The 57,671-nt window shown below is 62.2% G+C and carries 40 protein-coding genes (2 of these 40 running past the window's edge); 18 read left to right on the forward strand and 22 right to left on the reverse strand.

The features are described from left to right. Positions 1-1,000, reverse strand: the 5' end (the start) of a protein-coding gene (locus tag V3W40_RS05295; protein WP_065927992.1) for an NAD-glutamate dehydrogenase. The gene continues 3,860 nt to the left of window position 1, outside the view; the window shows 1,000 of its 4,860 coding nt (coding positions 1-1,000); it begins with the start codon at positions 998-1,000; its stop codon lies beyond the left edge, outside the window. Between the two features lie 491 nt (positions 1,001-1,491). Here V3W40_RS05295 and V3W40_RS05300 point away from each other — a divergent pair, with 491 nt between their 5' ends. From V3W40_RS05300 to V3W40_RS05350, 11 genes are all read left to right on the forward strand, one after another. Then, a complete protein-coding gene (locus V3W40_RS05300) occupies positions 1,492-1,845 on the forward strand; it encodes a hypothetical protein (protein WP_065927991.1) in 354 nt (117 codons plus the stop codon). A 125-nt stretch (positions 1,846-1,970) separates the two neighbouring features. Beyond that, positions 1,971-4,541, forward strand: a complete 2,571-nt coding sequence (locus tag V3W40_RS05305; RefSeq protein ID WP_330214576.1) for a S8 family serine peptidase — start codon at positions 1,971-1,973, stop codon at positions 4,539-4,541. A gap of 187 nt (positions 4,542-4,728) precedes the next feature. Beyond that, positions 4,729-5,688 carry an AAA family ATPase gene (locus V3W40_RS05310; RefSeq protein ID WP_003174327.1) on the forward strand — a complete coding sequence of 320 codons (960 nt, stop codon included), beginning with the start codon at positions 4,729-4,731 and terminating at the stop codon, positions 5,686-5,688. A 5-nt stretch (positions 5,689-5,693) separates the two neighbouring features. After that, entirely contained in the window at positions 5,694-6,626 is a 933-nt protein-coding gene (locus V3W40_RS05315; protein WP_027608569.1) for a DUF58 domain-containing protein, read from the forward strand. Beyond that, positions 6,623-7,117 (forward strand): DUF4381 domain-containing protein, encoded by a 495-nt coding sequence (locus V3W40_RS05320; RefSeq protein WP_065927988.1) that lies wholly within the window; start codon positions 6,623-6,625, stop codon positions 7,115-7,117. The genes V3W40_RS05315 and V3W40_RS05320 overlap by 4 nt, the downstream gene beginning before the upstream one ends. Continuing rightward, the gene (locus V3W40_RS05325) at positions 7,110-8,198 is read left to right on the forward strand and encodes a vWA domain-containing protein (RefSeq protein WP_330214577.1); all 1,089 of its coding nucleotides are present in this window, start codon (positions 7,110-7,112) and stop codon (positions 8,196-8,198) included. The genes V3W40_RS05320 and V3W40_RS05325 overlap by 8 nt, the downstream gene beginning before the upstream one ends. After that, complete coding sequence (locus V3W40_RS05330; protein ID WP_065927986.1) at positions 8,195-9,934, forward strand: tetratricopeptide repeat protein; 1,740 nt, start codon at positions 8,195-8,197, stop codon at positions 9,932-9,934. The genes V3W40_RS05325 and V3W40_RS05330 overlap by 4 nt, the downstream gene beginning before the upstream one ends. After that, the gene (locus V3W40_RS05335; protein ID WP_330214578.1) at positions 9,931-11,571 is read left to right on the forward strand and encodes a BatD family protein; all 1,641 of its coding nucleotides are present in this window, start codon (positions 9,931-9,933) and stop codon (positions 11,569-11,571) included. The genes V3W40_RS05330 and V3W40_RS05335 overlap by 4 nt, the downstream gene beginning before the upstream one ends. A 208-nt stretch (positions 11,572-11,779) precedes the next feature. Continuing rightward, positions 11,780-13,021, forward strand: coding sequence for an exonuclease SbcCD subunit D C-terminal domain-containing protein (locus V3W40_RS05340; protein WP_330214579.1), 1,242 nt, complete (start codon positions 11,780-11,782; stop codon positions 13,019-13,021). Next, positions 13,018-16,656, forward strand: coding sequence for an AAA family ATPase (locus V3W40_RS05345; RefSeq protein ID WP_330214580.1), 3,639 nt, complete (start codon positions 13,018-13,020; stop codon positions 16,654-16,656). The genes V3W40_RS05340 and V3W40_RS05345 overlap by 4 nt, the downstream gene beginning before the upstream one ends. Then, entirely contained in the window at positions 16,653-17,246 is a 594-nt protein-coding gene (locus tag V3W40_RS05350; RefSeq protein ID WP_065927982.1) for a glutathione S-transferase, read from the forward strand. Before V3W40_RS05345 ends, V3W40_RS05350 begins: the two co-directional genes overlap by 4 nt. Here the strand turns inward: V3W40_RS05350 and V3W40_RS05355 are convergent. From V3W40_RS05355 to V3W40_RS05370, 4 genes are all read right to left on the reverse strand, one after another. Further along, complete coding sequence (locus V3W40_RS05355) at positions 17,243-17,368, reverse strand: hypothetical protein (RefSeq protein ID WP_268876168.1); 126 nt, start codon at positions 17,366-17,368, stop codon at positions 17,243-17,245. The genes V3W40_RS05350 and V3W40_RS05355 overlap by 4 nt on opposite strands. A 171-nt stretch (positions 17,369-17,539) precedes the next feature. Then, positions 17,540-17,719, reverse strand: coding sequence for a hypothetical protein (locus tag V3W40_RS05360; protein ID WP_090403456.1), 180 nt, complete (start codon positions 17,717-17,719; stop codon positions 17,540-17,542). 156 nt (positions 17,720-17,875) lie between these two features. Continuing rightward, positions 17,876-19,051, reverse strand: coding sequence for a lactonase family protein (locus V3W40_RS05365; RefSeq protein WP_065927981.1), 1,176 nt, complete (start codon positions 19,049-19,051; stop codon positions 17,876-17,878). Next, a complete protein-coding gene (locus V3W40_RS05370; protein WP_074848180.1) occupies positions 19,038-19,328 on the reverse strand; it encodes a DUF5629 family protein in 291 nt (96 codons plus the stop codon). The genes V3W40_RS05365 and V3W40_RS05370 overlap by 14 nt, the downstream gene beginning before the upstream one ends. A 153-nt stretch (positions 19,329-19,481) precedes the next feature. Between V3W40_RS05370 and V3W40_RS05375 the strand changes: the two genes are divergently transcribed. Then, entirely contained in the window at positions 19,482-24,359 is a 4,878-nt protein-coding gene (locus tag V3W40_RS05375) for a dermonecrotic toxin domain-containing protein (protein ID WP_330214581.1), read from the forward strand. A gap of 44 nt (positions 24,360-24,403) precedes the next feature. Next, positions 24,404-29,074 carry a dermonecrotic toxin domain-containing protein gene (locus V3W40_RS05380; protein ID WP_330214582.1) on the forward strand — a complete coding sequence of 1,557 codons (4,671 nt, stop codon included), beginning with the start codon at positions 24,404-24,406 and terminating at the stop codon, positions 29,072-29,074. A gap of 54 nt (positions 29,075-29,128) precedes the next feature. Here the strand turns inward: V3W40_RS05380 and V3W40_RS05385 are convergent, their stop codons facing one another. Continuing rightward, a complete protein-coding gene (locus V3W40_RS05385) occupies positions 29,129-31,504 on the reverse strand; it encodes an efflux RND transporter permease subunit (protein ID WP_027608582.1) in 2,376 nt (791 codons plus the stop codon). A 15-nt stretch (positions 31,505-31,519) separates the two neighbouring features. Next, a complete protein-coding gene (locus tag V3W40_RS05390; protein ID WP_174562745.1) occupies positions 31,520-32,548 on the reverse strand; it encodes a WD40/YVTN/BNR-like repeat-containing protein in 1,029 nt (342 codons plus the stop codon). 298 nt (positions 32,549-32,846) lie between these two features. Here V3W40_RS05390 and V3W40_RS05395 point away from each other — a divergent pair, with 298 nt between their 5' ends. Next, positions 32,847-33,962 (forward strand): Gfo/Idh/MocA family protein, encoded by a 1,116-nt coding sequence (locus V3W40_RS05395; protein WP_065927123.1) that lies wholly within the window; start codon positions 32,847-32,849, stop codon positions 33,960-33,962. A gap of 69 nt (positions 33,963-34,031) precedes the next feature. Here the strand turns inward: V3W40_RS05395 and V3W40_RS05400 are convergent, their stop codons facing one another. The 11 genes from V3W40_RS05400 to V3W40_RS05450 form a co-directional block, all read right to left on the reverse strand. Beyond that, positions 34,032-34,850, reverse strand: coding sequence for a hypothetical protein (locus tag V3W40_RS05400; protein ID WP_330214583.1), 819 nt, complete (start codon positions 34,848-34,850; stop codon positions 34,032-34,034). 141 nt (positions 34,851-34,991) lie between these two features. Continuing rightward, on the reverse strand, positions 34,992-36,695 hold the full coding sequence (locus V3W40_RS05405; RefSeq protein WP_074846985.1) for an AMP-binding protein: 1,704 nt from the start codon (positions 36,693-36,695) through the stop codon (positions 34,992-34,994). A gap of 31 nt (positions 36,696-36,726) precedes the next feature. Beyond that, positions 36,727-38,025, reverse strand: coding sequence for an acetyl-CoA C-acetyltransferase (locus tag V3W40_RS05410; RefSeq protein ID WP_330214584.1), 1,299 nt, complete (start codon positions 38,023-38,025; stop codon positions 36,727-36,729). After that, on the reverse strand, positions 38,022-38,912 hold the full coding sequence (locus V3W40_RS05415) for a MaoC/PaaZ C-terminal domain-containing protein (RefSeq protein ID WP_330214585.1): 891 nt from the start codon (positions 38,910-38,912) through the stop codon (positions 38,022-38,024). The genes V3W40_RS05410 and V3W40_RS05415 overlap by 4 nt, the downstream gene beginning before the upstream one ends. A gap of 4 nt (positions 38,913-38,916) precedes the next feature. Next, on the reverse strand, positions 38,917-40,260 hold the full coding sequence (locus tag V3W40_RS05420; protein WP_330214586.1) for a 3-oxoacyl-ACP reductase: 1,344 nt from the start codon (positions 40,258-40,260) through the stop codon (positions 38,917-38,919). A 223-nt stretch (positions 40,261-40,483) separates the two neighbouring features. After that, positions 40,484-43,009: an acyl-CoA dehydrogenase gene (locus V3W40_RS05425; protein ID WP_330214587.1), complete on the reverse strand. Its 2,526-nt coding sequence runs from the start codon at positions 43,007-43,009 to the stop codon at positions 40,484-40,486. Positions 43,010-43,263: 254 nt separating this feature from the next. Beyond that, on the reverse strand, positions 43,264-44,718 hold the full coding sequence (locus tag V3W40_RS05430) for an outer membrane protein transport protein (RefSeq protein WP_065927130.1): 1,455 nt from the start codon (positions 44,716-44,718) through the stop codon (positions 43,264-43,266). A 131-nt stretch (positions 44,719-44,849) separates the two neighbouring features. Then, positions 44,850-45,344: an alkane oxidation protein activator PraB gene (gene praB / locus V3W40_RS05435; protein ID WP_027608591.1), complete on the reverse strand. Its 495-nt coding sequence runs from the start codon at positions 45,342-45,344 to the stop codon at positions 44,850-44,852. Positions 45,345-45,467: 123 nt separating this feature from the next. Continuing rightward, positions 45,468-45,962 (reverse strand): alkane oxidation protein activator PraA, encoded by a 495-nt coding sequence (gene praA, locus V3W40_RS05440; protein ID WP_027608592.1) that lies wholly within the window; start codon positions 45,960-45,962, stop codon positions 45,468-45,470. 117 nt (positions 45,963-46,079) lie between these two features. Next, a complete protein-coding gene (locus V3W40_RS05445) occupies positions 46,080-47,360 on the reverse strand; it encodes an alkane 1-monooxygenase (RefSeq protein ID WP_330214588.1) in 1,281 nt (426 codons plus the stop codon). Between the two features lie 294 nt (positions 47,361-47,654). Beyond that, positions 47,655-48,653 carry an alpha/beta fold hydrolase gene (locus V3W40_RS05450; RefSeq protein WP_330214589.1) on the reverse strand — a complete coding sequence of 333 codons (999 nt, stop codon included), beginning with the start codon at positions 48,651-48,653 and terminating at the stop codon, positions 47,655-47,657. A gap of 275 nt (positions 48,654-48,928) precedes the next feature. Between V3W40_RS05450 and V3W40_RS05455 the strand changes: the two genes are divergently transcribed. The 3 genes from V3W40_RS05455 to V3W40_RS05465 are packed head-to-tail and all read left to right on the forward strand — an operon-like array spanning position 48,929 to position 52,203. Beyond that, entirely contained in the window at positions 48,929-50,467 is a 1,539-nt protein-coding gene (locus V3W40_RS05455) for a flavin-containing monooxygenase (protein ID WP_330214590.1), read from the forward strand. Beyond that, a complete protein-coding gene (locus tag V3W40_RS05460; protein WP_330214591.1) occupies positions 50,464-51,354 on the forward strand; it encodes an SDR family NAD(P)-dependent oxidoreductase in 891 nt (296 codons plus the stop codon). The genes V3W40_RS05455 and V3W40_RS05460 overlap by 4 nt, the downstream gene beginning before the upstream one ends. Before the next feature lie 15 nt (positions 51,355-51,369). Next, positions 51,370-52,203: a metal-dependent hydrolase gene (locus V3W40_RS05465; RefSeq protein ID WP_065927136.1), complete on the forward strand. Its 834-nt coding sequence runs from the start codon at positions 51,370-51,372 to the stop codon at positions 52,201-52,203. Here the strand turns inward: V3W40_RS05465 and V3W40_RS05470 are convergent. After that, on the reverse strand, positions 52,200-54,275 hold the full coding sequence (locus V3W40_RS05470; RefSeq protein WP_330214592.1) for an EAL domain-containing protein: 2,076 nt from the start codon (positions 54,273-54,275) through the stop codon (positions 52,200-52,202). The genes V3W40_RS05465 and V3W40_RS05470 overlap by 4 nt on opposite strands. A 287-nt stretch (positions 54,276-54,562) precedes the next feature. Between V3W40_RS05470 and V3W40_RS05475 the strand changes: the two genes are divergently transcribed. Beyond that, a complete protein-coding gene (locus tag V3W40_RS05475) occupies positions 54,563-54,892 on the forward strand; it encodes a DUF6388 family protein (RefSeq protein WP_065927138.1) in 330 nt (109 codons plus the stop codon). Positions 54,893-54,900: 8 nt separating this feature from the next. On the opposite strand, the gene V3W40_RS05480 is transcribed toward V3W40_RS05475, so the two are convergent. The 3 genes in view from V3W40_RS05480 to tssM are tightly spaced (at most 5 nt apart) and all read right to left on the reverse strand, a layout consistent with a single transcriptional unit that may run on beyond the window. Then, on the reverse strand, positions 54,901-55,743 hold the full coding sequence (locus tag V3W40_RS05480; RefSeq protein WP_065927139.1) for a serine/threonine-protein kinase: 843 nt from the start codon (positions 55,741-55,743) through the stop codon (positions 54,901-54,903). Then, positions 55,740-56,456 carry a PP2C family protein-serine/threonine phosphatase gene (locus V3W40_RS05485; RefSeq protein WP_074848182.1) on the reverse strand — a complete coding sequence of 239 codons (717 nt, stop codon included), beginning with the start codon at positions 56,454-56,456 and terminating at the stop codon, positions 55,740-55,742. Before V3W40_RS05485 ends, V3W40_RS05480 begins: the two co-directional genes overlap by 4 nt. 5 nt (positions 56,457-56,461) lie before the next feature. Further along, a protein-coding gene (gene tssM, locus V3W40_RS05490) for a type VI secretion system membrane subunit TssM (RefSeq protein WP_330214593.1) crosses the window boundary here: on the reverse strand, positions 56,462-57,671 show its final stretch. 2,165 nt of this gene lie beyond the right edge of the window; 1,210 of the gene's 3,375 nt are visible here — the last part of the coding sequence; its start codon lies beyond the right edge, outside the window; the stop codon is at positions 56,462-56,464.

A 57,671-nucleotide genomic window follows, 5' to 3' on the forward strand; every position in this document is an offset into this window, starting at 1 on the left:
AGGTGTAGAGGCCCATGAAGCGGCATTCCTTGATCACCTTGCCGTCGGCATCGATCTGGCGGATCGACACGTAGTCCGGGTAAGCCGGGCGGTGCACACGGCTTGGGTGCGCGGCCTTGGCGAACGACAGCACGGTCGGCTCGCGCAGGTACGACACGGCGTAGTCTTCGATGCGCAGGTCGTCGGCGGTCAGGCCGGCGCGCAGCAGCTTGGTCAGACCGAGGAACGAGCTGGCGTCATATTCGATATGACCGCCGTCCGCCTCGTCACGTACCACGAACTCTTCATAGCCGAGGAAGGTGAAGTGGTTGCCCACCAGCCATTCCAGGAAGTTCTTGATCTCGGCTTTCTCTTCGCCGTCGATGCCGAACGGGCTGGCGTCGATACCGTCGAGCAGCTCCTGGACCTTGGCCTTCATCGGTTCGAAATCGGCCACGGCCACGCGCACTTCGCCCAGTACCTGCTCAAGCTCTTTGCTCAGCACGTTCAGTTCGGCGGCGTTGGCGCAGCGGTCGATTTCCAGGTACATCAGCGACTCTTGCTCGATGCCTTCGCCCTGGGTGCCCTTGGGCAGGATTTCCAGCAACTCGCCCTTGCTGCCACGGCGCACGCTGAGCACGGTGGTCTGCAGGGTATGGATGCTGTAGCCACGGCGGTTCAGCTCGGTGCGTACCGAGTCCACCAGGAATGGCAGGTCATGGTGCAGCACTTCGACCGCAGTGTGGGTCGATTGCCAGCCATGACGTTCGTAATCGGGGTTGTAGACCCGCACTTGCGGTTGGGTGTGATCAAAGCGCTCAAGCAGGCGCCAGGCAGACAGGGTGCAACCGGCCAGGTCGGAAAGGCGACGCTGGGTCAGTTCATCCAGGGAAATGATGCCGAAGAATTGCTCAGCGAACAGCGCCACTTGTGGCAGTGCCTGTTCACTGATGTGCTGCGCCAGTGCCGCTTGCAGTTGATGCTGGAAGTCGGCCTTGCTGGCTGCGGTGAAGAACGCCATCTGTGGTACTCCGCTTGGGCTTGTTATTGATGGAAGCGTCGCGTGTTATCCCCTGGTGGGGAGACCGTCAGCTCTGTTCGCAGGTAACGAGTTAAGCACCATAAACGAATCAGGGTGACAGGTGGGTGAAGCTGGACAAGACAATGAGGTCACATACAACTTCCATAAGATGCGCACCTTGCCGGGTGACGGTACGACGGGCAGGTCAGGCGCCTGGCACGTGCACATCCGTTGCGCAGCTTAACGAGTGTGGGAAGCCGGGTGCTTGCGATGCTGCGACATATTCGGTCATCGGTACGCAGGCGTGGGGTTGCGACTTGGGCAACCCGGAATTCCCGGTAGAAAAACCGGCTATTTTCCCGGCCCCGAGTACCGAAAATGACCGGTATTGCCCGTCAGGTCATGCGCTGGGTCTGACACAGGAAGCAGCACAAAATTCGCCGCAATGGCACAATTGCCTACGCAACGCCCTACCCCAGACAGGATTCCCCATGCTGCAACTGAAAACCGACGCCCTGATGGCCACCCCGTGCGACGACGAAGAAGACAACATGGCCATGCTCTGCTGCCACGGCAGGAACGGCGAGATGTTCATGCTCACCCGCTACCCCGACGAAGACGAAGTGGAACTGACCTGGGACTATGAGCCGTCGACCCTGGATGGGCTGAAAGTCACCCTCAGCGACACGACATTGCGGGTAGAGCTGGCAGCGGGCGATGCCGATGCACTGGGCGGCAAGGACCAATTGGAGATAACCCACGCCACCGCCGCAGCGGAGATGGCAGAAGTGGAACAAACCCTGCAAAACATCCTCAAGGGCACCGGCACCTACATCCGCGCCTGAATCGCACTGGCGCAGCCTTCACCGATGCCCTTGACCGTTGGTCGGTACTGTTATTTCTAACAGTACCCGGCCCCGTGTTTCCGGCCTTAGCTGAGCAAAGCAACGGTGACTGCACGGGTGCCTCGATGAAATCCCTCAGCAAGTTTCTGGCCATTGGCCTTTTGGCTACGGTTTCATCAGCGCTGGCGGCATCCGCAGCCAACACTGACTATTCACACTTGATTCTGCTGATCAAAGACGACGGATCCAGGTCGCGAAATCTTCAGGACCTCGTCGACCCCTCCAGCACCTTCCAGCACCGCGTGCCCAACATCAAGCCGCTGGTAACGCCGAGCAAGGCCCGCACGCTGGCGGATGCAGAAGCCCTGCGCCGCCATCGGCTGGACCGCTACTACATCGTCGACACGCGCCACTTGAGCCACAGGCAGGCTGACGCACTGCGCCAGCAACTCCAGCAAGACCCGGCCATAGAAGACGTCGACTTTGAACCCGTGGTGGAGGGCATGCACGACGACAAGGCCGAACCCATCGCAGGCAGTGCGAGCGGCAGCATACCGGACCATACCGGACGCCAGCACTACCTGCTCGGCCGACAAGCCGTGCCGCCCTACAACATCGGCGGTGTAAACGCGGTGAAGGCCTGGACCGTACCCGGTGGCAAGGGCTACAACATGCGGGTGATCTCTTCGGAGATCGATCATTGGGCCTACAACCACGTGGACCTGCCCAAACCTTTTCTGGAAGTCGATGCAGGGGCTCTTACTGGCTACCACGACACGGCCAGCGTCGGCACCATCGGCTCCAGGGACAACGGCTTCGGCACCACCGGCATCGTGCCCCATGCACAACTGGGCTATTCGCAATATGGCCCCAGCCGATTGCTGCAAACCGCCGAACAACTGAGCCCCGGCGATGTGTTGCAACTGGGCGTGCATATGAATTACACGCCCTTTCCAGCAGTCGGCTGCACCCAGAACTGCTACATGCCCCTGGAATACAACAGCATGGTACGCGACATCATCACCTACCTGACGATGGAAAAAGGTGTGCATGTCGTACTGGCTGCGGCAAACGGCAATATCAACCTGGACCACCCCTACTTCAACGGCTACTTTGATCGCAACAGATTCGATTCCGGCAGCATCTACGCGGGCGCCGTGTACCCCACGAGCGGTTTGAGAGCCTATTACTCCCAATACGGCAGACGCGTCGACCTGTTCAGTTGGGGCGGCTCCGTCACCACGACGACCTGGACCACCGCCAACCCCACCAGCGCCTATACCCACACCTACAGCGGCACCTCCTCCGCCAACCCGATCATTGCCGGGGTGATGGCATCGCTGCAAGGTGTGGCGCGGGCCAATGGCCTGGGCAATCTCGCCCCCAAGGAACTGCGCAGAATCCTCGTGGAGACCGGCTATCCACAAGCCAACGGCAACCGTACCGAGATTGGCGTGCAACCGGACCTGGAGGCCGCCATCCGCAAACTGCTTGCCGACGGCGCCGGCCAACCGCCCACGGGCCGGCTGGCCATCCCCGAGCAAGCCAAATCGGGAGAGACGTTCAACGGCCATGTCTATGCGCAATCGCCCACGCAAAAACCGCTGACCTATCGCTGGAATGCCGACGGGTTTACCCCTCCGGACGGGGATGGACCGACCTTGGCATTGACCGCCCCGCCCGTAACCGCCGATACCCTGACCTCGATTTCCGTGGCGGTGTCCGACGGCACCCACACCCTCAACCTGAGGGAAAACATGACCATCAAGGCCCCTGACGCGCCTCCGGTCGGCGACTGCGCCGCCCCCTGGATTGCGAGCAAGGTATATGCCTCCGCTGGCGAAAAAGTCTCCTACAGCGGTTACAACTACCAAGTGGCGCACTGGACGCAAAACGCTCGCCCCGATCTGAACTTTGTTGAAACCGGCGCCGCCAAACCCTGGCGGCGCCTGGGCACCTGCGGCAACGGGCTGCCGGTCGCCAGGATCACTGGCCCTTCCAGTGTTGAGGCCGGCAAGGCGGTGCTGCTATCGGGGGCCTCCTCCACGGGCCAAGGCTTGCGCTTCGCCTGGGCGGCCACTGGCTTCAACCCGGACTTTTCGGCGCAAGCATCCAGCAGCTTTATTGCTCCGAATACGGCGGGAACACGCGTCATCACCCTGACCGTCACCGATGAACGCGATCGCCGTGCGACGGCCAGCCACAGCCTCACGGTGACCACCGGCACCCCCGCCAACCGCCCACCCGTCGGCAGCCTGCAGGGCAGCGAAACGGTCGATTCGGGCAAGGCCGTGAGCTTCATCGCCAACACCAGCGACCCTGACGGCGACGCGATGAGCTACACGTGGACGCGCCCGACCGGCTTCACCGGCACCATCGGCAATACCCGCAGCGTCACCCTCACCGCCCCTGCGGTCACCGGCGATACCCGCGTCATCGTCAGTGTCGTGGTCAGTGACGGGCGCGGCGGTACGCTGCGACTGGAAAAACCGATCACCGTCAAGGCCCCGCCACCTTCGGGCAGTTGCCGCGACATTCCGGCGTGGTCGCCCACCAAGGTGTATTCAACCTACGCAGAGGCGGTGTCGTACAACGGCATGGCCTACAAACAGAACTTCTACAGCCTCGACAAACGCCCGGATCTCAACTCTGCCGTGCATAGCCAGCCTTGGCATCCCGGGGTGCCCTGCCGTTGAAGCAGAGGCGGTGAGCGGACACGCCTGCTCGCCGTCCTTTGTGCCTCTCACACAATTTTCCTACAAGTTTTGCTAAAAATACCCCGCGTGCCGTTAGTCGCCACCCCCTGCCATGCATTAAAGTAGGCGCCCCAGGCTGTCGTTTGTTACATGACGCACAGGCTCATCTCTCCAGGAACCGTCATCGATGGAACATCGTGAAGCGCTGCTCGCGCTGCGAACCTTTCTTTCTACGCAGATTCTCGGCCAGGAAAAACTCATCGATCGCCTGCTGATCGCCCTGCTCGCCGACGGCCATATGCTGGTGGAAGGCGCGCCGGGCCTGGCCAAGACCAAGGCGATCAAAGAGCTGGCCGAAGGCATCGAAGCGCAGTTCCATCGTATCCAGTTCACCCCCGACCTGTTGCCCGCCGACATCACCGGCACCGAGATCTATCGCCCGGAAACCGGCAGTTTCGTGTTCCAGCAAGGGCCGATCTTCCACAACCTGGTGCTGGCGGACGAGATCAACCGCGCCCCGGCCAAGGTGCAATCGGCGCTGTTGGAGGCCATGGCCGAGCGCCAGGTCAGCGTCGGGCGCAGTACCTACGACCTGTCCCCGCTGTTTCTGGTGATGGCCACGCAAAACCCCATCGAGCAGGAAGGCACCTACCCGCTGCCCGAGGCCCAGCTCGACCGTTTCCTGATGCACGTCAAGATCGGCTTCCCCGACGCGGCCGTCGAACGGCGCATCCTGCAACAGGCCCGTGGCGAAGCCCTCAACGGCGAAACCAAGCCCGAGCGCCGCGTCAGCCAGCAGGCGATCTTTGCCGCGCGCAAGGAAATCCTCGGCCTGTACATGGCCGATGCGGTGGAGGAATACCTGGTGCAACTGGTCATGGCCACGCGCACCCCGGCCAAGTTCGACCCGGAAATGGCCGAATGGATCGCCTACGGCGCCAGCCCCCGTGGCTCCATCGCCCTGGATCGCTGCGCGCGCGCCCATGCCTGGCTGGCCGGTCGCGACTTTGTCAGCCCGGAAGACATCCAGGCGGTGCTGTTCGACGTGCTGCGCCATCGCATCATCCTGTCGTTCGAAGCCGAAGCGGCCGGGATTGACCAGGACCGTGTGGTGCAACGCATTCTCGACGTCGTTGCCGTCGCTTGAAGTCGATGAACGCAAGCGATGGGGTGCGCGTCACGCTCAGCGAGCTGATCGAGATGCGCCACCGTGTGCGCGAAGTGCAGCTGTTTTCCACGCCAAGCCAGCGCAGCCCGCTGATCGGCCTGCACCACTCCAAGCTGCGCGGGCGCGGTGTGGACTTCGACCAGGTGCGCGTGTACCAGGCCGGCGACGACGTGCGCACCATCGACTGGCGCGTCACCGCGCGCACCCAGGAGCCGCACACCAAGCTGTTCCACGAAGAACGCGAACGGCCGATTTTCATCATGGTGGAGCAAAGTTGCCGGCTGTTTTTCGGCTCGGGGCAGATGTTCAAGTCGGTGCTCGCCGCTCAAGCCGCCAGCCTGATCGGCTGGGCCGCGTTGGGGCATAACGACCGCGTCGGCGGGCTGGTGTTTGGCGACAACGAGCACTACGAAATCAAGCCGCGCCGCAGCAAGCAAAGCCTGCTGCAATTGCTCAACCGCCTGGTGCGCGTCAACCAGAGCCTGGACACCGAAAGCCGCCCGGAGGCCGACGCCCTGGGCATGGCCCTGCGCCGTGGCCGCGAAGTGCTGCGTCCCGGCAGCCTGGTAATCGTGATCTGCGACGAACGTGCCCTCACCGAGGGCGCCGAGCAGCAATTGAGCCTGCTGTCACGCCATTGCGACTTGCTGCTGTTGCCGATCTCCGACCCGCTGGACCACGCCCTCCCCGCCGCCGGGCTGCTGCGTTTTGCGCAACGCGGGGCGCAATTGGAACTGGATACGCTGAACTTCGATTTGCGCCAGGCCTACAAGGCCCAGGCCGAAGCGCGCATCGCCCGTTGGGAACTGCTCGCGCAGAAACTGCGGATCCTGCTGATGCCCCTGAGCACCCAGAGCGAAATGGTCGAACAACTGCGCGAATACCTCAACCCGCAACGCCCGGTTAAAAAGCAATGAGCAGCCTCGACCAACTGCAACCGCTGATCGCCCCGCCGCCCATCGGCTTCTGGCCGCCCGCGCCGGGCTGGTGGCTGTTGCTGCTGGTCATCCCGCTGCTGGGTTGGGGGTTGTGGTCGCTGCGCCGCTTCTTGCCGACTCGACGCCCCCTGGCCCGTGCCGAACAGCCGCTGGACCCGCTGCGCATCGCCGCCCTGGCGGAATTGGCGCTGATGCCCAAACCCTACGATGGCGCGCCCGCCGGTGCCTGGCTGCAACAGCTCAATGGCCTGCTCAAGCGCCTGTGCCGCAACGACTATCCCTATAGCCAGAGCCATACCCTCAACGGCCGCAAATGGCTGGCATTCCTCGACAACCGTTGCCCGGCCGCCGGCCTCACGCGCTGGATGGTGCTGGTGGAGGGTGCCTACAAACCCGAATGCAAACTCGACGACAAGGCCATCGCCGGCCTGACCCAAGCGGTCGACACCTGGATTCGCAAACATGTTTGAGTTCGCCTGGCCGTGGATCTTCGTCCTGTTGCCCTTGCCCTGGGTGATGCGGTTCATCCTGCCGGCGGCCGACAGCGGCGAGCCCGCCCTTAAAGTCAGCTACCTCGGCGATCTCGAAAGCCTGGCCCGCCGCCGTGCGCGGGCGAACCTGCCGGGCTGGCGTCAACAGGCGCCCTTCGTGGTGCTGTGGCTGCTGCTGCTGAGCGCAGCTGCGCGCCCGGAATGGCTGGGCGAGCCACTGCCGATTGCCGCCAGCGGCCGCGATTTGCTGGTGGCGGTGGACGTGTCCGGCTCCATGGACTTTCCCGACATGCACTGGCAGGACGAAGACATCAGCCGCCTGAACCTGGTCAAGCACCTGCTCGGCGACTTCCTTGAAGGCCGCGAAGGCGACCGCGTGGGCCTGATCCTGTTCGGCAGCCAGGCCTACCTCCAGGCACCGCTGACCTTTGACCGCCGCACCGTGCGCACCTGGCTGGATGAGGCGCGCATCGGCATCGCCGGCAAGAACACCGCCATTGGCGATGCCATAGGCCTGGCGCTGAAACGCCTGCGTCAGCGGCCTGCGCAAAGCCGCGTGCTGATCCTGGTCACCGATGGCGCCAACAACGCCGGGCAGATCGCGCCCCTGATCGCTGCGCGCCTGGCGGCCGAAGAAGGGGTGAAGATCTACCCCATCGGCATCGGCGCCGACCCTGAGCAAACCGGTTCCCTGGGCATCCTTGGCGTCAACCCGAGCCTGGACCTCGACGAGCCGGCACTCAGGGCGATTGCCGAGGCCACCGGCGGCCAATACTTCCGTGCCCGCGATGGCCAGGAGCTGGAAGCGATCAAGCAGACACTGGACAAGCTCGAGCCCGTCGAACAGCAACCGACCCAGGCACGCCCGGCGCAGGCGCTGTACAGCGGACCGCTGGCCCTGGCGCTGATCCTGAGCATGTTGCTGGTGATCCACGAACGCTGGCCAAACAACGCCCTGCAACGCGGGTTCAACAAACTGTCGAGCAAGGGAATCTTCCTGCAACAGCATCCGGAATGGCGCCAGCGCCTTAAACGCCTGCGTCTACGGAGGCGTCGATGATCGCCCTGTGGCCACATTGGTTCCGTCCCTGGTGGCTGTTGCTGCTGCCGCTGCTCGGCTGGTTGCTGTGGCAACTGTGGCATAGGCAAAAGCGCGCCGGGCGCTGGCAGATGATCCTGCCGCCGGCCTTTCACGCCGTACTGCTCAGCGGTGGCAGCGGGCGCGAAAGCAAATCGCCGTGGGTGTTGCTGGGCCTCGCCTGGCTGTTGGCGGTGCTGGCGTTGCTGGGTCCCAGCTGGCAACGGGTTGAACAAACCAGCCAGAAACCCTCCGACCCGTTGGTGGTGCTGCTCGAACTGACCCCGGAAATGCTCGCCACCGACAGCCCGCCCAACCGCCTCGAACAGGCACGGCGCAAGCTCTATGACTTGTTGCAGGCGCGCAGCGATGCGCAAACCGCCATCGTCGTGTATGCCGGCAGCGCCCACACCCTGGTGCCGCTGTCGGACGACCTGGCCACCAGCCGCAACCTGCTCGACGCCCTGCGCCCCTCGATCATGCCGGAGTCCGGCCACCGCGCCGACCTGGCGGTGGAGAAAGCCCTGGACCTGCTCAAGCATGGCGGCCTGGGCCAGGGTCGCCTGCTGCTGGTCGGCTCATCGCTGTCCAAACAGGAACGCCAGGGCATTCGCCTGCTGCTGCAGGGCAACCAGGCGCCGAGCCTGTCGATCCTGGGCATCGGCAGCCGTGAAGGTACGCCGGTGACCCAGGAAAGCGGCGAATTCCTCAAGGACGAACAAGGCGCGATCCTGGTACCGCGCCTCGACAGCCCGACACTCAAGGCCTTCGCCAACGAAATGGGCGGCCGCTACCGGGCCGCACGCCTGGACGATAAAGACCTGCGCCAGCTCGGCGTGCTGGACCCGCCCCAAGCCCTGCGCAACGACGGCCAGTTACTGCACCTCGACACCTGGGCCGACCAGGGATACTGGCTGCTGCTGCCGCTGTTGCTGCTGGCCGCCTGCGCCGGGCGGCGCGGCTGGTTGTTCTTTTTACCGCTTCTGCTGTTGGGCGCGCCACAACCCAGCTATGCCTTTGAATTCCAGGATTTGTGGCTGCGGCCGGACCAGCAAGGCCAATACCTGCTCAAGCAGAAACGCCCCGCCGAGGCCGCAGAGCACTTCCAGGATCCGCAGTGGCAAGGCGTCGCCCTGTACGCGGCCGGCAACTATGCCGAGGCCATCAAGCGGTTTGCCGAAGGCAATGACGCCTATTCCCACTACAATCGCGGCAACGCCCTGGCCAGGTCCGGTGAACTCGAAGCGGCCATCGACGCCTACGAACAAGCCCTGGAAGCCCAGCCCGACCTGCAACCGGCACTGAAAAACAAGGCCCTGGTAGAAGCCCTGATCCAGGAACAGACAGAACCCGAGCCGCAAACGCAGGCAAAAAACGAGGATGACGAAACCACCCAACCCGGCCAAACTGCGCAACCGGGCGCCACTGGGCAAAATGCCACAGGTGGCGAGCAGTCGTCCCAGGGCCAGGGCGAAGCCGGCACCGGCGATACCCAGGCCGGCACCCCGCCGCCAGCCGCTGGCAACGACGTGCCGGGCAGCGAGTTGGGCGATGAGCACACCACCACCCCGCCGCTGCTTGCTGCCGACGCCAACCTCGACGGTGAACACCGCCAGGCCCTGGAACAATGGCTGCAGGAGATCCCGGACAATCCCGGCGAACTGCTGCGACGCAAATTCTGGTACGAACAGCAACAGCATCAGGACAAGACTCGATGAGCCGCCGCACCACCCTTCTGCTTCTGCTCGCGTTGTCGGCAGGCCACGCCCAGGCGGCCAGCCTGGTCGCCAGCGTCGACCGCAACCGTCTCAATTCCGGGGAAACGGTGGAACTGACGGTGGAATCCAGCGATGTCACCCAGTTCGGCAAGCCCGACCTGTCGCCCCTGGATGCGCAATTCGAAGTCAGTGGCACGCGCCAGCTCAACCAACTCACGACGTTGGGTGGCGATAACCATGCGACCACCCGCTGGATCATTACCCTGCTGCCCAAGCAGAACGGCACGGTGGTGATTCCGCCGCTGCAAGTGGGTGAGTACACGACCCAGCCGATCAGCCTGCAAGTGCTGGAAACCACCAGCCAGGACACCAACGCCGAGCTGGCCCCGGTGTTTGTCGAAGCCAACCTCGACCAGACCAGCGTGTACGTCCAGGCCCAGGCACTGTTGACCGTGCGCGTGTACCACTCGGTGTCGCTGTATGACGACAGCAGCTTGACGCCGTTGCAGATCCCCGATGCCCGTGTCGAACAGTTGGGCGAGTCGCGCACCTATGAAAAGGTCATCAACAGCATCCGCCATGGCGTGATCGAAACCCGCTACGCGATCTACCCGCAGCACAGCGGCACCCTGGAGATTCCCGCGCAGACATTCAGCGCCACGCTGGTGGAGTCGCGTCCGCCCCAGGAAAACACACTGCAGGGCACCAAGCCCGGCAAGCTGATCCACGTGAGTTCGGCGGCACTGCCACTGGCGGTCAAGCCCAAGCCTGCGCTGTACCCCGTCGATGCCCCCTGGCTGCCGGCTCGCAGCCTCACGCTCACCGAGAGCTGGAACCCGGAACCTGAGCATGTACAAGTCGGCGACTCCCTGACCCGCAGCCTGACCGTCAAGGCCGAGGGCCTGTCCAGCGCCCAACTGCCCGCTCTGCCCAGCACCGACATCAACGGCCTGCGTCGCTACCCGGACCAGCCGGTGCTCGGCAACCAGAGCAGTGACCGTGGCCTGATCGGCAGTCGCGAAGACCGTGAGGCCCTGGTGCCCAACCGTGTCGGCGCCCTGGAACTGCCTGCCGTCGAGGTGGTGTGGTGGAACACCCACGAGGACCATCTGGAACGCACCAGCCTGCCCGCCCGCACCCTGCAAGTCGCCAATAACCCCAGCCTGGCGGTGGACACGCCGGCCATCCCGACCATCATCACCGCACCGGACGACAGCCGCCTGTGGCTGTGGCAACTCAGCACCCTGCTCCTGGCCTGCACCACCTTGCTGGGCTTCGGCCTGTGGTGGCGGGCCCGTCGGCAACCGGCGGTACTGCGCGCCGCGCAAACCGGCCCGAGCCCGCGCACCCTGCTCGACGACCTCAAGCGTGCCACCCAGGCCAACGACCCCCAGGCCACTCGCCAGGCACTGGATGCATGGGCGCGGCAACAGCCGGAAACCCTGGCGGACATGGCGGCGCGGTTCGTGCCGTTGTCGGATGCATTGGATGGGCTCAACGGCGCGCTCTACAGCGAGAGCGGTCAATACTGGCTGGGCGAAGAGCTGTGGCGCGCGGTCAAAGCCATCCCGATGACCGAGCGCGAGCAGGACCCGGCGACGGACACCACCAGCTTGCCGCCGCTGTATCCCAAATAACCCCCGCTACACTCCTGACACTCCACAAAATCAAATCAACGCTGAACTACGGCTGTTGTGGGAGATTTTTCAGGGTCTGAAAAGTTGTGTAGATACCTATGGCCATCGGAGGCAAGCCTCCTCCCACATTGGATCGGCGTCGTCTGGAGCAGCGGGTTCGCAATACAGGTAAACTCCCCTCCTTTTCATCTTCTCCACGGAGTTCGCCTTGCGTCTGTTCCACACCTCCGACTGGCACCTGGGCCAAAACCTCCACGGCCAGGAACGCGACTTCGAACACGCCTGCTTCCTCGAGTGGCTGCTGCGCCAGATCGCGGCCCAGCAACCCGATGTGCTGTTGATCGCCGGCGATATCTTCGACACCGTCAACCCGCCGCTCAAGGCCCAGGAGCGTCTGTACGATTTCATCATCAGCGCCCACGAACAAAACCCCAAGCTGACCATTGTGATGATCGCCGGCAACCACGATTCCGGCTCGCGCATCGAACTGCCCGCGCCGTTGATGCGGCGCCTGCGCACCCATGCCCTCGGCCGCGTGCTGTGGCTGGATGACGGGCAGTTGGATGCCGAACGCCTGCTGATTCCCCTGCCGGATGCCAAGGGCAAGGTCGCCGCGTGGTGCCTGGCGCTGCCGTTCCTGCGCCCGGCGGAAGTCACCGGTGCCCACCTGGGTGACGACTACCTGCACGGTATCGGCCAGGTCCATGAGTGGCTGATCGCGGCGGCCAACGCCAAACGCAAGAAAGGCCAGGCGTTGATTGCCATCAGCCATGCGCACATGGCCGGCGGTTCGGTATCGGAAGATTCCGAGCGCAGCCTGATCATCGGCAATGCCGAGGCGCTGCCGGCCAAACTGTTCGACAAAAGTGTCGGCTATGTTGCCCTCGGGCATTTGCACAAGCCGCAAAAGGTCAATGGCGAGGAGCGCATCCGCTACAGCGGCTCACCGATTCCACTGTCGTTTTCCGAAATCGGCTACAAGCACCAGATTCTCGATGTGACGTTCCAAGGCCAATGCCTGGTGAGTGTCGAACCGCTGCTGATTCCCCGCTCGGTCGACCTGCAACGCCTGGAAGCCGCGCCCCTGGCCGACATCCTCAAGGCCTTGGCAGAGCTGCCCGACATCGACCTGCTCGCCGAAACCCAGCGCCACCCCTGGCTGGAAGTGCGCGTACGCCTCGACGAACCGCAACCGGACCTGCGCCAGCAAATCGAAACCGCCCTGCAAGGCAAGGCCGTGCGCCTGGTGCGCATCGCCGCCGAATACGCCGGCCAAGGCCGCCGCGACGACAGCAACGAAGACGCACTGATCGAACTCGACCAGCTCACGCCCCAGGAATTGTTCAGCCGTGCCTGGCAGGACAGCTACGGCAGTGAAGTGGATGAACAGACCTTGAAGGATTTCGCCGTGCTGCTCCAGGAAGTGCAACAGGCAGGTGAACAGCCATGAAGATTCTTGCCATCCGTCTGAAAAACCTCGCCTCCCTGGCCGGGCCGTTTGAGATCGACTTTACTGCCGAGCCCCTGGCCAGTGCCGGGCTGTTCGCGATTACCGGGCCGACCGGCGCCGGTAAAAGCACCCTGCTCGATGCCCTGTGCCTGGCGCTGTTTGGCGCCGTGCCACGCCTGGGCGATACCGGCCAGGCCAAGATGCCGGATGCCGACAGTGATATTTCCATCGGCGATCCACGCACCCTGATCCGGCGTGGCACCGGTGGCGGCTACGCCGAAGTGGACTTTGTCGGTGTCAGCGGCCGTCGCTACCGGGCGCGCTGGGAAGCCAATCGCGCCCGCGACAAGGCCAGCGGCAAATTGCAGAACAGTCGGCAGAGCCTGATCGACCTGGACAGCGACCAACTGCTGGCCAGCCAGAAGACCGAATACAAAACCCAGCTGGAACTGGCCCTGGGCCTGAACTTCGAGCAGTTCACCCGCGCGGTGTTGCTGGCGCAAAGCGAGTTCAGCGCCTTCCTCAAGGCCAACGACAATGAGCGCAGCGAACTGCTGGAAAAGCTCACCGACACCGCGCTGTACACCCAGCTCGGCCGCCGCGCATTCGACAAGGCCAAGGAGGCCAAGGATACGCACAAACACCTGCAGGACCAGGCCACCGGCGTAGTGCCCCTGGCCCCTGAAACGCGCGCCGAACTGGACCAGCAATTCGACGCGGCCCAGCAGCAGCTCAAGACCCAGCAGGCGCAGCTCAAGCAGTTGGAGTTGCAGCACACCTGGCTCAAGGAACTGCGCGAATGGCAGGACCGCCAGCGCAGTGCCACCGAGCAGCTCCAGCGCGCACAGGCCGATTGGGACAGCCAGGATGCACAGCGCCAAGACCTGAGCCGCCTGGACCAATTGGCGCCGCAGCGGCATCAGTTTGCGCGCCAGGCCGAACTCGACACCTTGCTCACACCGCTGGCTACGCAGATTCAGGCGCACATCGAGCAACAGGCCGAATTGCATACCCGCCAGGCGCAGGCCCAACAGCAGCAGGCATCCGCCCAGGCGGCACTGGCCGAAGCGCTCAAGGCCCAGGGCGATGCGGTGCCGTTGCTGCGCCAGGCCTTTGAAGCACAAAACACCCTTGCCCACCTGACCAGAGACCTGGCCAAGCGCAACGAGGAAAAACAGCAACACGAAGCCGCCTGTGCCGAAGGCCAGACGCTGCTCAAGGGTTTGCAGGACAGACACGCCCACGTTGCCGAGCGCTTGCAACGCCTGGCCGCCGAACTTGAACGCAGCAGCGCCCTCGCCCCGCTCAGCGATGCCTGGAACGCCTACCGCGATCGCTTGCAACAGTTGATGCTGATCGGAAATCGCCTGAAAAAAGGCCAGGCCGAACTGCCACAACTTGAACAGCGTGCTACCAGCGCCGCAGAAAAATTTGCCCAGCAACGCGAAGCCCTCGACCTGCTGTATCAAGAAGCCGGCGCCGAACCCCATGCCGTGGCCGAACAGGTGCAACTGCTGGCCAGTCTGTTGCAGGACAATCGCAAGCAGCAGCGCGCCTTCGAAGACCTGTCACGCCTGTGGGACAGCCAGCAGCAACTGGAGCAGCAAGCCGTTGCCCTCACGCAAAAGCTCGCCGACGCCGCCCAGCAACGCGACCAACTGAACCAGACCGGCCTGCAAACCAAGGCCGAGCTGGCGGTGGCTGAACAGACCCTGACGGTGACCAAGCAACTCTTGGAGCGCCAGCGCCTGGCGCGCAGTGCCAGCGTCGAGGAATTGCGCGAACAATTGCAGGACGGCCAGCCCTGCCCGGTGTGCGGGAGCCATGAACACCCGTACCACCAGCCCGAAGCCCTGCTGCACAGCCTCGGGCGCCACGACCACAACGAAGAGGCCACGGCGCAGAAAGCGGTCGATACCCTCAAGGAAAAACTCACCGAACTGCGCGGTGAAGTCGGCGGCCTGATCGCCCAGCAAAAAGAATTCCTGCAACAACAGGAACACCTGGTCACCCAACAGCAGGCGCTCCAGCCCAGCCTGGACGCGCACCCGCTGGCGGCCTCGCTGTTCAACCAGGAACAAAGCAAACGCAGCCATTGGTTGGCCCAGCAACTCAGCCAACTGACCCAAAGCATCACCCAGGACGAACAGCGCCAGGCCGCCCTGCTCAACCTGCAGCAAAACGCCGGGCGCTTGCAGCAACAACTGCAGGCCGCCCAGGACGCGAGCCAGCAGGCGCGCCAATTGCTGGTGGACCAGCAGCGCGAGCTGTCCAACGACCGCGAGCGCCTCGACGAAGAACTCAACGCCTTCGCCAGCCTGCTCCCCGCCGACACCCTGGAAGGCCTGCGCAGCGACCCGGCCGTGACCTTTATGCAGTTGGACCAGCAGGTCAGCCAACGCCTTGAACAACTGGGCCATCAGAAGGATGAGCTGGCCGAGCAGCAGGAGCGCCAGCAGGCCATCGAGAAAGAGCACACGCACCAGCAGCATCGCCAACAGCAACTCGAGGCACTGAACCAGCAATTTAGCGAGCTGGCCGCGCAGCAGCAGGCCGCCCAGGAAAAACTCACTGCCCTGCTGGGCGAACACCCCAGCGCCGAACACTGGCAACAGCAACTGGAACACGCCGTGGTGCAGGCACGCCAGAGCGAGACGGACGCCAACCAGCGGTTGCAGGACATCCGCAACCAACTGATCCAACTGGCCGCCGACCTCAAGGCCCAGCAGGAGCGCGAGCAAGCTTTCGAAGCCGAACAGCAAAGCCTCGATGCCCGCACCACCGAATGGCGCGCCCTGCACCCCGAGCTGGATGACGAGGGCCTGGCGCGTCTATTGGCGTTCGATGACACACACATCGCCACGCTGCGCGAGCATCTGCACAGCAGCGAAAAAGCCGTCGAGCAAGCCAAGGTATTGCTGCAGGAACGCGAACAACGCCTCGCCGAACACCAGGCCCTGCACAACGGCAACCTGGACGCCGACCAACTCGACGGCGCCCTGGTTGCGCTCAATCAACACTTGGCCGACGGCGAAAAACACTGCGCCGAACTGCGCGCGCGCCAGTCCGAAGACCAGCGTCGCCAGGACGCCAACAGTGCCCTGGCCGAACAGATCGCCAAGGCCTATGACGAGTGGCAACGCTGGGCACGCCTGAACGCACTGATCGGCTCGGCCACCGGCGATACCTTCCGCAAGATTGCCCAGGCCTACAACCTCGACCTGCTGGTGCACCACGCCAACGTGCAACTGCGCCAACTGGTGCGCCGCTACCGTCTCAAGCGCGGCGGCAGCATGTTGGGCCTGCTGGTGATGGACACGGAAATGGGCGATGAACTGCGCTCGGTGCATTCGTTGTCCGGCGGCGAGACGTTCCTGGTGTCCCTGGCCTTGGCCCTGGGCCTGGCGTCGATGGCGTCCAGCACCTTGAAGATCGAATCGCTGTTTATCGACGAAGGCTTTGGCAGCCTCGACCCCGAGTCCCTGCAATTGGCCATGGACGCCCTCGACGGCTTGCAGGCCCAGGGGCGCAAGGTGGCGGTGATCTCCCACGTGCAGGAAATGCACGAGCGCATTCCGGTGCAGATCCAGGTCAAGCGCCAGGGCAATGGCTTGAGCACCCTGGAGGTCAAGTGAGCGAGGCGCTGCTGTATTCGTTCCGGCGCTGCCCCTATGCGATGCGCGCACGCCTGGCGCTGCGCTACTCGGGGGTGGCGGTGCGGATTGTCGAGGTGAGCCTCAAGGCCAAGCCGGCGGAGATGCTGGCACTGTCGCCCAAGGGCACGGTGCCGGTGCTGGTGGTGGATGGCGTGGTGATCGACGAGAGCCTGGCGATCATGCAATGGGCCTTGGCCCGGCATGATCCGGATAACTGGTTATTGCAGGGCGATCCAGCGGTACTTGAGCTGATCGCCGAGAACGATTCAACCTTTAAACATCACTTGAATCGATACAAGTACCCCGAGCGCTATCCCGAGCAGCCGGTGGAACACTATCGAGCCGAAGGCGAGGTGTTCTTGCAGAAGCTCGAGGGGTTGCTGGCCCAGCGCGCCTATCTGCTGGCCGACCACCCTGGCCTGGCGGACATGGCGCTTGCGCCGTTTATACGGCAGTTTGCCCACGTGGACCGCGAATGGTTTGCCGGTACGCCGTACAAAGCGTTGCAACGCTGGTTGGAAGAATTCCTGCAATCGCCACTGTTTATCGGCGTGATGGCGAAGGCTTAGCCTTCGATCAGACTCAACAACCGCTCGCGAGCGATCTCCGGTTCGCCGTCCGTCAACTGCGCGGATGACAGGATCGGGGTGGAATAAAGGGCGAGGATAAGTGCGGCGAGTCGAAGTGCCATGCTGTCGATTCCATGAAAGAGCGCGTCAATATTTAAGCGTCAATTTAAACATATGGCAATGCGCCATTACCTCATTTTTTTCTTCGACAGCTGCACAAACGCCAAACCACTCGAACGCGCGTTTACGTTCCAGTGGTTTGGCGTCTGCTTGTGTACAGGGTCAATCAGCGCTCATTGCTGGGTCTTGTGATCCAGGGCGGCGTAGAAGTTGGCGCTTTGTTGCAGGTATTTCTGGGTGTAGGCGCTGGTGCTGGATTTTTTGCCGGTGACTTCCACGCTGGCGGCGGCAGGCAGGGCCACGGTGGCGGAAACGGCGGAGGCGGCGATGACGGAGAAGAGATTCAAGTTCATGTCGGTAACCCTTGTGTTCGTTCGGTTGGGTGGCCGGGGAAGGCCTTGGAACCCAACTTACGCCCGAGGGTTGAACCTTAGAAATGCTTTGAAACAGTAGCCGCTATTAATACAATTAATACTAAGGGTAAGACCCCGCATGGCGGGGCCTGTGGCTTATTGACGCACCAGGAACTTGAGGTCGCTGGGGGCATCAATCGGCAGTTTCTGCACGGTTTTACCCAGCAGGCCGGTCTTGGGGTCGCGTTCGACCACCACGATTTCATTGCTTTTCTGGTTGGCGATCAGCAGGAACTTGCCGCTCGGATCGAGGCTGAACTCTCGCGGGTGATCGCCTTCCACCGAGCGCTGCTGCACCTGCTTGAGGTGCGCAGTGGCCGGGTCGATGCTGAACACCAGGATCTGATTGGCCGTGCCACGATTGCTCACGTAGAGGAACTTGCCATCGCTTGACGCGTGCAGCGCCGCGCCGGCTTTGTCCGACACCGGCTGCCCCGGCGCATAGTCCAGCAACTGGGTCTGTGTGAGCGTACCGTCGTGGTAATCGAACACCGCGACCTGGGCGCTCATCTCGGTGGTCAGCCAGGCATGCTTGCCATCTGCGCTGAACAGCAAGTGACGCGGGCCGCTGCCTGGAGGCAATTGCACCGAGGCCGGGTTGGCCGGGGTCAACGGCAGTTCGTGGTTGGCCTTGGGGTCATAACGGTAGGCAAACACCTTGTCGGCCCCCAAGTCCTGCACAAACACGTACTTGCCATCCGGCGACGACACCACCGAGTGCACATGGTTGGACGCCTGGCGCTCGGGGTTCACGCGGCTGGCGGGGTGCCCGCTCAACTGCACGGGCGCAGACAGCTTGCCGGTGGCGTCCACCGGCAGGATCGCCAGGCTGCCGCCCGGATCTTGCAGCACCGAATAGTTGGCGACGAACAGGTAGCGCCCATCAGCGGCGACGCTGGAGTGGGTGGGCTCGTTGCCCAGGCTCTGGACCTGGTTGATCAAGGTCAACTGGTGGCTCTGCGGGTCAATGCTGTAACTGCTCACACGCCCCACTGCGTCTTTCTGCCCTGGGCCGTTTTCGTTGACCACAAACAGGTGTTTCTGATCCTTCGAGACCGTCAGCCACGATGGGTTGGCTGCCTTGGCCGCCAGTACCGGCGCGCCCTGGAATTGGCCGGTGCGGCTGTCGAACTGCACGCGGTAAATGCCTTCGCTGGTACCGGCGGTGTAGCTGCCGACCAACAGCTCGTAGGTGTCAGCCGGTGCGGCGTGTACCGACATCGCACCGACACTGCCGGCCATCAGCAGCGGCCAGAATTTACGCATCATCATCGGCTGGGTCCTCATCGTTATTGTTGCCGGTGAACGCGCTCATGCAGATCAGGCGGTGCTCGCCCGACTCACCGGTCAGGGTCCAACTTTGCAAGGGCTCGTCGAAGGTGGCGGCCTGCACCTGCGCCGTGCTGAAGCTCCAGCGTTTTTCGGCACGGCCGTCCATGGCGGTGATCAGCAGCTTTTCATCAGCGAGCTGGAAGTCGAAGGCGTGCAGCCCGTCGATTTCAAGCATATCGCTGGCTTCAAGGACGGTTTTCAGGTTGTCGGCAGTCATCAGGATCATTCATCAGTTCATAAAGACGCTGATGATAGGCCAATCTCGCGCGCGTTTCCCCTCTTGCGGTAATCGACTACCACCTTTCCCCGCCAACCAGTCGCCATGCTTGGGCCGATACGACACTTCTTCAGCCACGGAATGGAATCTGCTATGCCAACTACGCCCCCCCCGCTGCCGCCCACACCCCCGACCTTTACCCAACACAGCGACGCCCCGGCCCAGGCGGTCAGCCGTCAGTTCGCCTCGCGCCCGAGCCTGAGAGCGGTGTTCGGGCAAATGCTGCAAAAAGCGATCAAAGAGCAATACCCGCCGCTGGACCTTGACGTGCAGCTTACCCGGCTAGCGGTCCCTAACCTGGTCGGGGGCTGGGACCTTAAGCGCTTGCTGGATGTGGCGCTCGATTACGTGGGCAGCGGTACGCTGTTAGACACGGACACGGTCATCGACGGGCGCCGCTGCTTCCTGACCAACCGAGCGCCCCATCCCCTGAGCTATGAGGCCGAAGCGATCAGAGAGCCGGATTTGCAACTGATCAAGGCGAAAATCCTCGACCTGACACCCACCCTGATGACGGTATTCCAGGACGCTCTGACAGATTACTGGAACCAGCCGGGCGACACCGGCCCTATCCGCTGGCAATGGCTGGGCGACCTGTTGGCCACAGGCTTGAGCAGCACCGCCAGCCTGTTACCGGCCGAGTACCAGCAACAACAAGCGGCGCTGCACCACCTGACCGCTTACCCGGACCAAAGAACGCGCCCGACGCCGGTGCAAGGCGGGGTGCATGCCTATTGCCTGGAAACGAGCATCGTCCAGGGCAGCCACACCGCCAACATCATGGAACCCGAATTGCTGGTGGTGCAGGCACAAAACGTCATGCTGTACCGCAGCAACGGCACATTGGAGTTCCATGATTCCCTTGAAGCCTTCACCCAGGCGCGGGGGCGGGACCTGTCGCGCCAGGTGCTGGCCGACAGCGTGACCATCAAACGTTATGAGCCCGATGGCAATAGCTTCGACACCCTCGCGGCCTTGCTGCTTAACCAACAACTGGAAGCGCTCGGCACCGTCGTGCTGCCGGCCAGCGACGGCCTGAACGCCTTGGAACAGCGCATTGCCGACACCACAGACCCCACGCCCTGGTTCATCCAGGCCCCGGCGCCGAGCCCGACCTTTGAGCACACCCTCCAGGCGAACCTTCCCGTGTGGCTGCAAACAGCGACACCCGGTGATCGTTTTGCCTACCGCCAACAGCTGGCTGAATTGGCACGCGTACACCGGCAAACGGCGGGGGCTTCGTTTCTGGATGGCGTCGAGAACCTGCATGACTTCACGCGCAATACCTTGCTCGAACAGATCCACGCCGATCATCCCGAGGTCACGACGATTGATCCGGACGACCTTGAATTGACCTTCCATGTACCCGTCGGCGACCTGGGCAGCGGCTACCTCACGCCCGTGTCCATGAGCCTGACGCAATTGGCGATCAAGAACCTGGCGGCCGCGCCTCAGGGAAGCCTGACCCTGCGCTCCAAATCCGGCGCGACGATACCGGCTTGGATGAACGCCGACTACCTGCTGGGAGAAAAAGGCCTGTTCACCAGCACCCAGGGGCTGATCGCTCGCACCAATATCGGCGAACGCTACCCCACCACCCTCAGGGCCCTGTTGTTGGGCAACGACAGTGAAGCCCAACGCCGTGAAGCGTTGTTCGACCAAGCATTGCGCGTGCGCCTGCCACTGCAGGCCCTGGAGCACAAGATACGGGGCGAGCATGGCATGACCTGGCAAGGCTACCGTTATGTGCAGGCGTTGATGCAGCGCAGCGCCGCGGACCGGGTGGTCGACGACCTGAGCATTGTGATTCACGCCCTGGCCTTCCACCGCATACCGCATTCCAAGCCGGATGTGGTCAACAACATGTTCATTATCGAGGCGTCGGACCGTCAGGTCGGTCCGCATATCCTCTACCGGCCGCTGTATCCGGACTCGCTACGCCAGTTTGCGAGCCGTGACGCGCTGTTGGGCGCCATTGCTGAGCCTGGCCCCCTGCAAGACAGTGTGCTCAGTTGGCTACCCGACCACGCCCGGCCGATCTACAGCAACAATGGCTTTGTCAGCCCGCATATCATCCGTTTTGGCCAGGGCGACGACACCGTGCAATGGCCGGCACCGGCACCCGCGCAGTTGGCGGACGATAGCAACGGGGATGCAGTGCTGGGGTCTCTCGCCCAGTCGTTGGCCGCTGGTAACCTGACCCAATACCTGTACGGCAGCAACGCGCGGGCGCTGGTCGACCTGGCCGACCGTGACGCCGTGTCCAACGCCGAAAGCCGCTGGGCGATTTTGCTGGAGGGTGGCTGGCTGCTGTTCAACGCACTATTGCTGCCGTTGCTGCGCGGCCCCGCCATGGTCGCGGGCTGGATGGTACAACTGGCCGTCAGCCTGCAACATGACCTGGAGGCCTTGCACGGCGATGACCCGGTCGCACGCGAACTGGCCTGGGTCGATGTCCTGCTCAATATCGGCCTGTTACTGATACACAGGGCGTCGGCGCAACATCCATCAATCGAGCCCGCTTTCACCCCAGCCAAACCGCCCGTGTCCAAGGCCTTGAGTACCTTGCTGCGACGACCTCCCACGCCGTCTGCACACGTTGCGCCAAAGATTGAACAAGGCCCGGTTGGCCTGCCGTCCGAGCCGCCTGCGAGTGATCGCACCGAGGTGGACTTCATCCACTCCACCGCGCGTGACGGTTCCCGACGCCGTCTGTTCAACGCGTTGATCGAGCACCACGTAGCCTGGCCGGTGCCCGCTCCCTCTCCGGTCGAGTTGGGTGCCTTCAAAGGGTTGTACCGCATTGGTCAGCAGTGGCATGCCTCGGTAGCCGGCCTGCTGTTCCAGGTCAGCATCGTTCCCGACGCAGGCGAAGTGTTCATCGTCAATCCACAAAAAAGCCTGCACCCAGGCTTTAAGCTCAGCTCCGACGGGCAAGGACGCTGGGCCTTGGACCTGGGTCTCAAACTGCGTGGAGGGGGGCCGAAAAACCGACTCAAGGCCAAGTTGGCGCAAATTGAACAGCAACGTGCAGAGGCGTGGCTGAAGGTCACTCGCCTGGAAAGCCAGATCCTTGAACAAATTGACCAAACCGCCCATTTGTTCGACACCGTGACGGCAACCAAGAAACAATTTGAAGTGCGCGACCGCGAGTTGGCCCATGCAATGCAACGCTTGCGCCTGTCCCCTAATGACCCGTCAGCCGTCAGCGCCCACGCCGTTGAGGCGCGTAACAGGACCCGGGCTCGCTTGCACTTTCTCGTGGCCTATGAAAAGTACGCCCCGGTCACCGAGCAGTTACAGCAAAATCGCCGCGCGATAATCGACGCCTACGCGCAGGTCAAGGCGGCCGATGGCAAGTTCGATTATGAGTCCAGTTGCCTGGAACAGTACCAAACCCTGCTGGCGGCGCAGGAGGTGGATGTCAGCTTCCTGGCGTCACTGCACACCGCCACGTTTGTGTCTGATCGGGGCGAGCTGATGAACGACCTGTTGCGGATGGAGCGCGACGAGCCGGCCAATCAGCGGTTGCTCGATATGACTGAAATGCACTTTGCCACCTCCGAGCGCCATGCCGAGTCCCTGATTGCTATCGACATGACGTTGGAAGAGATGGCGAACCGCCTCAAGACCGGGCCGGCAGAGCGCCTGAAGTTCCTCAATGCCATGCCCCATCGGCGCTTCTACAACCGCCTCTGTGCCATTGTCGAGCCGCTCGACCTGCTGGCGGCGTTGAGCATTGATGAGCTGAGGGAGCCAGCCACCGCCCAGGAAGAATACTTTATGGCGCGGCTGGAGACCTTGCACTTCCCTCAGGTCTCCGTAGAGCACTCGTACATCGACCTGTTGACCACCCAAGGCTTCACCTCTGCCGAGCGCAAAGAGGTGTTGGTGAATGTGATCGAGCATTACAGCCGGCGCCTCCAGGCCTACCGCATGCTGATGGAACTGGACTCGACACTGCTGCGTCCGCGCTATATGCCGCTGTTGATCGAGCGCCTGGAAACCCTGCGCGCCGCAGCCGAGACAGACTTGGCGGATGTACTTCGCGAGGATGAATTCCTGCCTGCCCAGTTCGTGCGTTTCAAACCAGCGCAACTGCCATCCCCGACCAAGCGCGTGTTCCGGTCGCGGGACAAAGGAACACTGGTGGGCAACCTGCTGCCCCCCGACGCCGAGATGCCCTTTCCAACCATTGTGGTCAAAAACCCGCTGACCGACGAAATCAGCGCGCGGTTCATGGAGCATCCCCATGAAGGCTGGGTGGAAATCGTCGACGCACCGCCGCAGCGCCCGGCACCCGTGCCACGCCAGCGAGCCCTGGCGACCCTGCGTACGGAAGCTCAGCGGCTGATCGATCAAATCACCGCCCTGGAAAAATCCATCGAGTTTCAGAAACGCAAACTGGCCGACCCGCAGCGCCGTGACGACGTCAACCCACAAGACTGGAATGACATGTTCGGCCACCAAGCCAGGAAAATCGAGGCGATTGCCGATGAAATCCAGGCCCATCACCTGGATAAGCCTGATGTCCCCCAGGCCCTGGAGCGCCTGCGCATGCGTGCAACGGACCTGCGCCGTCAGGGTGAGCAACACTGCATAGAAGGCTACAAGGCCCAGCGTCCGCGCCAGGAAAATATTGATTACCTGCGTCGCCATGCCGCCGTGGATATCGGCCTGGTGCATGGCCCGCAGCGCACTGGCGCGAATGACTATGTCTCGGAGTTTGCCATTCGCGAAAAGAACCGCGTCGACGTGCTGTGGTACGCGCATTTTCACTACAGCAGCGCCGACAGCCCGCGCGGCGACTACACCGCCGCCCACCTCAAACGCCCGGAACACCGGTTCACCACCTTCAAGGACCTGATCGCCAAGGCAGGCCCGGACAGCCACGTGATCGTCAATGACCTCTACAGCCCCATCAACCGGCCGCTGGACCAACAACTGTTCCTCGTCCTGATACCTGAATAAACCCCGCGTCGGGCTGACCGCCCATAAAAAGGATTTTTATGTCGATGCACGCAACACCCACTACTCATGCGCTGACCGCCCAGGCCGTCAGTGCCCAATTTGCCAGTCGCCCCTCCCTGGAGGCGGTGATCCAACCCTTACTCGGCGCAGCCATTGCCGAAACATACCCCGACTTGATCATCGACCTGTCGCGCACACGCCTGGCAACCCCCACCGGGAAAGGTGGCTGGACCCTGGCCCCCTTGATGACGGTTATCCAGCGCTACCTGGCCGAAGGTGGACCACTGGACTTCAACGAAGTCGACCATCTGCCCTACTACCTGTCGGATGTCCCGCCCAAGCGCCTCAAGCTACCCGGCACCGAGACGCCTGGGCCGGACATGAAAGTCATTGAGGCGCTGATCAAGACGCTGCCGCCCACCCTGCCCATTGCCCTGCAAGACGCATTGGCCGAGTACTGGAATGCCCCGTCAGACACAACAGTCAGCCGCTGGCGCTGGCTCAGCGACATGCTCAGGAGCACCTTGCGCGCCAGCACCCTGCGCCAGCCGGAACTGGACGAGGCCGCCTGGCAAACCCTGGACCAACTCATCACCACCCCGGACCGTGCACAACGCCTGGCCAAACACGGCAACCACAGCGTGCTCGCCTACGGGCTTGAGACCACGCTGAGCAGCAATGGCCAGGCCGATCGCCAACTGACCGAACACATGGTGCTGACCCGCGCCATCAACGGCGTGGCGCCAGCCCTTTTGTGTGCGCCAAACGGGCAAGTCGAATCCTTTGCCTCAATGGACGCGCTCTTGCAGGCCTGGGGCGAGCGCCTGGCGGCGCACTACCAGGCCAGCACGATTACCTGTAATCGTTACGAACCCGAAGGCTCCATCTTCGACCACCAGGCGTCGATGATTCTGAACCAGCAACTGACGCGCCTGGGCGCCCTGCAACTGCCACTCGGCCAAGACCTGCAGACGCTGCACACGCTGTACCTGGAAATCACCGACCCAGGGCTGTGCTTTCTCGACGCCCTGCAAGCCCCTGCGCAAACACTCGCCAGCGTGCGTGCGCAGCTACCGCAGAATCTGCGTGGCGCCAGCCCCGCCGACCGTGCCCGCTACCGCCATTACACCTTGGCCCTGGCGAGCCTGAAACAACGCGCACAGGACCCGGCCCTTGCCACCGACATTGAAGACATCCAACGTTTTACCGTTGCGGCCCTACAACGCGAAATGGGCCGTGAAACAGCCGTCGGCAACGGTCCAGACCAGATCCCGACACAGGGGCTTAACCCGGATGATGTGCAGCTGACGTTCGTGGTTGCCGCCGGTTACCCGGGTGGTGCCGGGATTGTCGAGCACGTGCGCATGAGCCTCACGGAGCTGGCCATCAGAAACCTGAGTGGTCGTCCCAGCGGCGAGTTCACCCTCGCCCATCGCCAGGGCACCCCCTTACCAGCGTGGCTGACACCGGCCTACGTCATCGCCCTGGTTGAGCGAGTGGATATCGGCCAGCATTACCCCCATTACCTCAAGGACCAGTTGCTCAGCGATACGGCCAAGGCCCGCGCCCAGGAAACGCTGTTCGCTGAACACCTGTCGGTACAACTGCCGCTATTGGCGCTGGAGTTGAGCCTCAAGCGCGAAGCCGGTGTGACGCCCGTGGGCGCACGCATGGTCGAGTGCCTGATGCAGGCCACCAGCAGCGAGCAGCAACTCGACGGCCGTGCAGTGGTGATTCGTCATCTGGCGCTGCTGCACAGCCCCGCCGCCCAACCGGACGTGGTGAGCAACATGTACATCATTGAGTTCCAGGACGTCAGCAGCGGCCCGCACCTGCTGTTTCGCCCGCTCTATGCCCAACCGTTGCACGAGTACGCCAGCCACGCCGACCTGCTGGCCGCGATCGCCGCACCTGGCGACATGCAAGCCAGCATCCTGACCTGGCTGCCCGACAACACCAGGCCGATCTACGACAACGGAGGTTTTCACGAACCCCATTACCTGCGGTTCGGCCAGGGCGATGAGTTCGCCCCCAGGGAAACGCCGCCGCCGGCGACCCTGGCACTCGATGGTATCAACGAAGAATTGCAGCAGTGCCTGGTCACGGGCAGCCTGATGCAGTACCTGTTCAGCGATAACGCCCGCGCCTTGGTACAACAGGCTGACCGAGCCTCCGTGTCCAACAGTGAAAGTCGCTGGCAGACCTTGCGCGAAGGCAGCGGTTTGCTGTTCTTCAGTGTTATACAACCCGTGCTGCGCGGCCCGGCAATGCTGATGGGGTGGTTGCTGGCCATCACGACCAGCCTGACGCAAGACATCCAGGCGCTCGGCAGCCAGAACCCCAAGGTCCGTGAACAGGGCAGCATCGACCTGTTGCTGAACGTCGCGCTGTTGCTGCTGGACTTCCCGGCAACGCCCATCACACGGCGCCCGCTGCCGTTGGCGGTCACACCGCCCGCCTCCGCCACCACGCTGCCACGGCGCAGCGCCGAACAATGGCCGGTGCCTGCGCCGGCCCAGATTCGCCAAGGCACCGTCGCCCTGCCCGGCGAGCTGCCGCAGGGCAACCACACCGCCCTGGATTTCAGCTTTGCCCAGGCCCACCAGCGCCTCACCCACAGCCAGCGCATGCGCTTGCAAACCTTCAGGGTTACACCACCTGCCACGTTGCCGCAGCCGGTGCTCAACGGTCCGCGCAAGGGGCTGTACTTGATCGGCACCACCTGGCATGCACGGGTTGACGGTGAGCTGTTTCAAGTCAGCCTGGGGCACGACGCCAGCGTGGTGATTGTGGATCCCGCCGACCCTGATCGCAGCGGCCCTTACCTAAGGACGCAGACGCCCGGCACGTGGACGATCGATACCCGCCTGCGCCTGCGCGGTGGCATGCCCCTGGGCCGCATTGCCGCCGAACGCCAACGTAAAGCGATGCGTATCAGCCAATTGCAAACCGAGTATGAGCAATTTCTCAAAGGCCAGGCGTCGCTGCAGAGCTCCGCCGATGAAGCTCAAGCGGCCATGGACAAAGCCGACAAGGACCCGACGATCGGAGAAACCCAACGGGCCCGGATCCGAAAACAATTTGACAGCGCGCTGCACAGCCAGACAGCGGAATTTCAGAAGATCCTGGACAGCGCCAAGGAACGGGGTGAACTGGGCATCGCATTACCGCTTACACCGCTCGAGCGCATCCTGGAAAATACCGTCAAAAATACGCGCAAGCATGTGGTCGTGGCAGAAAATGACCGGCAAGCCCTCTATCGCGCCAATCAACGCTTTACCCGCGAAGGCCCGGCGTTGTACCTGGCGGTGCTTGGTGAGCCGGCGAGCTACCGGCAGTTTCTCCAGCGGCTGCTGGAGATCAATGAACGCAGCATTCATTGGCTGGAGCTCAAGGACCGCTCCCTGGAACAGCTGTTTGAGCTGAGCCCTGCCGGCGCCGAGAGTGCGACTGGATTGACGGCCGACCGGTCGAACGAAATCAGCGCCCTGGCAGTCAAGGACCTGCACATTCGCTGCTTGAAGCGTTTGATTGTCAAAGACGTTGAACATCCTCTGTTCAATGCCTTGAACACCATCGTCGATCCCTTGCAGGAGCATGTACGCACCCACAGCGAACTCAACAGCCTTGAACTGCCGGGCAGTGACCGCCTGAATGTACTGGAGAGCCTGGTGGAACACTATGGCAGTGCCCTCGACGCCTTGCAGGGCCTTGGCATCCTCGATGCCGAAGTCCTCGACCACACCTACAGCAGCAAACTGTTCACGCTGGTCGAGGCGCTCTACCAGGACGCCAGCCAGCGCCTGGCCAGCGAAATCAAACCGGCGGCACAAACGCCCAAGCGCTTGCCAAAACGCCCGATGAGCAGCCACGGCGCTGCGCCTAAGCGCGTGATCAAGACCCGCCGCAAAGGCACATTCATCGGTGAACTCAAGCCCATCGGCAACGTGGATATCGTCGAAGTTCGCGCCGAGGGCAGCGACCAGTTGCTGGGGATGTATTCACAAAGCGGTGATGAATGGGTTGAATTCGTCCAGGCGCCGGCCCCACAACCGCCGGCGCCGACCCGTAGCCTGAGCGTAGTAAAGGGCCAGGCACGCAAACTCCTGGCCATGCTTCAGGACCACTTGAACCGGGGGGAGGCCTATCGAAAAATCTCCAGGCACCCGCAGGAAGTGCAGGAAATTTTGCAGTATGAAGCCGTGCGCTATGACACCTTGGCCACAGAGCTGCACCGTGCCATCGAAGCCCAACCCGAGGCTAGCAGGAGCGCCGCCGACCAAGCGCTGGTGGTGCAACTGCGCGAGGCCTACTCGCGGTTGAACAGCCAAGGCCAGGCGTTACGTTTGCAACTGTGCCTGCAACTGCCGCCCACCCATGCCAACCTCGAATACCTCATCGACCAGCAACAGGCGAACGTTGCGTTGCTGGGCAAACGTATTCAGTTGGGTGGCCCACGCCGTGACTTCATCCAGGAGTACGCGATCAACGACGCGAAAGGCTTTACGCTGTGGTACGCGCACTTTCACTACCCCGGTGCGAATACGCCCAAGGCCGATTACACGGCCGCCCATTTGAAAACCCGTGAGCAACGCCGCGAGAGCTATTACAGCCTGCTGGCCAAGGCGCAAAGTCCCCAGGCCATCGTCAATGTGCATCGAGGCTTGATCGGCAAACAGCTGGCTGAACGCTGGTTCCTGTCCTTCGAGTCGTGAGACCGGCAATAGCCTGTGGCGGCGGCACTTACGCGTTCGCCACAGGCTGCAGGCTCAGTGGGCGAACAGCGAATTACCCTTCTGCCCCGCCAGCTTCTCAGGCTTGATCAGGAACCGCGCCAGCGCCGGCAACAGCCATAGCGCACCGAACATGTTCCACAACAGCATGAAGGTCAGCATCAGGCCCATGTCGGCCTGGAACTTGATGGCCGAAAAAATCCAGGTGCACACACCGATGGCCAGGCACAGGCCGGTAAACAGCACCGCTTTGCCGGTGGACTTGAGCGTCTGGTAATAGGCTTCCTGCAACGGCAACCCCGCACGCAGGAAGCTCTCCAGGCGACTGTAGATGTAGATGCCGTAGTCCACGCCGATCCCCACGCCCAACGCCACCACCGGCAAGGTCGCGACCTTGACGCCGATACCCATGAACGCCATCAGCGCGTTACCCAGCACCGAGGTCAGCACCAGCGGCAGCACGATGCACAGGGTCGCGGCCCAGGAGCGGAAAGTGATCATGCACATGGTCGCCACACACAGGTACACCAGGATCAGGATGGTCAGCTCGGACTCCTTGATCACCTCGTTGGTGGCCGCTTCGATCCCGGCATTACCGGCGGCGAGGATGAATTCCAGGCCGTCCTTGTTGTTCTCCTTGGCGAAGTCCTGCACCGCATGCACGGCGCGGTCGAGGGTTTCGGCCTTGTGGTCGTTGAGGAACACCAGCACCGGTGCCAGGGAGCAATTGTTGTTATACAGGCCGTCAGCGCGAGCGATGGAGTTGTTCAGCACATCCGGGTTGCGCGACAGGGTTTCCCATTTCAGGTTGCCCTCGTTCATGCCCTTGATCATCTGCTTGGACACGGTCACCAACGAGATCGCCGACTGCACCCCCTCGGTGTTCTGCATCTTCCACATCAACTGGTCGATGGGCGCCATGGCTTCATAGCGCGAGCAGCCTTCGGCCTTGGTCTTGACCATCACCACCAGCACGTCGGAGCTGGTGGAGTAGTTGCTGATGATGAAGTTGTTGTCCTTGTTGTAGCGCGAATCCGGGCGCAGCTCCGGCGCGCCCTGGTCGAGGTCGCCGATCTTCAGGTTCTGGCTGTACCAGAGGCCGCCGCCAAAGGCGACCAGCGCGAGCAGGACCGAGACCGGCGCGACTTTGGGGCTGGCGAATTTCGACAGCAGGCGCCAGAACGGATGTTCGCGGTGCGCGTCTTTCTTGCTCCGGGCGATGGCACGCTTGCTGATACCCGCATAGGAAATCGCCACCGGCAGCAGGATCAGGTTGGTGAACACGATCACCGCCACGCCGATGGACGCGCCGATGGCCAGTTCGCGGATCACGCCGATATCGATGATCAGCAGCGTGATAAAGCCCACGGCATCCGCCAGGATCGCGATCATCCCCGGCAGGAACAGTTGCCGGAAGGTGCGCCGCGCGGCCGTCAAGGCGTTGTCCGCCTCGCTGGATTGCAGGGCGATACCGTTGATCTTCTGCACACCGTGGGAAATCCCGATGGCGAAGATCAGGAACGGCACCAGCATCGAGTACGGGTCCAGCCCGAAGCCGAAGAAGTGCATCAGGCCGAGTTGCCAGACCACCGCCACCAGTGTGGTGCTCAACACGGCGATGGTGCTGCGCAGGCAGTTGGTGAACCACAGCAATAGAACCAGGGTGATGACGAAGGCAACGCCGAAGAACAGCACCACCATCACCAGGCCGTCGATCAGGTCGCCGACCTTCTTGGCGAAGCCGACGATGTGGATCTTGACGTTGGGGTTCTGGGCTTCGAACTTGTCGCGGATCTTGTCTTCGAGTTCATGGGAGAACTTGCGGTAATCCAGGGCCAGCAGCTTGCCCTGGTCCTGCGGGTCCGGGTAGGACTCCAGCAGCGGGATGTCGACGATACTCGACTTGAAATCGTTGGCCACCAGCCGTCCGACCTGGCCGGACTTAAGCACGTTGTTGCGCAGTTGATCGAGGCTTTGCGTCGAGCCGTTGTAGCTCTGCGGGATCACTTCACCGCCGGCGAAGCCTTCTTCGGTGACTTCGGTCCAGCGTACGCTGGGGCTCCACAGCGACTTGAGGCCCGAACGATCGACGCCGGAGATGTAGAACACCTCGTCGTTGATCTGGCGCAGGGTCTCCATGTATTCCTTGGTGAAGATGTCACCGTCCTTGGCCTCCACCGAGATACGCACCGTGTTGCCCAGGTTGGCCAGGTCGTTGCGGTGTTCCATCATCTTTTCGATGAAGGGGTGCTTGAGGGGGATCATCTTTTCAAAGCTGGTGGACGGGCGAATCAACGTCGCCTGCCAGAACAGGAAAATGCTCACCAGCAGGCAGATCACGATGACTGCCGGGCGGTTATTGAAGATCAGGCGCTCAAGAAAGGTCGCTTTATCGTTGTGATGACTGCTCATGCGTTCCCCGCCTTCTTATTGTTTTGTCGGTTCGGCGCCAGTGGGTGTGGCGACGCGAACACCACCCTGCCCGACCAGAATCAAGTTGCCGTTGCCTGCCGCCGTGACGGCCGACAATGAAATACGGTCGGGGCGATTGAACACGCTGAAGGTCTGGCCGTCGTCATGGCTGACCACCACGCTGCCGCCGTTGCCGACCACCACCAGCGAACCGTCTTCGAGCAAGGTGGCCCCCGACAGGCCGAACTCCAGGGCGCCGCGTGCGGCATTGAGCTCGACTTGTTCCCAGGTGCTGCCGAAATCCGTGGAGCGGTAAAGATTGCCGCGCAAGCCGTAGGCCAGCAGGGTTTGGGGTTGTGCGGTGCTGATCACGCCAAACAGCGAGCCCTCGTAGGGGCCTTCGAGTTTTTCCCAGGTCTGACCGTCGTCGCTGGAGCGGAACATGCTGCCCTGCTCGCCGACGATAAACAGGCCGGCGTCCTTGATCCGGGCGATGGCGTTGAGGTGAAACTGGTCTTCATTGTCGAGGCGGTCGCTGACGTCTTCCCAGGTCTTGCCGCCGTCGGTGGTTTCGATCAGCGCCCCATAGGCGCCCACGGCCAGGCCGTGGTGGGCATCGTTGAACCACACATCGAGCAACGGCGCTTCACGCTTGAGGTCTTGATACTGCTGGGTCCAGGTGGCACCGCCGTCGGTGCTGGCGAGGATTTGCGCATCATGGCCGACCGCCCAGCCCTGCTTGTCATCGACGAAATACACCGCCGTGAGCAGTTGCCGGGTGGGGACCTTGGCTTGGGTCCAGGTGCTGCCCTGGTCATCGGAATAGAGGATGTGCCCACGATCACCGACAGCCACCAGGCGCTTGCCGGCATGGACGACATCGATCATCAGGCCTTTGGCGGCCTTGGGGGATTCAATCGCAAAAGAGGTATCGCTGGCGGCCTGGACGACGGTCGGCAACGCGACAGTCCCAAACAGCGAGAGCGCTGCGGCCAGCAACGCAACCCTGCGTGCGGCGCGTGGGCGGCAAACAACCCAACCCATGACAGGCTCACTCATAGACCTTTCTCCCATTTATTATTGTTAGGTCGTCTCGCCTTCCCGGGCCCTGAAACCTGCAATCTAGAGCGCCTGAAGGAAGCAGGGGCCATCCTATCGGGCTTTCGAATCGTCTGACAATCGGTGCTACGTTATCTTTTGTTAACTGACGGCGTTTGGCCATGCCTGAATAGGAGGGTATTAGCCAGGCTGATTAATGAATTTTTATTCCATCTATTGAAATATGGGAATTTTTATTCCATTAATAGCCTTCCTGAAAACAATAATCCAAAGGACCACGGCTATGCGTGAACTCGGAATCGGCTTGATCGGCACAGGCTTCATGGGCCGCGCCCATGCACTGGCCTTCAACAATGCCCGGGCGGTATTTGAACTGCCGGTACACCTCAAGCTGGCCGCCCTGGCCGATGCCGACACCGAACGCGCCCAGCGCTGTGCCACGGCCTGGGGCTTTGCCCAGGCCCACGGGGACTGGCAGGCGCTGATCGACGACCCCGCCGTGGATGTGGTGGCCATCACCACGCCGAACCACCTGCACTTTCCCATGGCGATGGCGGCCATTGCAGCGGGCAAGGCGGTGTACTGCGAAAAACCCCTGGCGGTCAGCCTGGAGCAGGCCGATGCCATGCGCCAGGCCGCCCGCGAAGCCGGGGTGGTGACGCGGGTCGGCTACAACTACCAGCACAACCCGATGATCGGCCTGGCGCGGCAATTGATTGCCGAGGGTGACCTCGGCGACATCATCAGCTTCCAGGGCGAGTTCAGCGAAGACTTCATGGCCGACCCGGCGTCACCGTGGTCGTGGCGCTGTGAAGTGGAGCATGCCGGTGGCGCCCTGGCGGACCTGGGCAGCCACTTGCTGTCGATGGCGCGTTACCTGGTGGGCGATGTGACCGCCGTGTGTGCCGACACCCAGACCGTCCACGCCCAACGCCCGGCCGTCAAAGGCAGCGCCGAGCAGAAAGCCATCGCCGTGGATGACCAGGTGCACGCCCTGCTGCGCTTCGCCAACGGCGCGCGCGGCACGGTGAGCAGCAGTTGGCTCAAGCACGGTTACAAGAACCACCTGAGTTTCGAGATCAGCGGCACCAAGGGCACCTTGGCGTTCGATCAGGAGCGCTTGAATGAACTGCGCCTGTGCCGTGTCGGCCAGGACGGTTTCCAGCGTTTGCTGGCCGGCCCTGCCCTGCCCGGCTACGCAGCGTTCAGCCCGGCGGCGGGGCATCAGTTGGGCTACAACGAGCTGAAGACCCTGGAGGTGCAGGAGTTGATCATGGCGCTGGCCGGCCAGGGCGCGGATGGCACCGACTTTGACGCAGCGTGGGAGGTGGAACGGCTGGCGACGGCGATTCGTGTGGCTGCCCGTGAAGAGCGCTGGGTCAACCTAAACTCGCTCTGAAGCGCAATGCAAAACCCTTGTGGGAGGGGCAAGCCCCTTCCACCTTCAGGTCACCTGCACACATCTCGATCAGCGGAAGTGAAGCCTGTCGAGCATTTCAGGACGCCTGAGGAGTTCCTTCGCCAGCCAGGCCTGGCGACCGTAGTAGGGATGCCTGGTAACGGTCCAGTTGGCAACTTCATGCAGTTTTTCGAGGCTGAAGTGGATGGGCCACTGCGGGTCCTTGAACAGATCGACATCACGCATCAGCTCTCGGGCCAACTCTTTGTCATTCTGGTTTTTAAACATCGTGATGTTGAGGTTGTTTCGATCGATCAGGCTATCCAGCCCGCCGGTGATATGGTGACGGTCCATATCATCGACCAGGTCTCCACGCCTCATCAGTTCCCGTGCCAGGCGGATATTCTGGTCTTTGTCATAATCGCCGGTCAGCGGTTTGCCGGCCATATCCTTCAGGCCGTCCTTGGTGATGATCCCGTGGGGTGCCTTGAAGTCATCGAACCTGTCGAGCAGCATGCGTGATAGGTCCGCATTGCTCTTGCTACCAAAACCGTAGCAGGGCTTGCAGGGGAACGGGTCGGGCCTTGGAGGGCGCTGGGCGCCAAAGCAGTGGCGGACGAACTGCTTGAAATTGCTCATAACCCCCAGGGGCCAATAACCTGCTTTGATCTGCTGTGCACGGTCACGCGCCTCGAAGCCGGCGGTATCCGCGTTCGCGTAAAACGCCGGCGACCGCGGGGTGTCACCCGACTGAAAGCTGATTGAGGCGCTCTTTTGCGGAGTGGCGGACGAATTCGCCGTTGGTTTTGGGGAAGAGCTATTACCCTGATCCACCTCCGAGTCCAGGCGTGAGGAAGTAACAGGTTTATCAAGAGCAGGCGCCAACATCGTTTGATGTCTCCAGTCCGGTTTGGCCAAAAAGTGTCCACCTGCCTGTCCAGCGTCGCACCAGGACGCAGATACACAGCGACAACGCTGGGTTGCAAGTAGTCCTTATGTGGCAGCGTGTCCGAATCAGTTCCTGCTTTTCTAGCGCAAGGCTCGACGCAGCACTTTGCCCACTGTCGTTTTAGGCAACTCGGTACTGCGAAACTCCACATACCTGGGCACCTTGTAGCCCGTCAGGTATTCGCGGCAATGGGCGAGGAGCTGTTCCTGGGTCAGGTTCGGGTCCTTGCGCACCACGATGATCTTGACCTTTTCCCCCGTTACGCCGTCTTCCACGCCGATGGCCGCCACTTCGCCGACGCCCGGGTGCAGCGCCACCACGTCTTCGATTTCATTGGGGTACACGTTGAAGCCCGAGACCAGGATCATGTCTTTCTTGCGGTCCACCAGGCGGATATAGCCGCGTTCATCCATCACGCCGATGTCACCGGTCGACAACCATCCCTCGGCGTCGAGCACTTCGGCGGTGGCGTCCGGACGCTTCCAATAGCCCTGCATCACCTGTGGGCCGCGCACCTGCAGTTCGCCTTGCTCGCCGATATCGGCCAGCTCGCCGTCTTCACGCATAAACCGTACCCAGGTCGACGGCAGCGGGACGCCGATGCTGCCGGTGAATTCCATTTCGCGCATGCGCGCAATGTCGATCGGGCTGATGCTCACCACCGGCGAGCATTCGGTGAGGCCGTAGCCTTCGATGATCGGCAGCCCGGTGACGTCCTTCCAGCGCTTGGCCACCGCCGTGTGCGTGGCCATGCCGCCGGCGATCACCATGCGCAGGTCGGAGAAGTCCCGGGCGCAGAAATCCTTATTCTCCAGCAAGCCGTTGAACAGCGTATTGACCCCGGCAATGCCATTGAAGCGCTCCTTGCGCAGGATCATCTGCACCCGCTTCACATCCCGCGGGTTGGCGATGAGGATGTTGCGCCCGCCCAGGCACATGAACATCAGGCAGTTCACCGTCAGGGAAAAGATGTGGTACAGCGGCAGCAGGGTGACGTTGGTTTCCTGCTTGTCCTGGTCCAGTTGGTCGCCGACCCAGGCCTTGGCCTGCAACAGGTTGGCGATGATATTGCGATGGCTGAGCATCACGCCCTTGGCATCCCCGGTGGTGCCGCCGGTGTATTGCAGGAAGGCCAGGTCGTCGAGGTGCATGTCCACCGGGAAGTGGTTGAGCGCGCGGCCCTGCTTCAGCACCTGGTTGAAACGCACCGAGCCCCTCAGGTTGAACGCCGGCACCTGCTTTTGCACGCGACGCAGGATGAAGTTCATCGCCGCGCCCTTGAAGCTGCCAAGCAGATCACCGATGGCGGCCACCACCACGCGCTTGATGCTGCTGCCGGCGATGACTTTTTCCAGGGTGTGGGCGAAGTTTTCGAAGATCACCACGGTTTCGGCGCCGCTGTCCTTGAGCAAGTGCTTGAGCTCATGGGCGGTGTACAACGGGTTGACGTTGACCACCACCGCGCCGGCCAGGATCGTGCCCAGCAGGCAGATCGGGTACTGCAAGCAGTTGGGCATCATCAGCGCCACGCGGTCGCCCTTCTGTACGCCCTGGCCCTGCAGCCAGGCGGCGAACGCAATGCCTTGCACCTGCCAGTCGGCGTAGGTCATTTCGGTGCCGATGCTGACGTAGGCGACCCGCTCGCGAAATTTCTCCAGGTGCTCCAGGAACACCTCGCGCAACGACGGGTAGTCCTCGATACCGGCATCGATGTCCGCCGGGACGCCGGGCAGGTAAGCGTTCAACCAGACCCGTTCGGTGTGTTCCAGGCTGATAGCGTTCATGGCAGTCTCCTTATTGTTGTTTTTGATGGGGCTACTTTTCGACGATAGCGGTAATGCCCAGCCCGCCCGCCGCGCAGATGGAAATCAGGCCGCGACCGCCGCCCCGCTCGTGAATGGCCTTGGCCAGCGCCGCCAATTGCCGGCCACCGGTGGCGGCAAACGGGTGGCCGCAGCCTAGAGAGCCGCCGTTGACGTTCATTTTGGCGCGGTCGATGGCCCCCAGCGGCGCCTCCAGGCCGAGCCGTTCGCGGCAGTAGTCGGCGTCTTCCCAGGCCTTGAGCGTGCACAGCACCTGGGCGGCAAACGCTTCGTGGATCTCGAAGAAATCGAAGTCGGCGAAACTCAGTCCTTCGCGCTTGAGCATGCGCGGTACGGCGTAGGCCGGCGCCATCAGCAGGCCTTCGCTGCCGTCGACAAAATTCACCGCCGCCGTCTCGCCCGTGCGCAGGTAGGCCAACACCGGCCAGCCATGGGCCGCCGCCCAATCTTCGCTGGCCAGCAGCACCACCGAGGCGCCATCCGTCAGTGGCGTGGAGTTGCCCGCCGTGAGGGTACCGTGCTGGCGGTCGTAGGCCGGGGACAGGCCGGCGAGTTTCTCCAGGCTGGCGTCGGCGCGCAGGTTGTTGTCCCGCGCCAGGCCGCGATGGGGGCTGATCAGGTCGTCGAAGAAACCGCGCTGATACGCGGCATCCAGGCGCTGGTGGCTGGTGAGGGCCAGCTCGTCCTGGGCCAGGCGCTTGATCTGCCAGCGCTGGGCCATTGCTTCGCAATGTTCGCCCATGGACAAGCCGGTACGCGGCTCGCCATTACGCGGCAACAGCGGCTTGAACAACATCGACGGACGCACCTTCAGCAGTGCCTTCACCTTGTCGCCCATGCCCTTGGCGCGGTTGGCCGCGAGCAAAGTGTGGCGCAGGGATTCATTGATGCCGATGGGCGCGTCGGAGGTGGTGTCGGCGCCACCGGCGATGCCCACGTCGATCTGGCCGAGGGCGATCTTATTCGCCACCAGCAAGGCCGCTTCCAGGCCGGTGCCGCAGGCTTGCTGCACATCGTAGGCCGGGGTCTGCGGGGACAAGGTGGTCGACAGCAGCGATTCACGCGCCAGGTTGAAATCCCGTGAATGCTTGATCACCGCGCCGGCGGCAAACTCGCCCAGGCGCTGGTCGTGCAGGTTGTAACGGTCGACCAGGCCTTGCAGCGCCGCCACCAGCAGGTCCTGGTTGCTGTCGTGGGCGTACACCGTGTTGGAACGGGCAAACGGGATGCGGTTGCCGCCGATGATCGCCACGCGGCGGGTCGGGGCCGGGTTGAAGCTGTAGTCACTCATGTAGGGCTCTCATTCCAGACAAATAGCCCGCGCATATGCGGTTTGTCGCCGGTGAAATTGCGCACTTCGAATTCGCGCCGCGGGCCGCTCACGGGGTGTTGCCACAGGGCGACCTGGCCGGGCAGGAAGATCGGCAGCTTGAAGTCGCAATGGGCTTCGGCCTGATCCAGGCCACCGGGGGGTTGTTGAGCGGCCAATGCGCGGCCAAGGGTCCACATGCCATGGGCGATGGCGCGGCGAAAGCCAAAGAGCCTGGCGCCGATCAGTGAGGTGTGGATCGGGTTGAAGTCCCCCGAGACCTTGGCGAAGCGCCGCCCCAGATCGGCGGGCAACACCCAGCGCTGGGTGCGCAACAGGCCCTCCTCCTGCAACGCCAGCGCGTCTTCCCACGGCTCGCCGACGGGATTTTTCACCTCGCGGCGCAGGTACAGGCTGTCGCTTTCCCACACCAGGCTGCCGCTGCTGTAGGCACGGGTGGCGATGCTCAGCGCCTGGCCCTTGGCGTGGGCCACCCAACGTTCGCAAAAGACTTCCAGGCGCAGCGCCTGGCCTTCCTGCAGGCGCTGGTGCTGCCGGATGCGGTTGGCCAGGTGCACCATGCCACTGGCCGGGTACGGAAAACTCGGACGGGTCAGCAGCATCAGGTGCAGGGGGAACGCCAGCACATGGGGGTACGACAGCGGCACGCCTTGTTCGCGGCGAAAGCCACAGGCACGGCCGTAAGCCGCAATGCCCGCAGCGGACAATTCCACCGCCGAGCGCACCAGGCGCTCCCTGGGCAACAGCGGTGCGCCGTCGAGTTTGGGTTTGCGCAGGCCACGTACGCCGTCCAGCAACAGGCGCGTGCGTGATGGCGGTGGGTCGATGATCTGCGTCACGTAGTCCATGGACTCAGGCTCCCAGCAGGCTTTGGCCGCACACGCGCACGACCTGCCCATTGACCCCGCCCGACGCCGGGTGCGCCAGCCAGGCAATGGTTTCGGCCACATCGATCGGCTGACCGCCCTGGGACATCGAGTTCATGCGCCGCCCCGCTTCGCGAATCATCAGCGGAATTTTTGCGGTCATCTGGGTCTCGATAAACCCCGGCGCCACCGCGTTCACCGTGACCTGTTGCGCCGCCGCACGCGGGGCCAGGCCTTGCACCAGGCCGATCACGCCGGCCTTGGAGGTGGCGTAGTTGCTTTGCCCGAGGTTGCCGGCAATGCCGGAGATCGACGACACGCACACGATACGCCCCCCCGGATTCAGGCCCTGGCTATCCAACAAGGCACTGCTCAGGTGCAACGGTGCTTCGAGGTTGACCGCCAGCACGCTGCGCCAGGCCGCCTCCGTCATCTTGGCGATGGTCTTGTCGCGGGTGATCCCGGCGTTGTGCACCACCACATCGAAGGCACCGTATTGGCTGACATGGGCATGCAAATGGGCAGCGGCGTCCGCTGCCGTGATGTCCAAAGGCAGCGCCGAACCGTCCACACTCGCGGCCGCCTGTTGCAGCGAGTCCCGGGCCTGGGGCACGTCCACGCAGACCACATGGGCGCCCTCGCGGGCCAGGACCTGGGCGATGGCCAGGCCAATGCCTCGGGAAGCACCGGTGACCAGCGCGCGTCGGCCGGCGAAGGGTTTGTCCCAATTGACGGCGACCTGCCCATCCACCGGTTTTTCCAGGCGCACCACCTGCCCCGACACATAGGCCGAACGCCGCGACAGGAAGAAACGCAGGCTGCTGTCCAGTGCGTCTTCCGCTCCCGGAGCCACGTACAACAACTGCACGGTGATCGCCCGGCGCAACTCCTTGGCCAATGAACGCACCAAGCCTTCGAGCGCACGCTGGGCGATGGCCTGGGGCAACTCGGTGCAGTGTTCCGGCGCGGTGCCCAGCACCACAACGCGGCCATGTTGGCCCAGGCGTTTGGCGTTGGCGTGGAAGAACTCATAGAGCTCGCCCAGTTGTTGCAAGCCGGTTATGCCGCTGGCATCGAACACTGCGCCCTGCACCTTGACCGTGGACGGCGCCTTGAGCGTCGCCGGGGTGGCGGTGACCGTGTCGGTGGCGCTGAACACCTGTTGCACCTGCGCAGCCAGGCGCCCTGCCCCGGCGACAATCACCGGGTTGGCCAGGCCTGGCTGGCCGCTGCGGTGACGCTGCAACGGCACGGGCTGGGGCAAGCCCACCACCTGGGCCAGACGACGGCCCCAGGGGGAATTGACGAACGATAGGTAGCTGTCACTCATAGATAGATCCACTCACCACACAAACTTGCCGTGTAAACCCGATCCATGTCGGAGGGGGCAAGCCCTAATGCCAGTCATGTAGGAGCGAGCTTGCTCGCGAAGAAACTCAGGGCCACCACGTTTCTCCAGAATGAACGCGTTGCTTAGACGTTCTTCGCGAGCAAGCTCGCTCCTACATGACTGGCATTGGACCCATCCCTCTCCCACATTGACCGCGTTTGTCCTAGTTGACCGAGGCGTTTTCGCTTTGGCTGCTGCGCCGCTTGGCGACCGGTTCCAACGCCTGCCTGCGCTGCTGCAACGCCTCCAGCAAACCGAAGTCCTGGGGGAAGTCATCCACCTGGATAGCGTGGTCGGCGTATTCCACATAGCGCGCCAGCAAGGCGTCTTCGTCGTCGCTGATCAGGTCCAGCGCCCGCGCCTTGACGCGCCAGGCGGTGAAGGCCGTGGCGGCAATCGGCATCGGTTCGAGCAGGCCTTGCCTGATGGCCGGCTTGAGCCGGGCGTCGATCAGCTCGACTTGCGGCAGCAGGCGGAAGCCCAACTCGCCGTAGGCCAGCTTGTCGATTTCCGGACGCGGAATGTAGGAATTGGCCAGCAGGCGGTCGCGTGTTTCGCCGGGGATCTGCACCACATCGGCCACCTGGGCCAGCAGCTGATCCGAAGGTTTGCGCAACGGAATACCGAACGGGAACGTCAAGCCACGCAGCACCGCCGCCGCCGCTGTGGAGGGGTAGTTGTCCAGCACTTCGGCAAGGGCTTCATGGGCACGCAGCAATGCGTCCTGTGCTGCCCAATGCACCAGCGGCAGGTCTGCCTGGGGCCGGCCGTCGTCCTCGAAGCGCTTGAGCACGCAGGACAGGATGTACAGCTGCGACAGAATATCGCCCAAACGCCCGGTGATACTTTCCTTGCGCTTGAGGGCACCGCCCAGCACGCCCATGGAAATATCCGAGATCAGCGCCAGTACCACCGACAGGCGATTGGCCTGGCGATAGTAGGACGCCAGCGCCGGGTCGGTCTTGGCCGGTACGGAAATCAGGCGCCCGCCGGTCAGGGCATGCACCGCCGCACGTACGGTGTTGGCCAATACAAAGCTCACATGGCCGAACATCGCGCTATCAAAGTCTTCCAGCGCCTGGCGCCGGTCCGGGTTGCGCGCCGCTTCCATTTCGCGGAACACATAGGGATGGCAACGAATCAGGCCCTGGCCAAAGATGATCAGGCAGCGCGTCATGATGTTCGCGCCTTCCACCGTAATGGCGATGGGGCTTTGCTGATAGGCACGGGCCAGGAAGTTATTGGGGCCCATGCAGATGCCCTTGCCGGCGACGATGTCCATGCCGTCGTTGACGATCATCCGCGCGCGTTCGGTGACGTGGTACTTGGCGATGGCCGAGATCACCGAGGGTTTCTCACCGGCATCCAATGAAGCCACCGAGACCTTGCGCACCGCATCGCAGGCATACAGGTGCCCGGCCATGCGCGCCAGCGGCGCCTGCACCCCTTCGAACTTGCCGATGGGCAAGCCGAACTGTTTGCGCATCGCCGCGTAGGCCGTGGTACCACGCACCGCGACCTTGCCCAGGCCGACGTTGGCCGACGGCAGGGAAATGGCGCGGCCGGCGGCCAGGCACTCCATCAACATGCGCCAGCCGTTGCCGACCTGTTCGCGGCCGCCGATCACCCACTCCAGCGGGATGAACACATCCTTGCCGGTGGTCGGGCCGTTCTGGAATACGGCATTGAGCGGCCAGTGCCGGCGACCACTGTTTACGCCGGGATGGGAGGTGGGGATCAGGGCACAGGTGATGCCGAGAGAGCCTTTCGGCCCCAGCAATCCGTCCGGATCTTCCGCGCGAAACGCCAGACCGAGCACCGTGGCGATCGGTCCCAGGGTGATATAGCGCTTGTCCCAGGTCACACGGAAACCCAGTACTTCCTGGCCTTCATGGGTGCCTTTACAGACGATGCCCAGATCGGGAATCGCCCCGGCATCGGAGCCGGCATACGGGCTGGTCAGGGCAAAGCACGGGATGTCTTCGCCCCGGGCCAAACGCGGCAGGTAGTAATTGCGCTGGGCGTCGGTGCCGTAATGCAGCAGCAGTTCGGCCGGGCCCAGGGAGTTGGGCACCATCACCGAAATCGCCGCCGCCGAGCAGCGCGTCGACAGCTTCATCACCACTTGGGAATGGGCGTAGTGGGAGAAGCCTTTGCCGCCGTACTGCTTGGGAATGATCATGCCAAGGAAGCCGGCGTCCTTGGTGTACTGCCAGCCTTCGGGGGACATGTCCTGCCAGACCTGGGTGGTTTCCCAGTCGTTGGCGATATCGCACAAAGTTTCCACTTCATTGTCGAGGAAGGCTTGCTCCTCGGCGCTCAGGCTCGCCGGGGCCGCTTGCAGCAGGCGCTGCCAGTCGGGCTTGCCGCTGAACAGCTCGGCGTCCCACCACACCGTGCCGGACTCGATGGCGGCGCGTTCGGTGTCGGACATCGCCGGCATGATCGTGCGAAACAGATTGAGGGCCTTGCCGGTCAACAGCGCGCGGCGCAGCGGTTTAAGGCTCATCAACAACGCCGGCAATACCACCAGCACGGCCGCGACGGTGGCGCCGAAAGCCGCCACTCCATTGAACAGGTAGCCCGCTGTCAGCCAGATCAGGCCAGCGCCCAACCACAGGATGGCGGCAGCTTGTCGATACGCCAGGGCAATCGCGGCTGCGACACCCACCAATAACCAGATAACCATGGGGATACCTCTACTCGATTCAGGGCGTGGTTTACGTGCGAAAGGTCGGATCGACCTGCGGCGTAAAGCCACACTACAAACTTGGAAAGACAAATTCAAATTTTGTTTTGAAATTTTTATTTAATACCTGGACGAAAAAATAGCGGCTGAATGAATCAGCCTGGAATGCCAATACTCAAGGAACTGTTGACGTGGAATGAGGGTGAAGGCATCAAGATGCGCTTGGTGCCTTTTCCATCACCCTCTATGAAATATCAGAACGCGTAGGTGGCCGACACGCTCACCACATCGCCCGACGACTCCGCCTTGCCATTCAGGCTTGCGCCACCCAGGCGATCGACGTTTTGAGTCTTGAGCTTGACCTCTTGCACGAACTGGTGGGAATAGGCCAAGTCAAGACTGAGGCCCTTGATTGCTTTCACATCGTAACCAGCCCCCAACGACAGGAATGTACGGTCGCCATCCGGGATTCGCGGGTCGCGGGTCGAATTGCGTGTAGGTGTCTGGTCAAGGGCTACACCTGCACGCAAGGTCAACTCATCGGTCAAGCGGTAGTCACCGCCGAGGGAGTACATCCAGGTGTTCTTGTAGTTGTAGGGAATGGACACAATGGTGGTGCCACCGGACTCGAGCGTCAGGTCTTTGAAAGAGGACCACTCAGTCCAGGTCACACTGGCCCCCATCGTGAAGCGATCGTTGAACTGGTGTACCCAGTCCAGGCCGGCCGTGGCAGGAATGTCCAGTTGGACACTGGCATGGGCGCCGTCCGGTGCCAGCTCTAACCCTGGATAAGCGGTATTCACCAACGTACCGCTACCGCCAAACGGACTTGGCTGGGTCATCAGGTTGTAGGAAAACTGATCGGCGTAAATATTATATTTGCCGGTCATCTTGTTCTTGATCTTGGCGTGGTAATTCAAGCCAAGGGTGTCTCGCTCCGTGGGTTTCCAAACAATGCCGGTAAACCAGCCCGCTGAAATGTTGTCGACCTTCACACGCATCAAGGCACTGCCGACATCAGACGGAAAATTGATCCCGCCCAGCACGGAATCGGACACCGCGGCGGCAGACAACAAGTCCACGTTTTGACTGACGAAGCCCTTGCTGTGTTGCACGATCACGCCACCGCCGATAGAAAATTGATCATTCACCTTAAAGGACAGGGATCCGGTCAATCCTACGGTTTCAATTTTGGTGTCCACTGCAAAGTCGCGCAGTTTCGAGTCCTGATCCCAAGTGGAGCGCATACCCTGCGGCACTACCTGGCTCAGGCCGAAAGCGAACCGATCCCCCAGGGGCATGACCATGAAACCGGTTGGCAACCAGGCAGTGAACCCGCCTTGGCCGCCGTCGTTGTTATTCACCGTGGTCGATGCGACGTCGGGAAAACCATTGGCGTCCAAGGGCGTATTGGAAATCGGGTTGCCTGCATAATCAGAGGCGTCACCTTTGTACTTGATCTTGATGCGGGCGTAGTCGACGGTAAATTGCGCCACGTTGTGTTCGACAAACGCCATGGCCGCCGGGTTGTTGTACGCGGAACTGGGATCGTTCTTGAACAACGAGCCACCGGCAAATGCCCGGCCCCAACCGGGTGCGCCGTAGGTCGGTGTTGAAAAACCGCCGGCCTGTGCAGGCGCGTTCACCATCGCCCCGCCTATCAGTGCCAGCCCCAGCAAAACCTGCACGTGTTGTTTCTTATTATTCATGCGGCACTCCTTATTGTTATTTCTCTGAGCCGGCCCCACCGGTTCGTTTTGCTTCCGGCAGTTCACAAACTGGCGCCCGATCGAGGCGCCAGTCTTTCAACAGGTGATCAGCCCGGTGTGTCAGTTACCCATCAAGGCACGATGGTAAATGTCGGGCTTGGGGTAACGCTCAGGCTCACCACGGTGCAGCTGCCGCTCAGGGTCTGGTTGGAGGCGGTCAGTACACCACCGCTGTAGCCCACGGTGATGGTGGACGGACCGCAATTGGACGCCGGATACAGAACCGACGCGGCGATGGTGTAACCAACGTTGCTGACCGAGCCCGCAGCGGCACCGGTGGCGGTCAAGGTCCATGGCAGACCGGTGATTTTCGGCAGCGCACAAAGACCACCGCCGGTCACCGCCACACCGGTGATTTTTGCCACACCGCTGGCATCGACGTTCCCGGTAAAAGTTGCGCCGCAGTTAACAGTGGCCTGGAACGACGATGGCGACTTCACCGAAATGGTGCCTGGCGCAGTGAAGCTCGAGTTCACCGGGGTGATGCTATAGGCATTGGCCATCGACGCAGCACCCATGCAAACAGCCAAAGCAGACAACGATACGAGGGTTTTCAAGCTTTTCATTGTTTTTCCTCACATGTTATGGCGAGTCATTTCGCCAGGGGGTAATGGCCATGAACGAGAGGTCACGGTGAAACTGCAGAACTTCCCTTTCCAGCCAAATTTCAATTCAATTACCGCAGCACGTTACTCAACAACTTTGAAGTTCGGCGGCATCTTGATCGACACCGTCTTGATCTTGCAGTCTTCGCCAATCGGTACATTGGCGGCTTCCAACTTGCCGGTGGCGTTATCCCAGGTGCCATCGGCGGTGGAAGGCCCGCACTTGCCGCCCAGGCCGAAAGCGTGAACATCGACACTGATCTTCGACATGGAACCGCTCCTGGTATCTTTGGCGACCAGGATCCACGGCAAGTTGATGGCTTCGACGCGACTGCACTTGAGGCCGCCGTCGAATTCGACTTTGTCGACATTGACCGAGGAACCGTCCGCAGCGACCTTGCCGGCCACCTTGATGGTGCAATCGGCGCTGATCAGCGCGCCTTTGGAGAAGCTGATCGGGCCCTGGGCGGTAAAGGCGCTGCCCGCCGGTTCGATACGCGCGGCCTGGGCCTGGTGATAAGCGATCAGGCCCAGCACGGCCAATACGATATGGGTGGTGAACTTGGCAGGTGTTTGCATGGTGTACGTCCTTCCCTTTAATTATTGTTGTTCGGGTCAAAGCACTTTCTCGGGGCGATAAAATCCTGCGCGGCAATCAGGCCCCGAGCACACGACAAAACTAAGTGTTACTTCAGATCAAAACGGCTTGGCACTGCCGCTGTACTTCTCCAGGTACTTCAAACGCTGTGAAGGTTGAAGATTGGTGAGGGTGATATCCCCGGCATAATGATTAAGGACTCGATGATCCATGCGCCGCCGCCACAAGTACGGTACATACGCCCAGACAATCATGCTCGCGTAACCATAAGGCAGTTGCGGCGACTCATCGAAGTGGCGCAACGACTGATAACTGCGCGTCGGGTTGGCGTGGTGATCGGAGTGCCGCTGCAGTTGGAACAGAAAGATATTGGTGACAATCCGATTACTGTTCCAGGAGTGCCGAGGCGAACACCGTTCATAACGACCGTTGGGAAACTTCTGGCGTTTAAGGCCGTAGTGCTCCACATAGTTCACCACTTCCAGCAACGAGAAGCCGTAGATGCCCTGGATAACCAGGAACGGAATCACCGCAGCCCCCAGCCAGGCAATCATCGCGCCCCACAACACCACGCTGTACATCCAGGCACTGAGCACAGCGTTTTTCCAATGCCAGGCCGGCAGGCCGAGTTTGCGCAGGCGCTCGCGCTCCAGGTTCCAGGCCGAGTGTGCGCTGAACCACACCGAGCGCGGCAGGAAGGCCCAGAAACTTTCACCCAGCCGCGAGCTGGCCGGGTCTTCCGGCGTGGCGACGCGCACGTGATGGCCACGGTTGTGCTCGGTGTAGAAGTGCCCGTAGAAGGTCGGCGCCAGGGTGACCTTGGCGAGGAACACTTCCAGGGCATTGGGCTTGTGCCCCAGTTCATGGGCCGTGTTGATCGCGATGCCGGTGGCGGCTCCGGTCGACATGGCCATGCCCAGGTAAGTAAACCAGCTTGGTTGGCCATGCAGTTGCGCACGCTCAGTGATGTAACCGGCGGCGTGGGCCAGCCAGCTGGAAGGCTCAAGGTTGGCGGTGGCGTGCAGCAGGCCGCCGCGGATGATCCAGTCGATGCCGCCGGCGGCCAGCCATCCGGTAATCACCACCGACGCGATGACGAACAGCACGCCGGTGTAGACGATCCAACGGTAATAACTTTGGGATTCAAGGTGGTTGACGGCGGATTCGGGCGGGTTGCTGATGTCTTCGCCGAGCAGCCCGTCGATCAGGGGGATCAGGCCAAAGATCACCAGTACACCGACCCACCACAGTTGCTGGATGCCAGTGGCAATGGCGAGTGCGCCGGACAACAGAGGAGTGGCCAATGGCATGATGCCCAACCACCACAGGTGGCGCTTGCCGTCGGTCCAAATGCTTGGCGCTGCCAGAGTCTGGTTCATGGCAGCCTCCTTGGCAGGCAGGCGGTAAACAGGTTCAGGGAGCGCTGGATGCTCCGGGAAATCAACCATGCGATAAAAGACGTTTTTTTCATTTTTATTCGCTCTTAGGCATTTCAAAAATCATTTCAAAATAAATATTGAAATATTTTTTTAAATAAATAGCGCGGAATCGTTAGGTCGTCAACTACTTTTTCGAGGCCTTTTTTACGTGACTGGACAGTCTGTTTTTCAGCTGTTTGGTCAGGTCTCTAGGGCAGGCATTTGCGACGTTCGACCCGGCGATGAGGGCCACGATTATTTGTTCGCCAAGGCAAAGGGCGGATGCAGGACCGTGGCCGTTTCCACCGGGCGCACGCGCTTGGCCACGTGCAGCACGGCCTCGACCACCCGCGCCGTGGCGGTGATCGGCAGCATGTGGCCGCGCCCTTCCACCACTTGCAGCTTGAGGCCGGGCACTTTATCGGCGAGGGCCTGGCCATGCCGGCGGAAGTCCAGCACCTTGTCCTGCGCGCCATAGATCAGGCCGATGGGCAGGGCCAGTTGGGGGTAGCGCTTGACCATCCCGGGCAGGCAGTCGTTGACCAGCGCAATCTCGCTGGAGGCGGCGTAAAAGTTGTCGGGGCGCATACCCAGCAAGCCGCCGCCCCGGGTGGCGAAATCCTCGGGAGCGGCGTCCGGCGCAAACACGCCCTTGACCACCGAACGTCGAGTCAACAGGCCCATGGGCACGGTGAGGGTATTGGCCACAAAACGTCGCAACCACGCCGGTCGCACCGCGAGCGACCAGAACACCAGCGGCAACCTGGGTTGGGGATGGGTCAACGGTGCCACCAGCACCAGGCCCGATACAGCCTCAGGATGATCGAGGGCCAAGGCCAGGGAAATCGCGCCGCCGAGGGAATGCCCGAGCACCAAGGGTTTGTCCAGGCCAAGCTGGTTGATGAAGACCGCGACTTGCCGCGCCTGGGCCGGCAAGTCCGCAGCGGTACCTTTATGCCGCGTGGAATACCCCGACCCGGGACGGTCGAGGGTGATCACCCGAAAGTGCTCACGCAACTGGCGGGACAAGGCATAGGTCAGGTTGCGACTGCTGCCCATCAGCCCGTGAATCATCACCAGGGGCGGGCCCTCGCCCTCTTCCACATAATGAAAGCGCTCGCCATTCACCTCCACGAAGCGCCCGTTGATCGGAACAGCGGCTTCGATGCGCCGTGTCATCCAGGCGCTGAAACCCCATAGCACCGCACTTGCCCCCACCAGCACACCTGCAGCAGTCACCCATTGCACAGCCATAGCTCGTCCTCGGCTTCCCTGTGACCGGCGACCTGACCGGAATTGATCAAGGCCTCGGCCAACGTCCACACCCTGGACCTGAACGGCGTGCGTACCACGCTCGTCCGTCGGACAAGTCGCACATAAGGCACAAGGTCCTAGCGTAGGCGCTATTTTCAGGTAGATTATTTAAAATCTTTTTTAAAATAATTAATTCAATTTTTCTTTGCAATGGTGTTCTATCTAAAAGACACAACAAAAACAGGAGCACATCCGATGCCCATGAAGGACCGCCTATGAATGCCCACAGTGATTCCATCGACATCGCCATCATCGGTTCGGGTTTTGCCGGCCTGTGCATGGCCATCAAACTCAAGGAAGCGGGGCTCACCGACTTCTTTATCGCCGAGCAGGCCGACACCCTCGGCGGCACCTGGCGGGACAATCACTACCCCGGTTGCGCCTGCGATGTGCAGTCCCACGTGTATTCGTTTTCCTTTGCACCCAACCCGGACTGGACTCGGCAGTTCGCGCCGCAAGCGGAAATCCGCGCCTACCTGGAAGACTGCGCGGTGCGCTTCGGATTGGCGCCCTACCTGCGTTTCGGCATGGGCCTAAAGCGCGCGGTGTTCGATGAACAGCTACAACGCTGGCAGTTGAGTTTCAGCGATGGCCGCCACGTCAGTGCGCGGGTGCTGGTGTCGGGCATGGGCGCCCTGGCACGCCCGGCGCTGCCGGAGATTCCGGGGCTGAAAACCTTCAAGGGCAAGCGCTTCCACTCCCAGCAGTGGGATCACGCATACGCCTTGAAGGGCAAGCGCGTGGCGGTGATCGGCACAGGGGCCAGTGCCATCCAGTTCGTGCCGCAGATTGCGCCGCAGGTGGCGCACCTGGATCTGTTCCAGCGCACTCCACCGTGGATCATGCCCAAGCCCGACCGCGGGATTTCAGCGTTCGAACGCTGGCTGTTCAAGCACCTGCCTGTTACCCAGCGCCTGGTGCGTGGCGCCTTCTACTGGGCACTGGAAGGCCGTGTGCTGGGCTTTGCGTTGCATCCACGGCTGATGAAAATGGTGCAGAAAGTCGCCCTGCGCCACCTTCGCAAACAAGTGGCGCGCCCTTCCCTGCGCAAGACCCTGACGCCGGACTACACCATCGGCTGCAAGCGTGTGCTGATCTCCAATGACTACTACCCGGCGCTGTCGCGCAGCAATGTCGAGGTGGTGACCGACAAAATCCTGCGCATCGAAGCCGACGGTGTGATCACCGCCGACGGTATCAAGCACCCGGCCGACTGCCTGATTTTCGGCACCGGCTTCCAGGCCACTGACCCGCTGCCCCGGGACTGCATCATCGGTCGCGACGGTGTGGACCTGATGGACACCTGGCGCGACGGTGCACACGCCTATAAGGGCACCACGGTGCCGGGCTATCCCAACCTGTTTCTGATCATCGGGCCCAACACCGGCCTGGGCCATAACTCGATGATCCTGATGATCGAGGCGCAGGTGACCTACATCCTCGACGCGCTCAGGCAGATGCAGCGCCATCGCATCGCCACGGTGGACGTCAAACCGATGGTGGAACAGGCCTACAACCGTCAATTGCAAGACCAACTCAAGCGCACCATCTGGAACACCGGCGGTTGCCAGAGCTGGTACCTGGACCCACGTACCGGCAAGAACACCACCCTGTGGCCCGCTTCGACATGGCGCTTCAAGCGGGTCACCCGGCAGTTCGCACTCAAGGACTATGCGGTCGACCTGTTGCCCCTCACTGCGCCGCCCCGTCCGGCCACCGCGCCCCACTCCACGGCAGAAGGCAGCCTCTCATGAAGTCATTCAACGGCCGCGTGGCGGCGATTACCGGCGCGGCATCCGGCATGGGTCGCGCATTGACCCTGGCACTCGCGCGCGAAGGTTGCCACCTGGCACTGGCGGACAAAAACGCCCAAGGCCTGGAGCAGACCCTGGCACTGATCAAGACCTCAACCCTGGCGCCGGTGACGATTACCACCCAGGTCCTGGATGTGGCCGACCGCCAGGCCATGGAGGCTTGGGCGGCGCGCTGCGTGGCCGAGCATGGCCAGGTCAACCTGGTGTTCAACAACGCCGGCGTGGCCCTGTCGAGTACGGTCGAAGGCGTGGACTACGCCGACCTGGAGTGGATCGTCGGCATCAACTTCTGGGGCGTGGTCCACGGCACCAAGGCGTTCCTGCCGCACCTCAAGGCCAGCGGCGACGGCCATGTGATCAACACGTCCAGCGTGTTCGGCCTGTTTGCCCAGCCCGGCATGAGCGGTTACAACGCGAGCAAATTCGCCGTGCGCGGCTTTACCGAAGCCCTGCGCCAGGAGCTGGACCTGCAACGCTGCGGCGTCTCGGCCACCTGCGTGCACCCCGGCGGCATCCGCACCGATATCTGTCGCAGCAGCCGCATCGACGCGAACATGACCGGCTTCCTGATCCACAGCGAACAGCAGGCCCGCGCCGACTTCGAAAAACTCTTCATCACCGATGCCGACCAGGCCGCCAAGGTGATCCTGCAAGGCGTCCGCAAAAACAAGCGTCGCGTGCTGATAGGCCGCGACGCGTATTTCCTCGACCTGCTCGCCCGTTGCCTGCCGGCGGCCTATCAAGCGCTGGTGGTGCTGGCCAGCAAGCGCATGGCCCCCAAGCAACGCAGGCCAGTGTTTGAAACCAACGACGAGCCCCGTCTCTGAACAGGAGCACGAATCATGTTGCCGATCCGCCGCGACCTCCATTTTGCCCTGCCCGCCGAACGCATCACCGACTGGCACGAACAGGGCCCGTTCATCACGCATTTCTTCAATGCCTTGTCGCTGCTGTTCCCCCAGGGCGAACTGTTTTTCATGGACAGCGTGCGTCACTACCGCCAACGCGTCGACGATCCGGCGCTAAAGAAACAGATCCAGGGATTTATCGGCCAGGAGGCCATGCACAGCCGCGAACATGTGGCCTATAACGACCTGATGCAAGCAGCCGGGCTTCCGGCGCACACCCTGGACCGTCGGCTTAAATTCATTCTCGATCTGCAGAAGAAACACTTCGCACCGTCGTTCAACCTGGCGATCACCATTGCCCTTGAGCACTACACGGCGATGCTCGCGGAAATCCTCCTGAGTGACCCGTCGCGCTTTGGCGATTCGCTCAAGGGCTACCAGCAGATGTGGTATTGGCACGCCCTGGAAGAGACCGAACACAAGGCCGTGGCCTTTGATGTGTGGAACACGGTGATCAAACCCGGGCCCAAGCGTTACCTGCTGCGCACCGGAACCATGCTGACAACTACGGTGTTTTTCTGGCTGGTGGTGCTGGATTTTCATGTGCGGCTGTTGATTGCCGACCGCAAGGCGGGTGGGCACCTCAAAGGCTTCTGGCGCATGTTGAAATTTCTTTATGGCCCCAAGGGCGTCTTCCCACGCATGCTGCGGCCGTGGTTGCACTACTTCAAACCCGGCTTTCACCCCTGGGATCACGACAACCGTGCACGCCTGGCGGGTATCGATCGCTTGGTCGAGGAGATCGAACAAACCCAACGCGGCTACTAGACCTGCGCCATGGCCGCACGCTGGCGCACAAAGCTTTCCAACTGGTCCCCCGGCAGTGCCTTGCTGAAATACCAGCCCTGGATAATCAGCTCGGCGCCGGTGTTCAAGAAGGCCAACTGCTCGGCGGTCTCAACGCCCTCCACCACCACGCCCAGGTTCAGCGCTTCGCAGAAACGCAGCATGCCGGTCAGGACCTGGGCGCCCTTGGGATCGTGCTGCGCCACCACAAAACTGCGATCGATCTTGATGAAGTCCACCGGGAACTGGTGCAGGTAACTCAAGGCCGAAAACCCGGTGCCGAAATCATCGATATAGACCTTGGCGCCGATGCCCTGCAGTTTCTGGATGTTCTGGCGCGTGGCAGGGATATCGCTGACCAGCGCGTCTTCGGTGATCTCCACCGATACCTGGCCATGGGCCTGGGCGAGGATCTCCACCAGGCGCTCGCCGTGGGCGGCGTCGGTCAGGGTGGCGCTGGAAATATTGATGGTCATCGGCAGGGTAAAGCCGAGTTTCTGCCATTTCTGGTATTGGCGAATCGCCTGGGATGCCACCCACATATCCACGTCCGGCATCAACCGCGCCTGGGCCAGCCATTGCAGGAACTCCCACGGTGAATGCACCGTACCCTGGGCATCGCGGGCGCGCATCAGCGCTTCGCAGCCAGTACACAGCCCGGTGCGGGTCGAGACCTGGGGCTGGTATTCAAGATAGAACTCATAATCGCTGATCTGCTGGATGCGATTCAGTTCATTGGCCTGGCGCGCCAGGGCCTTGTGGGAAGCCAGGACCGGGTCCAGTTCGCGCAGCCGGCCTTTTTCTTCCAGGCCGCGGAAGGTCATGTCCAGGGACTTGAGGTACACCGTGCCACCTTCGGCAGCCTGGCGATGAATCGCGCGCACATAGGGTGCATACACCAGCGTGCCCAGGCCCAGGAGCGTCACTTGCAGCGCGACTGCCGCCAGGTCGCCATGAGTACTCAGGTAGGCATTGAGCAACACCGGTGCGGTAAACGGGACGCTGGCCACCGCCGGGGATACCCAGCCCAGTTGCACCACGGTAAGCGCCACCGTTGCGTTCAGCGCAGGCACCAGTAGAAACGGAATGAACAGACGCGGGTTGAGGATGATCGGCAGGCCGAACAGCAGGACTTCACTGACGTTGAACAGCGAGAGCGGCAAACTCGCCACGGCCACCAGGCGCATGGACTGGCTCTTGGAAAACAGCAGGATTGCGATCAACAAACACAACGCACCGCCCGAACCACCGATAAAGGCAAAGCTGCCCAACAGGCCGCCGTTCAGCACATATCTGATTGGCTCGCCCGCTGCCAACGCGGCGCCGTTGAGCGCCACGGCCTGGTCCAGCACATCAAACAGCGGTTGCATGGCATAGACGCCGTGAACCCCGAAAAACCACAACAGCGAGTTCATCAGGGTGACAAACAAACCGCTGCCGTAGGGCGATTCCAGCGCATCGAGCACCTGGGGGCCCTGCAACTGCGCCACATAGGGTATCTGCAACAACAAGGACAGCGCTGCCACCAGCGCCAGGGCGGTAATGGCCCCTGGCACCACCATATTGATCGTGCCTCGCAGGTTGTGCCCCACCAGGTCTTCGTTGACCAGGCGCGTCCAGCGAAAACGGTGCAGCCAGGCCAAGGCCGGTACATTCAGCAGCGGCGAGGCAATAGCAATAAACAGCAGGAAGGTGGCCGATGCCCGGGGATATTCCCGCAGGATAAACGTCGCCAAGACCACATGGGCCAGGCACAGGAACGCCACCGGCAATTGCGGCAGGCGGTGCTGGATCGCCAGCATGTAGCCAATGGAGGCGGCCACCAGCCACGGGATCACCGAACTGATCTGATTGTGCAACCCCGCCAGGAAGCTCACCACCTGCGGGCTGCCGCCCAACACCCGAGCGCATTCGGACAGGATCAGAAAGGCCGCCGACACCAGCAGGCACGGCAAGATCCACAGCAGCCCTTCGCGGATCGCTCGCAACGAATCGGCACTGGCCAAAGCGGCCAGGCGCTGGGTAAAGAAAAGTTTGAACAGCGTTTGCGCCATGACCCATCCCTCTGCCCATCGCCCGCTGCCCTTGGAAAGCAGGGTCGGAAGCACCGGGGCTAACGCTACACGTCCTGGCACCGGGAGCGAAAGTCCTTTGCCATGGGTATCGGTGAATTTCCAGCAATGAGTGACAGTCAAAGCCGGGCATCTCCAATAATTTAATTTTCTGATCTGGACCGGTCCTGGAATCTGCTTCAATACCCGTTATCCGTGTTGCTTATGCACACACGGCTTGCCTCGCGCCAGAAACCGAGGCCTGGTCCCACCTGATTTGGAGCACGCCCTTGTCACCTCCCGGCGATAACCACCAGCTCGCGCTGGATCGATTCCTGAACGAACATCCCGATGTGGCTGCCGAACTGAACACCCTGAACCCACTGGCCGCTCAGGCCAAGGGTGAAACCCTGGCACAGTACCGCGCCGAACGGCTGCATGAAGCCTTCGAGGCAGAAGCAGAACGCCAGGGTTTGTTTGCCTGGGAGCTGACCCTCAGGCTGACCAGCCAGTCCCCTGCTGACTTCGAGGCGCGGCGCCTGGAAGTCCACAAGGAAGTTGCCCAGATGGCCGGCTTGAGTTGGACCGAATACTGCCAACTGCATGATTTGGCTGATTGACACGCCCACTACACAAACCAGTAGCGCCGTCGTCTATTCATCGCTTCGCACAACTCCTCGACGGCAATGGTTCGGCACTCAGGGTCCAGGGCCAGCGCAGAACGCAATGCCGGCCAACACCGCCGAGGCAATTGCCGAGGCCTGGACAATGGCTGATCCGACTGATGCTCGCCGGGGCGCCGTCCCTGGGCGAGCTCATAGATTACGCAGGCGGCGCCATACAAGTCGGCCCGGGCGGAGATGTTTCCCCCGGCCACCAGTTCCGGCGCCGCATACCCGGGCGTCCAAGCCTTAAAGCGACTGCGACTCAAGGTGGGCAGCCCCGCGGCCTGCTCCGCCTCGGCATGGCCCAGGCCGAAATCGAACAGCCGCACTCCCTGCTCGCCCAGCATGATATTGGCCGGTTTCACATCGCCATGCAGAACGCCCTGCCTGTGGGCATAAGCCAGTGCATCCAACAGTTGCAGGGCGATGGGTTGCAACTCCCGCCACGGCAATCCATACGGGCACTCCGAGAGGATGCGGTCAAGGGTCCTGCCCTGCAGCAATTCCATGGTGAAGAACGCAACCTGACGCGGAGTATCGACCTCGAAAGCGTACGTTCTGACCACGTGATCGTGCCGCAGGCTCCGGGTCAGGGCAAACTCGCTGTACAGCAATACATGGCCGTCGGAAGATTCGGCAAGCGTATCGCCCAACAACTTGAGAGCCACCCACGCGTTGGGCTCGCCGAACGCCTCGTGCAGCATATCCCGGGCTCGGTAGACCACTCCCATGCCACCGCTGCCCAATAGCCGATCCAGCTGATAGCGCCCCGCAAGCAGTTTCGGCGGGCCGGCGACCTCGCTCATGGCTGGACTACCACGGCCGTCAGGTCATCCTGGGCCGCCCCCCGTAGCACGTCGGAAAACAACCGATCCACTACCTGGCGGGGCGGCCCCACACTCAGGGCGCTGCCCAACTCGCCATGGCTGAGCCCCTGATACAAACCATCGCTGCACAATAAAAACACATCCCCAGGTTGGGTAATGAACTCCAGCACCGCCAGGCTCAATGGCTGCCGACCACCAATGGCACGGGTCAGCGCCCTGGCATCCGGATGCGCCAGGGCCTGTTCCAGGCTCAACTGCTGCTTGTCCATCAGTTGCTGCCACAGGGAATGGTCCCGCGACAGTTGGTACAAACGTCGTCCCCGCCAAAGATAGCAACGGCTGTCCCCGACCCAGATGCAGGCTGCGCGATTACCCTCCAGCAGCAACGCAACCACGGTGCTGCCCATGATGCCGTGGGCAGCTTGTTCCGTCGTGGCTTGCCCCATTTGACGGTCGAGCCATCGCAAGCAGCGTCGTATGGCATCGATCCGTTCGTCAAAGCTGCCTTGGTCGGGCAACGAAGCCAGGCTGCTGATGACCCAGTGGCTGGCCAAATCCCCAGCCAGATGCCCACCCATTCCGTCCGCTACCGCCCAACAACCGCGCCGGGGGCAGTCGAGGAACGCATCCTCATTGCGCGCGCGTGTCTTGCCTCGCGCCGTTCGCCCGGCGCTGCACCCATCGGCATGCACATGCCTCACAGTTGCTCCGGCAAACGGAAGGTGCGCCAGTTCGCCATCTGAAAAGGACCAGGGTTGCGATGGCTGTTGAGCAGGAAGGTGGCACGCGTGCCAGCGAGCTCAGCCTTGAGCAGCCGAGAACCCCGGCCACTCCCAGGCTCACTTTGCATCAGCTCGAAAAACCGGAACAACGACCAGGGACCAGCGTTTTTTTCCATACCCAGCGGCCGCTCCGCCCCCCGCTCCAGCACCAGGCTGCTACGGCCATCGTCCGCCTCGCCTGGCCACTGGAAAGCCATGGGCACGATCGGGCCATGGCGGTATTCAAGGTGTTGATCACCAATGCTCAGGATCGCTCGGCTAACCGCCTGGTCCAGGCTATAGGGGGCCAGCGTGAAGCGAACCGCCCACTCCCCCTGGTCCTCAGTAAAAAACCCCTGGCGAATCACCTGGGCCTTCGTCAGCTGGTCCAGCAATGAGCGCGACAGCGCCAGGCTACGGCCATCCAGGCCGCGTAGACGATAGCGACCGGACTCGGCACTGACAAAGGCCCGCAGGTAGCTTTCATAAAAGCGCGCCATGCCACCCCGCGGCTTGAAAAAGTCCTGGAAATCGCCAAGGGCAACATCACTCTCGGACCGTGGGTTGAATGGGTACCGACGCTGGATCGCCTTGGCGTAAAAGCCATAGACCTCACTTTGGTAACGCTGATTTATATACACATAGGCATCATCGAGCAGCAGCCGCCAACTGTCATCGGCAATGCCTTCAAACCACCCCTTGACCGGCAACGGCAGGCGCCCGGCAGCATCCCGCAGATTCCCCAGCAATGGCTGCTGCCCTTCCATTCGTTGCCTGGCCATCATGAATGCCGCCTGCCCTGGGGTAGCTTCGCGGTTAAGGGCCGCCAGTTGCAGATGCCATTCATCGAGCAGCCGCAACGCCTGCGTCAGTTCAGCTCCAGGGTTCTGATCCGCGTCCAGCAATTGGTGCAGGTGCTCGAACCGACGCTGCAGTGCACGCCGGGCAGAATCAGGCTTTGCCTGCCCATGCAACGGGCTGGACAACACGCTGGAAGCGCTGGTCTCGAGCTCGCCGGCGGGCGGGCTCAAGGCCTCAAGGGGGTCGTTGGTCGACAGCAGGCGTGTGTTTTCCCGAACCTGTCGCAACAGCTGCACCAACGGCGACTGCGCTGACGCCAGGCTGGCAAGCCCGTCAGCATGCTGG

The organism is Pseudomonas sp. AM8 (assembly GCF_036346475.1).
Lineage (GTDB): Bacteria > Pseudomonadota > Gammaproteobacteria > Pseudomonadales > Pseudomonadaceae > Aquipseudomonas > Aquipseudomonas marginalis.

Bases quoted from the DNA above. Each gene is read 5' to 3' on its own strand.
- V3W40_RS05400 (WP_330214583.1), bottom strand. From the start codon at position 34,850: ATGTTGGCGCCTGCTCTTGATAAACCTGTTACTTCCTCACGCCTGGAC.
- V3W40_RS05320 (WP_065927988.1), top strand. From the start codon at position 6,623: ATGAGCAGCCTCGACCAACTGCAACCGCTGATCGCCCCGCCGCCCATC.
- V3W40_RS05305 (WP_330214576.1), top strand. From the start codon at position 1,971: ATGAAATCCCTCAGCAAGTTTCTGGCCATTGGCCTTTTGGCTACGGTT.
- V3W40_RS05460 (WP_330214591.1), top strand. From the start codon at position 50,464: ATGAAGTCATTCAACGGCCGCGTGGCGGCGATTACCGGCGCGGCATCC.
- V3W40_RS05365 (WP_065927981.1), bottom strand. From the start codon at position 19,051: ATGATGATGCGTAAATTCTGGCCGCTGCTGATGGCCGGCAGTGTCGGT.
- V3W40_RS05375 (WP_330214581.1), top strand. From the start codon at position 19,482: ATGCCAACTACGCCCCCCCCGCTGCCGCCCACACCCCCGACCTTTACC.
- V3W40_RS05430 (WP_065927130.1), bottom strand. From the start codon at position 44,718: ATGAATAATAAGAAACAACACGTGCAGGTTTTGCTGGGGCTGGCACTG.
- V3W40_RS05325 (WP_330214577.1), top strand. From the start codon at position 7,110: ATGTTTGAGTTCGCCTGGCCGTGGATCTTCGTCCTGTTGCCCTTGCCC.
- V3W40_RS05455 (WP_330214590.1), top strand. From the start codon at position 48,929: ATGAATGCCCACAGTGATTCCATCGACATCGCCATCATCGGTTCGGGT.
- V3W40_RS05450 (WP_330214589.1), bottom strand. From the start codon at position 48,653: ATGGCTGTGCAATGGGTGACTGCTGCAGGTGTGCTGGTGGGGGCAAGT.
- V3W40_RS05390 (WP_174562745.1), bottom strand. From the start codon at position 32,548: ATGGGTTGGGTTGTTTGCCGCCCACGCGCCGCACGCAGGGTTGCGTTG.
- V3W40_RS05330 (WP_065927986.1), top strand. From the start codon at position 8,195: ATGATCGCCCTGTGGCCACATTGGTTCCGTCCCTGGTGGCTGTTGCTG.
- V3W40_RS05445 (WP_330214588.1), bottom strand. From the start codon at position 47,360: ATGAACCAGACTCTGGCAGCGCCAAGCATTTGGACCGACGGCAAGCGC.
- V3W40_RS05370 (WP_074848180.1), bottom strand. From the start codon at position 19,328: ATGACTGCCGACAACCTGAAAACCGTCCTTGAAGCCAGCGATATGCTT.
- V3W40_RS05420 (WP_330214586.1), bottom strand. From the start codon at position 40,260: ATGAGTGACAGCTACCTATCGTTCGTCAATTCCCCCTGGGGCCGTCGT.
- praB (WP_027608591.1), bottom strand. From the start codon at position 45,344: ATGAAAAGCTTGAAAACCCTCGTATCGTTGTCTGCTTTGGCTGTTTGC.
- V3W40_RS05395 (WP_065927123.1), top strand. From the start codon at position 32,847: ATGCGTGAACTCGGAATCGGCTTGATCGGCACAGGCTTCATGGGCCGC.
- V3W40_RS05300 (WP_065927991.1), top strand. From the start codon at position 1,492: ATGCTGCAACTGAAAACCGACGCCCTGATGGCCACCCCGTGCGACGAC.
- V3W40_RS05425 (WP_330214587.1), bottom strand. From the start codon at position 43,009: ATGGTTATCTGGTTATTGGTGGGTGTCGCAGCCGCGATTGCCCTGGCG.
- V3W40_RS05315 (WP_027608569.1), top strand. From the start codon at position 5,694: ATGAACGCAAGCGATGGGGTGCGCGTCACGCTCAGCGAGCTGATCGAG.
- V3W40_RS05355 (WP_268876168.1), bottom strand. From the start codon at position 17,368: ATGGCACTTCGACTCGCCGCACTTATCCTCGCCCTTTATTCCACCCCG.
- praA (WP_027608592.1), bottom strand. From the start codon at position 45,962: ATGCAAACACCTGCCAAGTTCACCACCCATATCGTATTGGCCGTGCTG.
- V3W40_RS05335 (WP_330214578.1), top strand. From the start codon at position 9,931: ATGAGCCGCCGCACCACCCTTCTGCTTCTGCTCGCGTTGTCGGCAGGC.
- V3W40_RS05405 (WP_074846985.1), bottom strand. From the start codon at position 36,695: ATGAACGCTATCAGCCTGGAACACACCGAACGGGTCTGGTTGAACGCT.
- V3W40_RS05465 (WP_065927136.1), top strand. From the start codon at position 51,370: ATGTTGCCGATCCGCCGCGACCTCCATTTTGCCCTGCCCGCCGAACGC.
- V3W40_RS05360 (WP_090403456.1), bottom strand. From the start codon at position 17,719: ATGAACTTGAATCTCTTCTCCGTCATCGCCGCCTCCGCCGTTTCCGCC.
- V3W40_RS05310 (WP_003174327.1), top strand. From the start codon at position 4,729: ATGGAACATCGTGAAGCGCTGCTCGCGCTGCGAACCTTTCTTTCTACG.
- V3W40_RS05480 (WP_065927139.1), bottom strand. From the start codon at position 55,743: ATGAGCGAGGTCGCCGGCCCGCCGAAACTGCTTGCGGGGCGCTATCAG.
- V3W40_RS05415 (WP_330214585.1), bottom strand. From the start codon at position 38,912: ATGGACTACGTGACGCAGATCATCGACCCACCGCCATCACGCACGCGC.
- V3W40_RS05470 (WP_330214592.1), bottom strand. From the start codon at position 54,275: ATGGCGCAAACGCTGTTCAAACTTTTCTTTACCCAGCGCCTGGCCGCT.
- V3W40_RS05345 (WP_330214580.1), top strand. From the start codon at position 13,018: ATGAAGATTCTTGCCATCCGTCTGAAAAACCTCGCCTCCCTGGCCGGG.
- V3W40_RS05410 (WP_330214584.1), bottom strand. From the start codon at position 38,025: ATGAGTGACTACAGCTTCAACCCGGCCCCGACCCGCCGCGTGGCGATC.
- V3W40_RS05385 (WP_027608582.1), bottom strand. From the start codon at position 31,504: ATGAGCAGTCATCACAACGATAAAGCGACCTTTCTTGAGCGCCTGATC.
- V3W40_RS05380 (WP_330214582.1), top strand. From the start codon at position 24,404: ATGCACGCAACACCCACTACTCATGCGCTGACCGCCCAGGCCGTCAGT.